Raw genomic sequence first — 44301 nt, 5'->3', positions numbered from 1 at the left:
CCCCCCCCGGCGGGACCTCCCGGCGTTCGGGCGGTCGCCGCGCGCCGCAGGCTCAGCGGTGCTGCAGCGCGTCGAGCGCGACCGCCTGGGCGATGACCAGGCGGCGGTCCAGCCGCGGGTCCTTGATGTCGACGACGTACCGGTCCCGGAGCCCGAACTTCTTGTCCACGGAGAACGTCTCCTGCTCGTTCGCGGCGAAGTCGAAGTGGTACGGCCAGGCGAACGGCAGACTCTCGACGTAGGGGATGAAGTCCCAGACCCGGCGCAGGATGGCGACGGCCTTGTTGCGCTCGGAGCCGGTCGTGACGCCGAGGCCCGGCTGCTCCAGGTGCCAGGTGGAGGCGAGCAGCGAGGCCTTGAAGTCCTTGCGGAAGGTGCCGATCGGCTGCTCGGACGGATCGGTCACGTCGTACGTCGCGCCCAGGTCGAGCCGCTGGCGCGCCTTGAAACCGAAGAGCGGCTGCTCCTTGCGGTCGTCGGCGTAGAAGGTCACCTGCTCCTTGAACGCCATGCGCTTCTGCTGGGCGAAGGCGACGAGCTCGCCCTCGGAGCCGTCCGGGTTCTCGGTGTGCACCTCGTACTGGTTGACCATGAGCCGCACCCGCTGGCGGATGAGCAGCCGCCGTTGGGCCTGGAAGGTGGAGAAGTCCATGCGATGCCCCGCTCTGTCCACATATGAAGGAGCAGCAAAGGTACAGAAACGGTAAAGCTTCCCGCATGGAGCCCTGGCGATCGTGGTTGAACCGTCACATGACCGCGCCGAGCTGCCAGGGCACGAACTCCTCGTCGCCGAAGCCGAGCTCCTCGCTGCGTGTCCGGCGGCCGGACGCGGTGGCCAGCACCAGGTCGAAGATCCGGCGGCCCATCTCGGCGACGTCGCACTCGCCGTCGGCGACCACGCCGCAGTTGATGTCCATGTCGTCGGTCATCCGCTCGTACAACGGCGTGTTGGTGGCGAGCTTGAGGCTGGGCGTCGGCTTGCAGCCGAAGACCGATCCGCGGCCGGTCGTGAAGCACAGCACGTGCGCGCCCCCGGCGACCATCCCGGTCGCGTTGACGGGGTCGTAGCCCGGCGTGTCCATGAACACCAGGCCCTTGGCGGTGACGGGCTCGGCGTACTCGACCACGTCGGCGAGGTTCGACTGGCCGCCCTTCGCGGCGGCGCCCAGCGACTTCTCCAGGATGGTCGTCAGGCCGCCCGCCTTGTTGCCGGGGGAGGGATTGTTGTCCATCGAGCCGCCGTGCTTGGCGGTGTACTCCTCCCACCAGCGGATCCGGCGGACGAGCTTCTCGCCGACCTCAAGGCTGACCGCCCGCCGGACCAGCAGGTGCTCGGCCCCGTAGATCTCGGGGGTCTCCCCGAACACCGCCGTGCCCCCGTGCCGGATCAGCAGGTCCGCGGCCGCGCCGAGGGCCGGGTTGGCGGTGATGCCGGAGTAGCCGTCCGACCCGCCGCACTCCATCGCCAGGACGAGCTCGGAGGCGGGCACGGGCTGCCGCCGTACGGCGTTCGCGGCGGGCAGCATGTCCATGATCCGGGCGACCCCTTCGGCGATCGTCGCCCGGGTGCCGCCGAACTCCTGGATCGTCATCGGTACCACGGGCGTGTCCCTGCCGATCTCCCATTCCTCGACGAGGGACCGGACCTCGTTGACCTCGCAGCCGAGGCCGAGCACCAGGAAGCCGGCGAAGTTCGGGTGACGCGCGTACCCGGTGAGGGTGCGCCGCAGCACGGCGAACTCCTCACTGCCCTCACCGGCCATGCCGCACCCGAGGGTGTGCGTGAGGGCCACCACGCCGTCCACCGCCGGGTAGGCGTCCAGCGGGCCGGGCAGGTCCTCCTGACGCCGGAACCGTTCGGCGATGCGCCGGGCGGTGGTCGCGGAGCAGTTCACGGTGGTGAGGATGCCGATGTAGTTGCGGGTGGCCACCCGGCCGTCGGGCCGGACGATCCCGTCGAAGGTCGCCCGTTCGGCCGCGGGTACCGGGTCGTCCGGGCGGACGTCGACGCCGAACTCGTATTCGCGGTCGAACATGTGGAAGCCGAGATTGTGGGTGTGCACGTGCTCGCCGGCGGCCACCGGGCGCGTCGTGAAGCCGATGACCTGGCCGTACTTGCGCACCGGGGCGTCGACCGGCAGGTCGCGCAGGGCGACCTTGTGCCCGCGCGGCACGTCATTCCGGGCGACGAGCCCCTCGCGAGCCGGTGCTCCGGCCGCGAGATCCTCGGTGGCCAGGGCCACGTCATCGTCCGGGTGCAGAATCAGCAGGGCGGTCATCCGTCACTCCCGTAACATCCGGAATGTTGAACACTGCCCCGATATCTTCCCTTGAGTCGGCGCCTCACCGCGAGTCACCCAGTGCGGAAGCCTCTGCCCGCAGCGCCGCGTGGCGGCGGACACGTTGATCATCGTGGTCCTTCGTCCCCGGAGGTACGAAGGCCCACGATGATCACTCCAGGTGGGGGCTCAGCCGCCGCGCACCCGGACGGCGCGGCGCAGGTCGTCGAGTTCGTCGCCGAGCGCGCGGCGCAGCGCGGTCGTCAGGTCCTCGCGCGCCAGGCACTTCTCGGCGGTCCGTACGGTGGCCGGCGTCGCGGCGTGGGCGGGGAACAGATCCCGGCCGAGCGCCTTGGCCACCGCCGGACCGCGCGGGCCAGCCGCCGGGACCTCCCCGAAGTAGCGATCGATGAATCCGGCAGTGAGCTCCGCCCGGGCCGGCTGCCAGAAGCCCTGGGCGGTCGCGGTCAGCAGATGGTTCGACAGGGCACCGTCGGTGAACAGCCGCTGCCACGCCTCTTCCTTGGCCGTCGGGTCGGGCAGGGCGGCACGGCACCGGGCGGCACCCTCCTGGCCCGTCGCGCTGGGGTCGCGCTCGACCTCGGCCGCGATCTCGCGTTCGCCGGCCGCTCCGTGGGCGGACAGCTGCGACAGCGTCTTCCAGCGAAGATCGGGGTCGAGGTCCGGGCCGCCCGGAACCCGCTGCGCACGCAGCCATTCCTGGAGCTCGGCCAGCGACTCGGCGGTCTCGGCGCAGCGGATCAGCGCCCGTACGGCGGCGAGGCGCAGCTCCGGCGCGGATCCGTCCGAGGTGCGCGAGAGGATCTCCCGGCAGACCCGGGCGAGCGCGGCGACGGCCGCCGGACGCCCCGCCGGCGTCGTGAAGCGGTCGGCCACCTGCCGGCCGAAGGCGAGCATGGCCTCCACGACGCTGACGTCCGGCTCGGCCGGCAGATGCGCGTCGGCCAGGGCCAGGAATCCGGTGGTCGGCAGCTCGCCGTCCCGGACCATGTCGCGCACGGCGTTCCAGAGGAGCGCGCGGGTGAGCCCGTCCTCGATCGTGGACAGCGCTTCGGCGACGGCCTGACGAGACCGCTCGTCCAGCCGGATCTTGGCGTAGCTGAGGTCACCTTCGTTGAGCACCACCAGGTCGGGGCGGCGCATCCCGGTCAGGCGCTCGGGCCGCACACGGGCGGTGCCGTCCGGGTCCGCGACGGCCGGCAGGTCGATCGGGAGGCGCTCGCGGAGCACCAGGCGGCGGCCCGCGCCCGCGTCGTCGGCCAGGTCGTAGGCGGCGGCCCTGATCCGGTGCGGGCGCAGGGCCGGCGGTTCGCCCGGCGTGCCGGTGTGCACGACGGTCGCGGAGGTGAGCGTGCCGTCGTCATCGGGGAGTTCCAGGCGAAGCGTGTCGACCCCGCTCGTGCGCAGCCAGCGCTCGGCCCAGCCGTGCACGTCCTGGCCGCTCGTGGCGGTGAGGGCGTCCAGCAGGTCGGTCATCGTGGCGTTGCCGAACCGATGCCGGGCGAAATAGGCGTTGATCCCGGCGAAGAAGGCCTCGTCACCGAGCCAGGCGACCAGTTGCCGCAGTACGGACGCCCCCTTGGCGTAGGAGATGCCGTCGAAGCTCATCTGCGCGATGGCGGTGTCGTCGATGCCCTCCGCCGCGACGGGGTGGGTCGAGCAGCGCTGGTCCGCGTCGTACCCCCACGGCTTGCGCGCGACGGCGAAGCCGGTCCAGGCGGTGGTGAACCGGGTCGTCTCGGTGACGACCCGGTAGCCCATGTACTCGGCGAACGACTCGTTGAGCCACAGGTCGTCCCACCAGCGCATGGTGACGAGGTCGCCGAACCACATGTGCGCCATCTCGTGCGCGATGACGATGGCGCGGGTCTCACGCTCGGCGTCGGTGACGGCGGAGCGGAAGATGAACTCGTCGCGGAAGGTGACACAGCCGGGGTTCTCCATCGCGCCGAAGTTCAGCTCGGGCACGAAGGCCTGGTCGTACTTGGCGAACGGGTACCGCTCCTCGAACAGCGCGTGGTATCGGTCGAGGGCGCGCCGGGTGATGTCGAAGATCTCCTCGGCGTCCAGGTGCGGGGCGAGTGAGCGCCGGCAGTGGACGCCGAGCGGAATCCCGTCGTGCTCCGCGTGGACCGAGTGGAGGGGGCCGCCGACGACCGCGGCGAGGTACGTGCTGATCGGCACGGTGGGGGCGAAGCGCCAGCGGCCGTCGCTCCCCTTCACCCCGGGGGCGTTGCTCAGCACCGTCCAGTGCGGCGGGGCGGTGACGGAGAACTCGATCGGTGCCTTGAGGTCCGGCTGGTCGAAGCAGGCGAACACCCGCGGGGCCTCGTCCGCGCCGCACTGCGTCGCGACGTAGGCCTCGCCGTCGGCCGGGTCGGTGAACCGGTGCATGCCCTCGCCGGTCCGGGAGTACGGCATGTCGGCCTCGACGCGCAGCTCGTTGTCGGCCGCCAGGCCCGGCAGCGGCAGGCGGCCGTCCCGCAGGGAGACCGGGTCCAGTTCCCGCCCGTTGAGCACCGCACGGCGCAGCCGCGAGGGTCGGATATCGATGAACGTCTCGCTCCCGGTCTCGGCGCCGAATCGGAGGACGGCGTCGGAGGAGAACACCTGGTCACCGCGCGTCAGGTCGAGGTGGACAGCGTAGGAACGTACGTCCAGCAGACGGGCGCGAGCCTGCGCCTCCACTCGGGTAAGAGCCGGCATGCGGCAATACTGCCGTATCGCGGCGTGATGCAGGTCGGCACTGTGCCCGAACGCGCCTCGGATTCCGTTCTCGCCCCTTACGGCGGCGAGGCCATGATCCCCGCCAGCAGAGCGGCGCGTTCGGCGAGGCCCGCCACCTTGATCGCCTCATCGGGGGCGTGCGCGCCCCGGCCCCGGGGACCGAAGCCGTCCAGGGTCGGCAGCCCGCGCGACCCCGGCATGTTCGTGTCCCCGGCCCCGGCCGCGGGTCGCCCGATGATCCGCTGTCCCAGGAGCCCACCGACATGGGCGACGTGGTCGAGCAGCGGATCGGGGGAACGCTCCGGCCAGGTCGGCCGCGCGGACAGCACGGTCGCCTCGAAGGCGGCGCCCGTTCGTACGGGCCGCAGGGCCGCCAGCGCGTCCAGCACCGTGCGCTCGGCCGTCGCGGAGGCGAAACGCAGGCCGATCTCGGCCGAGGCCTCGCCGGCGATGACGTTGGCGCGCCGGCCGCCCTCGATCCGGCCGACGTTGAACAACGTCGTGCCGTCGTCCGGCACCACGCCGCGCACCGCCTCGATCTGGTCGAGGAGCTCGTCGATGGCGGAGACGCCTCTGCCGGGGTCGAGGGCGGCGTGCGCCTCGCGACCGCGGACGCCGAGCCGGACGCGGACGCTGCCCCGGCGCGCGTTCTTCAGCGCGCCGTCCGGGTGCGGCGACTCCAGGCCGAGCACGGCCACGGCGCCGTCGAGGTGGCCTTCGACGACGGCGCGGCCGGTCGGGCTGCCCACCTCCTCGTCGGCGACGACGACCAGGCGCACCTGCCGGGCCGGAGCCGTCCCGGCGTCGCGCAGCGCGCGCAGCGCCATCTCGACGGCGACCAGGCCGCCCTTCATGTCGTACGTCCCAGGCCCGGTGATCGTCGTGCCGTCGTCGGTGTAGGGCATGGTGGCGAGCCGCCCGACCGGCCAGACGGTGTCGTAGTGGCCGACGAGGAGCAGGTGCGGGCCGTCCTCCGGGCCGAACCGCGTCACCAGATGCTCGCCGTCGCGGGCCACGGTGCCGCCGGCCTCCCGGTGGCCGGCCTCGATCAGCGCGGCGCAGCGGGCCAGGGCGGCGGAGTCCCCGGACGGCGACTCGGCGAGCGCGTAGTCCCGCAGCCGCTCGCGGCCGAAGGCCAGCAGCCGGGCGGTCGCGTCGGTCAGGACGGTGGCCAGCTCGGGGGTCATGTCCCCTCCCGATCGGGGCACGCCGATAATGGAAGAATCCGCAGGAAGAAGCGCGGTTCAATCGATCGTACCGTGAGCAGAAATTGCCGCCCCTCTCGCCGCAGTTGACCGTGCGGCCGCTCACCACCTCCGCCGAGATGCGGGCCGGGGTGGAGGTGTACCGCGCCGCGTTCGCACTGGCCGCCACCGATCCGGCGGTCAGTCCCCGGCTGCTCGCCGCGCTGCAGCGCAACGCCGGCTCGGTTCTCGGCGCCTTCGCCGGAGAGGACCTGGTGGGGTTCACCTACGGCTTCCTCGGCTCGGAGGCGGGCACGGTCTACCACTACTCGCAGGTGGCGGCGGTCCGGCCGGACTGGCAGGGGCGCGGCGTGGGCCGGGCGCTCAAGCTCAGCCAGCGCGACTACGTCCTGTCCACCGGTGTGACCCGGATGCGCTGGGCGTTCGACCCGGTCCGTACCCGAAACGCCCACTTCAACCTCGACGTCCTGGGTGCCACCGGCCGCTGGTTCGAACGCGACTTCTACGGCGTCGAGGACATCGGCCGCGACCCGGGCATGCGCACCGACCGGTTGATCGTCGAATGGGACCTGCTCCGGCCGGTCGGATCACCGGCCCCGCCTCCCGCGTACACCGGCTGGGGAACGACGCGTCCAGAGGACGGCGACGTCCTGCTGGGCGCGCCCCGTGACTGGGACGGCCTCGTCGCCCGCGATCGCCGGGCGGCGTCCCGGCTGCGCGACGACCTCGCGGCCGAGATGAGACGGCTGATCGACAGGGGATACGTTGCGATCTCCTGCCTGACGTGCACGGACGACACGGCGGTCTACCGGTTCCGGTACGAACGCCGGGCACGGCAAGGCCGGGAGACGGAGGAGCGACGGCCGCACGGCCGGGACGCGGAGGAGCGCGCCTCGTGACCGCACCGCCGACCGGCCCCTACGAGGAGGAGGAAGACACGTGCCGCGAGTGTCCAAGATCGAGTCGTTCCGGGTGAGCCTGCCGCTGGTGCGCGCCTTCGAGACGAGTTCGCACCGCAAGGCGTACCTGGAGCACATCCTCATCCGGATCGAGGACGGCGACGGGGCGGTCGGGTGGGGGGAGATCGCCTCGCCCAGCGATCCGTACTACTCCCCGGAGACCGTGGACGACTGCCTCCTCATGGTGGAGCGGTACCTCGCGCCCGCCCTCGCCGACGCGGACTGGGAGCATCCGGCCGAGGTCGGCGCGCTGTGGGCGCGGATCCGTGGCCACAACTTCGCCAAGGCGGGTGTGGAGATGGCCTGCTGGGACCTGTGGTGCCGGTCGGCCGGAACGCCGCTGGCGCGGGCGCTCGGCGGGACGCGCACGGCGATCGCCGCGGGCGTCAGCCTCGGCATCGAGCCGACCGTGGCCGATCTGCTCGCCCAGGTCGACCGGTACGCCGCCGAGGGGTACCGCAGGATCAAGCTGAAGATCGCACCGGGGTGGGACGTCGAACCCGTCCGCGCCGTCCGTACGGCCCGCCCGGAACTGCCCCTGCACGTCGACGCCAACGGCGCGTACACCGAGGATCAGAGCGCGGTGTTCGCCGAGCTCGACGATTTCGGCCTGACGATGATCGAACAGCCGTACGCCCCCGGCGCCCTCGCGGCGCACGCCCGCCTGCAGGCGCGGATCGTCACCCCGCTCTGCCTCGACGAGTCGGTCGAGGACCTGGACCAGCTCGACACGGCGATCACGCTCGGCGCCGGCCGCATCCTCAACATCAAGGTCTCGCGGATGGGCGGGCTGGCGCCGGCCCGTGCCGCGCACGACCGTGCCGTCGCGGCCGACTGGCGGGTCTGGTGCGGGGGGATGCACGAGTTCGGCGTCGGGCGCGCGGCCAACGTCGCGATCGCGGCGCTGCCCGGGTTCACCCTGCCCAGTGACGTGTCCGGCTCGGACAAGTACTACGAACGGGACGTCGTCGAGCCGCCGATCCGGGCGGTCGACGGGCTGGTCCCGGTGCCGTCCGGCCCTGGCCTCGGCCACGAGGTCGACGAGGATCTGGTGCGCGGTCTCGCCTCCGCCGTCATGGCACGGTGAAGAATTGTTAAATTCTCTCTCCACGGGGGATCGACCCGTCGGATCACGTACGGGAGGCACTTGTGGACTTCGACGACGATGCCGGGCTCGACGCGTCCCAGGTCGAGGACGCCCGCGGAACGCCCTTCGGGGGAATGGCGATCGGCGGCGGCGCGATCGGCCTGATCGCCCTGGTCGCCGCCGTGCTCTTCGGCGTCAACCCGGGGAACCTCCTCGGCGGGGGAGGCGGCGGGAGCGGCAGCGCACCCCCGGCGGGCAACCTGTCGTCGAAGTGCCGTACGGGCGCGGACGCCGACCAGGCCGACGACTGCCGGATCGTCGGGGTCGTGAACAGCGTCCAGGCGTACTGGAAGAAGGAGTTCACCGACCGGGGCAAGACCTACACCGTGGCGCGCACCCGGCTGTTCAGCGGCTCGACGTCCACGGCGTGCGGCACCGCCAGTTCGGCGGTCGGCCCGTTCTACTGCCCCGGAGACAAGCGGGTCTACCTCGACCTGGGCTTCTTCCAGGAGCTGCACGACAAGTTCGGCGCCAAGGGCGGCCCCTTCGCGCAGGCGTACGTCGTCGCGCACGAGTACGGGCACCACGTGCAGGACCTGCTCGGCACCATGGACCGGGTCGGCGACGACCGGCAGGGCGCGTCCAGCGCCTCGGTGCGGCTGGAGCTGCAGGCGGACTGCTACGCCGGCGTGTGGGCCAGGCATGCAGTGCAGACCGGCTTCTTCGACAAGCCGTTCACCGACGGTGACATCGCCGAGGCCCTCGACGCCGCCGGTGCGGTCGGCGACGACCGCATCCAGCAGCGGGCCCGGGGACGCGTCGACCCGGAGAGCTTCACCCACGGCACGGCCGGGCAGCGCCGGCACTGGTTCTCCACCGGCTACGACACGGGCGAGCCGCCGCGCTGCGCCACTTTCTCGGGCCGCATCTGAGATCTGGCGCGGCAGGCGAAAACCGCGGCCGGATGATAGAGAGAAGACGAAGACTCTTCCGAGAGGAACCACGTCCGTGCCGCAGGCATCGCCCGGAGACGACCACGCGCGTCTGTCACTACCGCAGCTGCGGCTGGACGATCTGCTCGGTGAACTGCAGTCCCGGCTGGACGCCGTCCTGGCCACGCGGGACCGCGTGCACGCGCTGCTCGAGGCGGTCGTGTCGATCGGCAGCGACCTGGAGCTGGAGACCGTGCTCCGCCGCATCGTCGAGGCCGCGACCACGCTGGTGGAGGCCCGGTACGGCGCGCTGGGGGTCATCGGCGACGGCGGGCGGCTGGTGCAGTTCATCACGGTCGGGGCCGACGAGGAGACGATCGCCGAGATCGGGCACTGGCCCCACGGCGAGGGCGTCCTCGGCCTGCTGATCAAGGAGCCGCATTCGCTGCGGCTGCCGGACCTGGCCGCGCACCCGGAGTCGTACGGCTTCCCGGAGGGCCATCCGCCGATGCGCCGCTTCCTGGGTGTGCCGGTCCGGGTGCGGGACGCGGTGTTCGGCAATCTCTACCTCACCGAGAAGGCCGGCGGCGGGGAGTTCGACGAGGACGACGAGAGCGTGGTGGCCGCGCTCGCCACCGCGGCCGGCGTGGCGATCGAGAACGCCCGGCTCTACCAGGAGGCCCGGCGACGGGAGCGCTGGCTGCAGGCGTCGGCGGAGGTGTCGACGACGTTGCTTTCCGGTACGGAGTCCTGCGACGTGATCGAGCTCGTCGCCGAACGCGCCCGGGAGATCTGTGACGCGGACCTGGCCGCGGTCGCGCTCGTGGACGGCGGTGAGTTGGTCGTCGAGACGGTCGCCGGTGAGCACGCCGAGGAACTGCACGGGTTGCGGATCCCCATCGGCGAGTCGCCGGCCGGACGGGTGTTCCGTGACGGCGAGCCACTGGCGCTCACCGACGCGGGGCCGGTGGCGAGTCGCCTCGGCATGCCCGAGGTCGTGGCGATCGGCCCGGCGCTGATCGTGCCCCTGGGGCTGGGAAGCGGGGCGCGCGGCGTCCTGTTCGTGGTGAACGCCCCCGGCAGGCCCGTCTTCGGGGAACCGGTGCGCCGGCTGCTGGAGCCGTTCGCGGCGCAGGCGGCGGTCGGGCTGGAGCTGGCCGGGCGCCGCCGCGACGCGGAGCGCCTCGTCGTCCTGGAGGACCGCGACCGGATCGCCAAGGACCTGCACGACACGGTCATCCAGCGGTTGTTCGCCACGGCCATGACGCTCATGAGCGCGATCAAGATCACCGAGAAGCGGGACGTCGCGGTGCGCGTGCAGCGGGCGGTCGACGATCTGGACGACACGATCCGGCGGATCCGCTCGACGATCTTCGCGTTGCAGGGCACGATGGAGCCGACGCTCCGGGCGCGCGTTCACGGCATCATCGACAGCGCGGCCGAGACCCTGGGCTTCGCCCCGGCCGTCCGCCTGGACGGCCTGCTGGACATCCTCGTCGACGAGCCGACCGGAGACCACGTCATCGCGGTCCTCCAGGAGGCCCTGTCCAACGCCGCGCGGCACTCCGGTGCCCGGCACGTCAGCGTCTCCCTCGTGCTCGGGGACGAACTCGTGCTGCGGGTCGAGGACGACGGCGTCGGAATCCACGAGGACGGCCGCCGCAGCGGGCTGCGGAACATGGCCGAACGCGCCCGCGACCTCGGCGGCACCTTCGAGGTCCGCGCCCGCGCGGGCGGCGGCACCGTCCTGGACTGGCGGGTTCCCCCGACGGTGCTCGGTGAGCCCTCCGCCGGAGGCGCCGGACCGGTGTAAAGATCTGCGGGCGGGGCAGCCCCCGGTTCATGGTCGAGGTCGACGCGGTCGTGGTCGGCGCCGGTCCGAACGGACTGACGGCGGCGGTCACGCTCGCCCGTGCCGGGCTGACGGTGCGGGTGTACGAGGCGGCCGCGGAGGTGGGCGGCGGGACGCGCACCGAGGAGCTGACCCTGCCGGGCTTCCGGCACGACGTGTGCTCCGCCGTGCACCCGCTCGGCGCCGGATCGCCCGCGTTCCGCGCGCTGTCGCTGGAGCGGCACGGTGTGACCTGGGTCGAGCCGGCGATCCCCCTCGCCCATCCCTTCCCCGACGGGTCGGCCGCGATCCTGGCCCGGTCCGTCGCGGAGACCGCGGCGGTACTCGGGCACGACGGCGCGACGTACCGCCGCCTGATCGGACCGTTCCTGGGCCGCTGGAACGATCTCGCGCCCGACGTGCTGCGCGCCCAGTTGGCCGGCCTGCCGAAGGACCCGCTGCTGCTCGCCCGTTTCGGCGTGCGGGCCGCCGCGCCGGCCGCGCTGCTGGCCCGGCTGTTCCGCGGCGAGCACGCGCGCGGCCTGCTCGCCGGGCTGGCGGCGCACGCCATGGCGCCGCTCGGCTCGCCCGCGACCGGGGGAGTGGCGTTGCTGTTCGCCCTCGCGGCCCATGAGGTGGGCTGGCCCTTCCCCGCCGGGGGCTCGCAGGCGCTCGCCGACGCCCTGGCGGAGCACCTGCGCTCGCTCGGCGGCCGGATCGAGACCGGGCGCCCTGTCCGCGACCTGGGCGAACTGCCGTCCGCGCGGGCGTACCTGCTCGACGTCATGCCGGAGCACCTGGCCGCACTGGCGGGTCCCCGGCTGCCGGACCGGTTCGCCGAGCGGCTGCGCCGCTACCGGCACGGCCCCGCCGCCTTCAAGATCGACTATGCGCTGTCCGGTCCGGTGCCGTGGACGGCCGAGCCCTGCACCCGGGCCGGCACCGTCCACCTCGGCCCGTCGTTCACGGAGATCGGCACGGCGCTGCGCGCGGCGTACGACGGCGCGGCACCGGAGACGCCGTTCCTGATCGTGGCCCAGCCGACCCTGTTCGACCCGTCCCGGGCACCGGCCGGATCCCACGTCCTGTGGGTGTACGGGCACGTGCCCCTGGGCTGGACGGGCGACCTCACCGGGGCGATCGAGCGCCAGATCGAGCGGTTCGCTCCGGGCTTCGGTGATCTCGTCCTCGCTCGCGCCGTGGCCGGACCCGCCACGGTCGAGGCGCGCAACCCCGACAACGTCGGAGGCGACATCGCCGGCGGGGCCTGTGACCACCTGCGGTTGCTGTTCCGGCCGACCCTGGCGCGGGTCCCGTACGCCACGCCGGACCCGGGCATCTACCTCTGCTCGTCCGCGACCCCGCCGGGTCCGGGCGTGCACGGCATGTGCGGCCACCACGCGGCCCTCGTCGCCCTGCGCCGCGTCTTCCGGCTCTCCGGGGAGGAGGTGCGGCGGCGGTGCGGTGGCTCACGGACCCCGGATACGGGCCGGGCGAGCTGATCTTCCAGCGCGGGATCGCCGCGATCTACCTCGTCGGCTTCCTCGTCGCGGCGAATCAGTTCCGCGCGCTGCTCGGAGAGAAGGGCCTCACGCCGATACCCGCGTACCTGCGCAGGGCGTCGTTCCGGCAGGCGCCGAGCCTGTTCCACGTCCACTACTCGGACCGGTTCTTCGCGGCCGTCGCCTGGACCGGCGCCGGCCTGTCCGCCGCCGTGCTGGCGGGGCTCGCCGACCTGGTGCCCCTGTGGGCGGCGATGCTCCTGTGGGCGGTGCTGTGGGCGCTGTACCTGTCCATCGTCAACGTCGGGCAGATCTGGTACGGCTTCGGCTGGGAGTCGCTGCTGTGCGAGGCGGGCTTCCTCACGATCTTCCTCGGCAACGCGCGCACCGCTCCGCCCGTCCTGATCCTGTGGCTGCTGCGCTGGCTGCTGTTCCGCCTGGAGTTCGGCGCGGGTCTGATCAAGCTGCGCGGCGACCGGTGCTGGCGCGACCTGACGTGCCTGTACTACCACCACGAGACCCAGCCGATGCCGAACCCGCTCAGCTGGTACTTCCACCGGCTGCCCAAGCCGCTGCACCGCGTCGAGGTGGCGGCCAACCACGTCACCCAGCTGATCGTCCCGTTCGGGCTGTTCGCACCGCAGCCGTACGCCACCGTGGCGGCCGCCATCGTCATCGTCACCCAGTTCTGGCTGATCCTGTCGGGGAACTTCGCCTGGCTGAACTGGCTCACCGCCGTCCTGGCGACCTCCGTCGTGGACTGGGGCGCGATCGCCCGGACGCTGGGACTGCCGGCGTTCCCCCGCCCCACCGCCGAGCCGGTCTGGCATCAGGCACTGGTCGTCGCGGTCACGGCGCTGGTCGTCGTGCTCAGCTACTGGCCGGCCCGGAACCTGGTCTCCCGGCGGCAGCGGATGAACGCCAGCTTCAACCCGCTGCACCTGGTCAGCTCGTACGGCGCCTTCGGGAGCATCACCAAGACCCGGTACGAGGTGGTGATCGAGGGCGCCGACGATCCCGAGCCGGGGCCGGACGGCGAGTGGCGGGAGTACGAGTTCAAAGGCAAGCCGGGAGACCCCCGGCGCAGACCGCGCCAGTACGCGCCCTACCACCTGCGGCTCGACTGGCTGATGTGGTTCGCCGCGCTGTCCTCCCTGTACGCCGAGCCGTGGATCGTCCCCCTGGCCGAGAGGCTCCTCGAGAACGACCGGGCGACGCTCCGGCTGCTGCGGCACAACCCCTTCCCGGACGTCCCGCCCGCCGTCGTCCGCGCCCGCCTCTACCGCTACCGGTTCACCACCCGGCGCGAACGCCGCGAGAGCGGCGCGTGGTGGGACCGCCGGCTCGTCCGGGAGTACCTGCCGCCGATCAGTCTGCGCCCCACCGCCGGCGCCACCCGCTGAGCCGTCCGGGGGCCGGCCCGCCAGAGCGCGCTCCCAGTCGATCGCCTCCGCCCATTAGGCGAAGCCGTGCGGCTTCGTTCGCTCGGCGGGGTTGTCGGTGCCGCACGGCAGGATGTGGGCATGACCGAGGCTCTGGGACTTTCCACCGTGCTGGGTGATGAGGCGGCCTACCGGCAGGCGGTCGCCGAGGCGGTCGCCGCCGCGGCGGCCTACTACGGCGATGGTTCGACCGCGCTGGACGATGAGGCCTACGACCGGCTGGTCCGGCGTGTCGCGGCGTACGAAGAGGCGCACCCGGGCCAGGTGGCGCCGGACTCACCGACCGGGAAGGTCGCCGGCGGTGCGGTCACCGGCGATGTGCCGCACACGGTCCCGATGCTGAGCCTGGACAACGTCTTCTCCCCTGAGGAGCTCACCGCGTGGGCCGCCGGGTTGGAGCGGCGGCTCGGCCGGCCGGTGCGGGCCTGGAGCGTGGAGCCGAAGCTCGACGGCCTGGCGGTCGCCGCCCGTTACCGGGAGGGGCGGCTGGTCCAGCTGATCACCCGCGGTGACGGCGCCGCGGGTGAGGACGTCTCGCACGCGATCGGCACGATCGTCGGCCTGCCGGACCGGCTGGCCGAGCCGGTGAGCGTGGAGGTGCGCGGTGAGGTGATGATGACGGCCGCCCAGTTCGAGGCCGCGAACCTCGTTCGTGTGGAGCATGAGGGAACACCCTTCTCCAACCCGCGCAGCGGCGCGGCCGGCACACTACGGGCCAAGGACCGGCCGTACACCGTCGAGCTGACCTTCTTCGGTTACGGCGCGCTCGGCCCGCAGCGCGACGGCGAGCTCGCCCGGCGCCTGGAGGAGTCCGCGCACAGCGAGGTGATGGAGTTCGTCGCCGGGCTGGGCGTGCAGACCACCACCGCGACCGGCGCCGGCATGACCACCGCCACCACTCTGGAGGACGTGCAGCGGCGCGTGGAGGAGATCGCCGGCCTGCGGACCGGGCTGGGCCTGGGCATCGACGGGATCGTCGTCAAGGCCGACGCTGCCGCCGACCAGGTCGAGGCCGGGTTCAGCTCGCGTGCGCCCCGCTGGGCGATCGCCTACAAACTCCCGGCCGTCGAGAAGATCACCCGGCTGGTCGAGGTCGAGTGGAACGTCGGACGCACCGGTGTCATCGCGCCGCGGGCGGTCCTGGAACCCGTCCAGATCGACGGCACCACCGTCACGTACGCGACGCTGCACAACGCCGCGGACATCGCCCGCCGGGGCCTGCTGCTCGGCGACCACGTGACGGTGTACAAGGCCGGTGACGTGATCCCGCGTGTCGAGGCCCCCGTCGTGCACCTGCGCACCGGCGCGGAGACCCCCATCGCGATCCCGGATGCCTGTCCGCGTTGTGGCGGTGACGTCGACACCTCCCAGCAGCGGTGGCGGTGCCGCCAGGGGCGGCTGTGCCACGCCCTCGCGTCGATCTCCTACGCGGTCTCCCGCGACGCTCTGGACATCGAGTCTCTGGGCCGCACCCGCATCGAGGCGATGCTTCAGGCCGGGCTCATCGCCGACTTCGCCGACCTGTTCACCCTCGACCACGAAGCCGTCCTGGGCCTGGAGCGGATGGGCCACACCAGCACGACGAACCTGCTGGCGGCGATCGAGGCCGCCAAGACCAAGCCGTTGAACAAGGTGTTCTGCGCGCTCGGCGTCCAGGGCACCGGGCGCAGCATGTCCCGCCGGATCGCCCGGCACTTCGCCACGATGGACGCGATCCGCGCCGCCGACATCGATGAACTGCAGCAGGTCGAGGGCATCGGGCCCGAGCGCGCCGCCCTCATCGCCGCCGAACTGCACGTTCTGGCCCCCGTCATCGACAAACTCGCTGCCGCCGGGGTATCCATGACCGAGCCCGGCGCCACCACCGGCGGCACGCCCGGCACGGGCACGGATGGACCGGCGCCCTCGGCCGACGCGGACCTGCCGCTGGCCGGCATGACCGTGGTCGTCACCGGCTCGATGACCGGCCCGCTGGCCGCACTGTCCCGCAACGAGACGAACGAGCTGATCGAACGCGCCGGCGGCAAGACGTCCTCCAGCGTCTCCGCCAGGACGTCCCTCCTGGTCGCCGGTGACAAGGCCGGCTCGAAGAAGGACAAGGCCACCGCGCTCGGCGTCACGATCACCACACCGGAGGACTTCGCCGAGACGGTCAAGGCGTTCTTGTGAGGCATTCCACGTCGGACCCGGGGCCCGCGCCGAGCGCGCCGGTCATTCCGGTGGCACGAGCATGCGGCGCCAAGACACGCGCTGCGGCCCGCGCGGGCGGCGACCACGCCGGCGGAAACGTCGCTGCCTGGGCGGTCGGCGGTGCACTGGTGGCGGCGGCTGGTGCGGGCGGAGTGATCATCGCCCGGAGGGTGCGGTCCCGCCGCGAGAGCCACACCTGACGTGATTCACCCTGGCCGCCGAGCGGGGCAGCGCCCGCGCGCTCGAACTGACCGGGTCAGAAGGTGACGCCTCTTCCGCGTACGGTGGCCACGACCCGAACGGAAACGACGAGAGAGAAGTTCACGAGCAGGCTGTGAGGTTCGTTGCTTCCCTGCTCGGCGACCAGGAGCCGGGCCACTGTTCCGTTCTGCATCCACGACGCCAGTTGGTCCTCATCGGGCGGCTCGCCGTGGAGCAGCAACGTCCAGTCCGCGGTCTGCCCCAGCACACGCAGATGAAGCTCGGTCGTGGGCTTGGAATCAGCCATACTTTCACCCTCCGTCACGCCGCGCCTGTTTTTTCGTGATCGCGGCGACGACCTCGGCCACATGACGTTCGCAGACCGGATCGCGGGAGTGACGCCCACTGAACCAGTAGGTCTCCACGACGAACTCCGCCGGATCGCCGCACAGGCACTCGCCGGGGGCCTCGGGGTCCACGGGCTGGACGTCCGGACGATGAGTCGTCCGCCGAGGGTGGAGCGCTGCCGGAGCGAGCGCGTCCGCGTAAGCGGTCGGTCCCGAGCGGCCGGGTCCGACGAGAGATCCGCGGCGGGCGGCCCGGCCTCCCGTTTCGTCGGCGACTCGAGGAGGGTACGTTTCGAACGACGGGTAATCTGGCACTTGGCTTGCGTTCGCGTCGTTGTCCGGTTGTTCTGGGGGCATGTTCGCCGGACCTGTCCTGGCCACGAGAGGGGCCGATGTAGTGAGCGGCCGGGGGAACACCGACTCGGCCATCGGAGTTCGAGGAATCCTCGGTCATCTCGACCATATCCCAGGCGGCATCACCCCAGGTAGACGTCAAGGGAACCCTCATTCGGGGCGAGCCGTTGAGACGATGGTGGCAGCCCACGTCAGAGCGATGCGACCCTGGCGCCCGCGGCTGCCCGATTGTTCGTTCTCCTGGAGGCGATCCCGCCTTCGGCGGCGGATGGTCGCAGCGGTGCGCACGCCCTGTCGTCCCGCACCTGCCCGCCGAAGGAGAAGCGATGACGTCCAATGTCTTGGGATCGGCCGATGGCGAGGAGACCACCGCTCGCGGCAGCGCGTACGCGATCCTCGCCCGACAGGTTCGACAGGCCGGGATGCTGAAGCGGCGGCCCGCCTACTACACGCTGAAGATCGCGGTGAACGCGGCACTGCTGGTGCTCGGTGGCGCCGCCTTCGTCCTGCTGGGGCGTTCGTGGTATCAGCTGTTCGTCGCCGCGTTCTTCGGGATCGTCTTCACCCAGGTCGCGTTCATCGGGCATGACGCGGGTCACCGGCAGATCGCCGGCTCCCGCCGGATGAACGACGTGCTCGGCCTGGTGCACGGCAATCTGCTCATCGGGCTCAGCTACGGCTGGTGGGTCGCCAAGCACAACCGCCACCACGCCAACCCCAACCACGAAGGCCGGGATCCCGACATCTCGAGTGGCGCCATCGCGTTCACCACTGAGCACGCCCTCGCCCGGCGTGGAAGGCCGGCCAGGACGCTGGCCCGGTTCCAGGCGTACCTGTTCTTCCCGATGCTCCTGATCGAGGCGATGCACCTGCACGTGGCGAGCGTACGGTCGCTGCTGGGCCGCGGTACGCGCAGACCGAGGTCGAAGCCGGTCGAGGCGCTGCTGCTCGGCATCCATCTCGCCGGGTACCTCGCGGCCCTCCTGGCCGTCCTGTCGCCTGTGCAGGCGGCGGTCTTCGTCGTCGTTCACCAATGCGTGTTCGGCCTGTATCTGGGCTGCGCGTTCGCGCCCAACCACAAGGGCATGCTGGTGCTCTCCGAGGGCGACGAACTCGACTTCCTGCGGAGGCAGGTGCTGACCTCGCGTAACATCCGCGGCGGCCGGTTCACCGACTTCATCCTCGGCGGGCTGAACTACCAGATCGAACACCACCTGTTCCCCAGCATGCCCCGGCCCGGCCTGCGACGAGTCCAGGGCCTCGTACGGGCCCACTGCGGGCGCCAGGGTCTGACGTACCACGAGAGCAGCCTCGTGGGCTCATACGCCCAGGTTCTCCGCCACCTGAACGCCGTCGGCGCGCCGCTTCGCCCCCACGCCGAAGCCGGATAGCCGTACGACGGAGCACCGACGACGGGCCGATGTCCTCATCTCATCGCCGCCCGGGTGAGCGTCATCGCGTCGAGTGACCGCCCCGTGCGCGAGGTCGCCGTGAGGTATCAGGACGGAGGTATCGCGCAGGAGCGCGGCGCGCACGGTCGCGCGACACATCGGCATGGCGGGGGAGTTCAGCGGGCTCGCTCCACTCTCCGCTCGTCCCACACCGGCTCGGGAGTCTCCCGGACGACCCCGTCCGAGCCGAACACGAGGAACCTGTCGAAGGAGCGGGCGAACCAGCGGTCGTGCGTGACCGCCAGCACAGTGCCCTCGTACGTTTCGAGGCCCTCCTGCAGGGCCTCCGCCGACTCCAGGTCAAGGTTGTCGGTTGGTTCGTCCAACAGGAGAGCGGTCGTACCCGACAGCTCCAGCAGCAGGATCTGGAAGCGGGCCTGCTGCCCGCCCGACAGTTTCTCGAAGGGCTGGTCGCCCTGACGTTCCAGTTCGTACCGGCGCAACGCCGACATCGCGCCGCCTCGGTCCTTCGCGTGCTCGTCCCACAGGATGTCGACCAGAGTGCGGCCCATCAGTTCGGGGTGGGCGTGCGTTTGGGCGAAGTGCCCGGGCACCACGCGGGCGCCCAGCTTCCACGCGCCCGTGTGGGCGATGTCCTCTCCCGCCAGCAGCCGCAGGAAGTGGGACTTGCCCGAGCCGTTGGAGCCCAGGACCGCGACTCGCTCGCCGTAGAAGATCTCTAGCGAGAAGGGTTTCATCAGGTCGGTCAGCTCGAGATTCTCGCAGGTGACCGCGCGTACGCCGGTACGCCCGCCGCGCAGGCGCATCCGGATGTCCTGCTTGCGGGGCGGCTCGGGAGGCGGTCCGATCTCCTCGAACTTGCGCAGCCGGGTCTTGGCCGCCTGATAGCGCGAGGCCATGTCGTCGCTGCGTGAGGCGTACTGCTGCATGTCCTGCACCAGCCGCCTCAACTGCGCGTGCTTCTCTTCCCAGCGGCGCCAAAGCTCCTCGAATCGCGCGAACCGCTCCTGCCGCGCGTCGTGGAACGTCGCGAAGCCGCCGCCGTGCACCCACACGGAGGATCCGGCCGGGCTGGGATCCACCGCCACGATCTTCTCCGCCGCTCGTGCGAGGAGTTCCCGGTCGTGCGAGATGAACAGGACCGTCTTTCGGGTCTCCCGCAGCTGTGTCTCCAGCCAGCGCTTTCCCGGTACGTCGAGGTAGTTGTCCGGTTCGTCCAGCAGGAGCACCTGGTCCGGGCCGCGAAGCAGCGCCTCGAGCACCAGCCGTTTCTGCTCGCCACCCGACAATGTCCGTACGTCCCGATACTGGGCCCTGTCGTACGGGGTGCCGAGCGCGGCCATCGTGCACATGTCCCAGAGGGTTTCAGCCTCGTACCCGCCGGCCTCCGCCCAGTCGCTGAGCGCCTGGGCGTACTTCATCTGCGCGGCCTCGTCATCCACCGTCATGATCAGATGCTCGGCCTCGTCGACATCGGCCGCCGCCTCCTGGATGCGGGCCTGGGCCACCGACACCAGCAGGTCACGGACTGTACGGTCATCGCGGACCGAGCCGACGAACTGCGGCATCACCCCGACGCCACCGCTGGATGTGACAGTCCCGCCGTGCGCCTGAAGTTCTCCCGAGAGCAGCCGTAGCAGTGTCGTCTTACCCGCACCGTTCGCCCCCACCAGGGCGACCACGGCCCCGTCGCTCACCCGGAACGACACATCGCCGAGCAATACCCGCCCATCAGGCAGGTAGTACTCAACGTGCGATGCTTCCAGATGTCCCATGACTCGAGATCCTTCCCTAGGGGTTGTGGCCGTGCAAGTGCATTCGGGTCTATACGATCAACAGCGTGTGCCACGGGACGATGTATCGCTCGAATATGGGTGTGTCCAGTTACGCGATAGAGCCGTTGACCGTACAGTCCCTTTGCTGGCGGGGTCCAGGCCCATCAACGCCATGTAGAGGCACTTCATCGCGGCTTGTTCGTTGGAGAAGTGGCCGCGGCCGTTCAGGGCTGCCTGGTTATGTGCGGGTGAATTCGGGCAGGCGTTCGCGGGCGATGGCGCGCAGCGTTTCGGCGTGTTCGGGGGGCGCGCCGTAGTACGGCCAACGTAGCCGTGTGCCGATCGGGGACCAGCCGCCGATTGTGGCCAGTAGTTTGTCGAGCGCGGCATTTGCCTTCATCGACGTCGGCCCAACGAACTGCCCGCCCCTCCTGCGCGCGAGGCGGCGGGCGGTGGAATTCTTGACCGCGAGATCGCCGCGGGTGCTACGGTCCGCCGGTGTTCTCGCTGTACGAACCTCCTCTTTTCACTCGGCTGCGTGATCGCGAACATGTCCTTGAGCCGTGCCATAGGCGTCGCGCGGCGAGAGAGGGCGGAACCCGCTGCCGAGCCACCGATACGGCGGGCCGGAAACCGGTTCGGTGCAGATCCACCCGGCAGGGTCCACACTGTTGTGCACGGGTCGGGAAGCGCCGGCGCTACCCGACCCGTCTCACTTCACGACGCCACGCCTGTCACCAGCGGAAACTCGTACACCACCCCCATGCACCGTCCACGGCCGGAGCTTCTCGGGGTTGCGTACGGCCCAGATGTGCGTGATCCGGTCGCCTGCGATGTCGAACGCGTACACGGTCACGATGACGCCGTCCTGCTGGGCGACCAGGCCGGGCTGACCGTTGACGGTACGCTCCAGGATCGTCAGGTTGGCCAGCCTGCCGGCGAGATCGACGAGGCCGCGCGCGATCTGCTCGGCGCCTTCGACCGGGCGGCGCACGGTGGTGGCGAGGCCGCCGCCGTCGCCGGTTGCCATGACATCCGGGTCGAGGAGGCCGATGAGGGCGTCGATGTCCTTGGCTTCCCAGGCCTGCTTGAAGTTCTTGACGATGGCGGCCTGCCGGGCGGTCGGGGGCGCGGGTGTCTGCGAGGTGCGGATGCGCCGGCGGGCCGATGAGGCCAGCTGGCGGCAGGCCGCCGGCGTGCGGCCGACGATGTCGGCGACTTCGGCGAAGGGGTAGCGGAAGACGTCGTGGAGGATGAAGGCGACGCGTTCGGCCGGGGTCATTGATTCGAGTACGACGAGGAAGGCCATGTTGATCGACTCGTCGAGGGTGACGCGGTCGGCCGGGTCGATGGTGGTGCCGCCCGCCCGACCGCCTGACCACTCCGCGGGTTCGGGTAGGGGCTCGGGGATCCAGTCGCCGACGTAGTTCTCCCGTCGGGCTCGTGCCGAGCTGAGCAAGTTGAGGCAGATGCGGCTGGCGACCTTGGTCAGCCAGGCGCCGGGGGATTCGATGGCTTGCTGCTGCTGTGAGGACAGGGTGTACCAGCGGGCGTAGGTTTCCTGCACGGCATCCTCGGCTTCGGCGAGGGAGCCGAGGAGCCGGTAGGCGAGGTTGATCAGCTGACGCCGCTCGCTCATGATCGCGTTCAGGCTCGGGTCGGGTCGGCCGTCTCCCGGCTCGGATGGGGTGGTCATGGTGTCGCCGGCTCCCTCGGTCGCGTCTGTCCTCACCAGTCCGACAGGACAGCGCCCCTGAACGTGATGTCGGCGCCCCGCCTCACATCCCGAGCGCCTGTGTTGTCGGACTGGTGAGACACCATCCAGCACACAGGAAGGAAGACCTCGCCATGTCCACGCCAACGACGACCGACACGACGACGGAGCAGGACGGTATCCAGTCGCGTCTGCCCGACCTCACCCAGCTCTTCCCCGAGCTGTCAAAACTCTCCGGAGCCGTGCGTAACGCCGTCTGGAACGGGCCGGTTTCGCAGACCACCATCAGCCTGATGCTGCTCCGCGCCGCGCAGATCGTCGGCAGCACTTACCACGCCATCTCGTTGACCGACAACCTCCGCAAAGCCGGGGAAACCGAGAAGCGCATCACCGCCGTGGCGACATGGCAGGATGCCCCCTACTTCACCGACGCCGAACGGGTCGCACTGGAGCTCGTGGAGGCCGTCCTCACCCCGAACCCATTCGGGGAACGCGTCTCCGACGAGCTGTTCGCCAAGGCATCCGCACTCTACGACGACGAGGCGCTCTGGACGCTCACCATGGCGATCGGCCACTTCTGCTTGTTCGCCCCGGTCGCTCTCATCGGCAAGCCGATCCCCGGTAGGCCCATCGGAAAGAACTACAGCAAGTAACGCCAACAGGCTCAATGGGTCGGGAGGCGGGCCTCGCGGAGATCGGGGGATCGGGGGATCGGGGGCTCCGCGAGGCCGGCTGGTCTGGATTCAGGCGGCGCCGTCGTGGGCGGTGGCGATGGACTTCTGTCGCCAGGGTCCGGCGTCCTCGCGGATCCGGTGGATCTTGGCCTCGAGGCGTTCGAGGGTGTCTCGCCCCAGGTAGAGGTGGCCGGGCAGCTTCTCCTGCGCGGTGACCTCATAGATCAGGGCCGCGCCCCGGACAGGGTCGCCGAGCTGCGCGTGGTTCGCGGTGTCGATCCAGTCCAGCGTGTTGTGCGCCGGCGTGCCGTCGTAGTCCGCGATCCGGGCCGCAGCGACCGACAGCGAGCTGGCGTCGAGGAAGTCGGTTCGGAAAACTCCGGGCTCGACCACCATCGCCTGGATACCGAACGGCTCCAGCTCGGCCGCCAGGGCTTCGCTGATACCCGCCACGGCGAACTTGGAGGCACTGTAGAGACCGACACCGGGCTCGCCCTCGAAACCGGATCGGGATCCGATGTTCACGATCTTGCCCGAGCCCTGGCGGCGCATCACCGGCAGCACCGCACGGGTCATGTTGATCAAGCCGAAGACGTTCAGGTCGAACAGTGATCGCGCCTCGGCGTCGGTGATCTCCTCCACCGCGCCCAGCAGGCCCCGGCCCGCGTTGTTGACCAGCACGTCGATCCGCCCGAACCGGGTCACGACCTCACCCACCGCAGCGGGAATGTCCCCGGTCCTGGTCACGTCCAGGGCCAGCGGCAGCACATGCGAGGAGTTCTTCAGATCGTCCGGGAGCCGGTCGGGGTCACGCACCGCGACGGCGACGTCATCGCCGTCGCCCACGGCGGCCCGGGCTATCTCCGCCCCGATCCCACGCGATGCTCCGGTTACCAACCACACAGCCATGATGAGTGTCCTTCCTGACAGGTTCCACTTGCCGCGCCCGCCGCATCACCTGCGGGTCCGGCGTCCGTGGTCACAAGTCTGGGCAACAGAAGGACGACCAGGAAGGCCGGGAATTTCCTGGGAAAGCCACACCCAGGATCCACGGCCGGCGTGCGCGCAGGGACGACCCGGCGTCCCGTGTCGCCGCCCGCAGGGGCTGACGAAGCCGCTCGCTCCGACGGTTGCGTACCAGCCTGGGGCACGCCCGCGGGCGGCGCCTTCGGACCAGTTGGTCGTGATGATGGACAGCGCGGCGGGGGCGAGGAAGCCGGCAGCGATGCCCTTGGCGAGGCGAGCGGCGATGAGTAGCCCGTCAGTCGGTGCGAGGGCACCGAGCACGCTGACGATCGCGGTCATGCAGCCACCGTGATGAGGTGCCGGAGAAATAATCAGGTCGCGGCTGTCCAGGGTGCGCGATTCCTGGGTGGAGCGCGCCCCCCTTCGCCTCCGCGACAAGGCACTGCGGAGCCCTAGCCTCGACACCATGGACACAGACAAGGGCCCCTCCGCCGAGAACGCGCTGGGAGGTTTCCTCCGCGCGCGGCGTGCCCAACTGCGCCCCGAAGACACGGGATTTCCCACATCCGGCCGCCGCAGGGTGCCCGGTCTGCGGCGCGAAGAGGTCGCCACGCTCGCCGGAGTGAGCGCCGACTACTACATGCGCCTGGAACAGGGCCGCGAACGGCATCCGTCTCAGCAGATACTCGAAGCCGTCGCGCGAGCTCTGCGGCTGGACGACGAAGCGATGGCTCACCTGTACCGCGTGGCCACCCCGACCACGCGCCGTACGCGCCGCGCGCCCCGCGTCGAACGCGTCGCCCCCCACCTGCGGCGTCTCATCGACACCTGGAGCGGCACGCCGGCCTTCGTCCTGGGCCACGCCCTGGACATCCTGGACCGCAACCGGCTCGCAGGCGCTCTGTACGCAGGCTTCACCCACGCCGACAACCTGCTGCGCATGACGTTCCTGGACCCAGCCGCGCCTCACTTCTACCGCGACTGGGACCGAGCCGCCGAATCAAGCGTGGCCACACTGCGGCGGGCGGCCGGCATCGACCCCGACGATCCGCGGCTGAGGGAGCTCGTCGGCGAACTGTCCATGAAGAGTGCCGACTTCCGCGTCCTGTGGGCGCGCCACGACGTGCGCGGCAAGACCCGCGATGCCAAGCTCTTCCACCATGCTCAGGTCGGCGACCTAGAGCTGCACTACGAGGCCTTCACCGTCAACAGCGCCCCCAGCCAGCAGCTCATCATCTACCTAGCCGAACCGGGCAGTACTTCCGCCGAGGCCCTTGCCCTGCTCGGCTCGCTGAGCGCCAGCCCCGTGCCCGCGCAGGACCTCGCGATGGGCACCGACTGAGTGCGCGCTACGGCCCCGCGTGCCTGAATCTCGTACGCGGCCGGCCCCTCGAGCGTGGCACCGCCGGACGCCCGGACGTTCGGTCCACCGGCGGTCTGCTTCCTCCTCCACTAGATTGGGGTCATGAGCGACAGCACTTAGGTACGGGTCATGAGCGACAGCACTCCTTTGGGAGAGTTCCTCAGAGCACGGCGCGAGGCCCTCAAACCGCAGGATGTCGGCCTGCCCGAGCACGGCCGCAGGCGGGTGCCGGGGCTGCGCCGCGAAGAGGTCGCCATGCTCGCGGGCGTGAGCTCCGATTACTACATGCGCCTGGAGCAGGGCCGGGAGACCAGCCCGTCGTCCCAGGTGATCGACGCGGTCGCCGCCGCCCTCCACCTCGACGACGAAGCACTCGACCACCTGCGCAGACTCACCCGGGCGCCTCAGGAACGCCGCAGCATTCCCGCCGGTCACGATCGGATCAGCCCCCAGCTCCTCCAGTTGCTCGACAGCTGGCCCGACACCCCCGCCTTCGTCCTGGGACCGGCCCTGGACGTCCTGGCACACAACGCCCTCGCCGCGGCCCTGCACAGCGGATTCCAGCGGTTCGACAACCTGGCCCGCATGGTCTTCCTCGACCCGGCCGGGCGCAGCTTCTACCAGGACTGGGAGAAGGCCGCGAACTCCTGCGTCGCCGAGATTCGCGCAGCCTACGGATACGACCCCGATTCCCCGCGGATCACCGAGGTCGTCGACACGCTCGGCGCGAAGAGTGCGGAATTCTCCGAATTGTGGACACGGCACGAGGTGAAGGGCAAGACCCAGCAGGCGAAGAACCTCAAACACCCCGAGGTCGGCGCTCTGAAAATCCAGTTCTCGGCCTTCACAGTCAACGATGCCCCGCACCAGCAACTGGTCGTCTACCAGGCCGAGCCCACCAGTGCCACCGCGGCTGCCTTCGCTGAACTCCGTTCCCGGGCCGACCGCGAGGAATCCGTACAGACGGAGCAGGAAGAATCCGGCAGGGCTCTCGGCGACACCTGACTTCCTGTTGGCGCGCGTATGACCTGGCCCTCCCGCACGGACATGGTCAGGCTCCCTTCCGGGCGCGCCGGTCGCCCTCACGGTAGAGCACCAAGTGCTCGTGGAAGAGAACGCCGTCGCGGACGTCGCCGGTGGCGGTGAAGCCCGTGTCGTCGACGTAGTCGATGTGGTTGCCGGTCACGGTGTAGCAGCCGGTGTAGGCGCTCTGGCGGTTGCCGCGAGCCTCGTCGTAGCGGCCGTTCGGCAGCAGTTCCTGGCGGATGAAGCCGTCCGCGGTCACCCATATCCCGACGTACGGGTGCGGATCGCGGGGCGTGTCGTTGCTGGTCATTGCTCTACGGTCGACCCAGCGGCAGGAAGCAACCAGGCCGCAGTCTCCCCAGGTGAGGGCTTCCTGGGTGCCGTGCACCCAGTGTCGCGGACGGCCGGGCCCTTCGCGCCGTGCGGCAGCAGCGCGCAGTGCAGAAGGACGCGAGTGGTCGCTCGTGACGAAGCGGTAGAGGAAGTCGCAGCGTCTCTGATCAGCTTAGGGATTCGCGGCGGTACTGACCGTGGGTGTGGCGCACCTGGGGATACGGCGGCCTGGTTCCGTTTCCGGCGCGCGACGAGGCTGGTGATGCTGCAGCCGCCTGGAGCTGCCGGCCACGGGCCTCGGCTGGCAGGAGCGCACTTCGCGCATCGCACAGGCCGATGAACCGACTCATCTAGGAGCTGGCAATGAGCATCACCGACACGGGCACCGTGGGATGGAACTCCAAGGCCCTCGACGAGATCTTCTCGAACGACGCGGGGCGTCCCGTCCTGTTCACCAACGCCCGCATCATGACGACGGACCCGCTGATCGGGACCATGACCGGCGCCGACCTCCTGTTCGTCGGCGCCCTGATCGTGGCGGTCGGCCCCGCCCTCATCACCGCGGCGGAGGACGACAACGCCATCGTCGTCGACTGCACGGGCATGACCATCGTCCCTGCCGTCGTGGACACCGTCGCGCTGGCCGGCGGCCGCGGCCGCCGCTCGGAGTACGTGTCGACGCTGACCCCGGGCAACGCCACCGACCTGCTGGTAGTGCCCGACGAACTGGCCGACGACGTGCCGAGCGCACTGGCCACGCTCGCGTCCCGGCCGGAGCAGGTCCGCGCACTGGTCGCGGCCGGGGCGCCCGTCCTGTGGGCCGGCACCGACGCACCCGGCCGGGCCACCGCCCCCGAGGCGGGTATCCCGGCCTCACCGGACCTGACCGGCAGCCCGCGGGTCGGCGTCTGGATCGACCAGGAGGACTTCCTGCACCAGGAGCTCACCGCCGACGGCCGCTACGACGAGACCCGGGGCGGCCGCCCGCACGCCTACCGCGGCAGGTACTGGATCGACGGCGACCGCATCGACTACCTGGATGACCTCGGCTTCTGGGCTGTCGGAGAGTTCAAGGGCGACGAACTGCACCACGTGGGCTACGTCATGAAGCTGGGCTGACCCACGGGTCGGCGCGATGCCCTGCCTCCAACGCAGCGGCCCGGTTCCCCAGTGCCGTACACAGCCGGTCGGCTTCGGAATCGCATGCCAGGACAAATCCTGACCCTGGGTGCGTGACACCTGGGGAAACGGCGACCTGGTTGCCGTAGCGGGGGCGACCGAGGCTAGTGGTCGAGCAGCCGCGGTCGCCCCCGGCGGCCCACCATGCCGGCCCTCTCCGGCGTACAGAAAGAAGACCCCTCATGAACGTCAACGGCACCACCAGCGCTGCCGTACTCGAACAGCTCCGGCGCCAGCCCGCCGACCAGCGGCGCATCCTGTTCGCCGGCGCGACCATCGTCACCATGGACCCCGACCTCGGCGTTGTGGACCGCGGCGACCTTCTCATCGAGGGTGACACGATCACCGCGGTCGGGCCCGGCCTGAGCGCGGCCGACGCCGTGGTCGTCGACGCCACCGGTACGATCCTCACCCCCGGCTTCGTCGACACCCATCGGCATGCCTGGGAGGCACAGCTGCGCCGGATCATGCCGGACGTCGACGACCTCGGCGGCTACGTCATGGCCACACTGGCCGGCTACGCCACGGTCTACCGGCCCGAGGACATGTACATCGGCACCAAACTGGCCGCCCTGACCGCGATCGACAGTGGCATCACGACCATGCTCGACTTCTCCCACAACTCCCGCACCCGCGAGCATTCCGACGCCGCCATCCAGGCCCTCCTCGACACCGGCATCCGCGGCGTGCACGCCTCCATGGGCCCCCACTTCGGCGAGTGGGACCGGCAGTGGCCCGGCGATCTGACCCGTATCAAGGACCAGTACTTCAGCGCCGACGACCAGTTGCTGACACTGCGCCTCGCCACGCTCGCCACCGACGAGATCGCCGGCCCCGTTCTCGCATACGGGCCTGAACTTGCGCGCATCGCAAGGGACTTGGGAGTTGGCGTGAGCGTGGACGCCGTCTTCGGCACGGCCTCCTCCGAGGCCGTCCTGAGCTGGGCCAAGGACGGCATCCTCAGCCCCGACGTCACGCTCATCCACTCCACCGGGCTGACCTCCGAGGCATGGAAGGCGATGGGGGAGACCGGCACCACCGTGGCGCTCGCCCCCACCTCCGACGCACAGATCGGCCTGGAGACCGCGATCCCCGCCATCGACGAGGCTCTTTCCGTCGGCATCCGTCCCGGACTGAGCATCGACGTCGAAGTCGCCCTGGCCAGCGACATGTTCACGCAGATGCGGGCCCTGCACGCCATCCAGCGAATGCGCGCGGTCAACGCCGCCTACGACACCGACCAGCAGCCCTCCCGCATCACCACCCACGACGTCCTGGACTTCGCCACCCTCCAAGGCGCCCGCACCAACGGCCTGGCCGGTGTCACCGGCTCACTCACCCCGGGCAAGAAGGCCGACCTGCTGGTCGTCCAGGCCGAGGACCTCAACAACATGCCGCTCAACGACCCGATCGGCACCGTGGTGCTGGGCTCCGACGCCCGCAACATCAGCGCCGTCCTCGTCAATGGCGAGCCCCGCAAGTGGGCCGGCCAGGTCCTCGACGTCGACCTGCCCGACCTGCGCAGCCAGGTGCACGCCTCGCGCGAGTACCTGCTGAACACCCCTGCCGCCTGAGCATCCCCTTCATCGTCCCCTGGCCGTTCCTCCTGCGGCCGGGGGCACCCACCGCGGGCCTTGGGCTCAGGGCGCCCGACGAGCACCGGGACTGCAGTTCCAGGGCCGCGATCCTATTTTCGTGCGGCACACGGAGCACCCCGCACCCCGAACGCCGCGGCGAACTGCTCATCAGCGAACACCTCGCCCAGCTCATCACGCACCCGGATCGGCAGAACAACTTGCACTGGAATGGGCACGGTACGGAATCTGCGTGAATGCGTTGTGCCCCGGTTGCTTTCCGACCGAGGCCGAGCAATTCAAGGATCCGGATGTACTGGCTGCGATGACCCGGCGAGTCAGCGTATGGCCGGTGACAAAATAGTCAAGCACAGTTCCGGTTACGCGTTCAATGCGTCGCCAGACCCGGGTCTGCCGACGTCCCCTGCCGTCCGCAAGCCGATGCCGGCCGCCCACAATCTCGACAGGTGGTCGACCATGTCCTCCTCGTCGAGCGGCTCCCGGAGTGTGTACAGGATATGCGCGACCTGCTCGACCATCGCGCCCAACGCGATCGCGGTGAGTCTGGCATCAAGAGTCCGGTCCGCGAGCCCGGCTTCCTGCAGCCGCCGGATTCCCTCCGCTCCGCGGTTGACGTAGAGCTCACGGATCTCCAGGATGAGCCGGCGCAAAGTCTCGTCCGAGTCGGCGCCCCGGTCCACCAGGCGGAGTACCTTGGAGGACTTGCTCCACGCGCGGAGGTAACGTCGGTTCGACTCCACTATCCGGGTGTACGGATCATCTGCGGTCTCCGGCGAAACCAGACTCGAGGTGAACATCTCACCGGCTACGGCGTGGACGACGCTACGGAGCAAGTCGTCCTTCGATTTGAAGTAGTTGTAGAAGGTGCCGTAGGACACGCCGGCTGCCTGGGCGACGGTCTCGGGGCTGAACGCCGCCCATCCGCGGTGCTCGAGGATCTCGCGGCCCGCCGAGATCAGGGCGTCACGAGTCCGCCGGCCACGGCTCGTGACGGGTGGCGTCGGTGCAGGTTTGACTCTCGATCTACCCATACACGTCATCCTCTCTCACCTGCAGCCGGGGTCGTCGCCGGTGTGTGACCGCAGGCCGCCTCGTAGTCACCTGCTGTTCGGAAGCGGCAGGCCCAGCAGGTCAAGGCGGGCTTGCCGAGTGGCCGGCACCCAGGGGCGTGGTCTTCAACGAAGATAGGATCAAGATTGTCCATGTTGGACAGTCCAGATCTGGCTTCCTGGAGCGGGATCCTTCCCGGGATCGCCCGCGAACGCCTGGGCAATGTCGAGCCAGCGGTTCGCGTCGTCGCCGACCGCGGCGAGGCCGAGATCGGTCCGGTGCCTGCGGCGGGTGACGAGCAGCGCGAAGTCCAGTGCCCGGCCCCGGACCGACTGCACCGCACCCTCGGGTCCCCAGTTCCACTCCTCACCGTGCGGACCGGTCAGCTCGACCCGGAATGCCTCCGACGGAACGGGCAGCCCGCGGACGCGGTGGGCGTAGTCTCGGGTCCGTACTCCCAGGTGACAGATGTGGCGCAGGCGGGCAGTGGCCGGACGCTCCACGCTCAGTGCGTCCGCGATGTCCTGCCCATGCGCATAGGTTTCCATCAACCGCGCCGTCGCCATGGACGTCGGCTTCATCGGAGGGCCGAACCACGGCAGCTTGCGGTCGGGATCAGCCCTCGCGAGGGCCTCCACGAGGGCATGCCTGCCTTCCCGCCAGCGGGCAAGCAGTTTCGGACCGGCGTCGACCGTTCCCTCGGCGGCGCCGGCCTCCACTGCCCCCTTGGGATCACCTGCGGCAGCGGCCGCGAAGACGGCGAACTCCTGAGGATCCCGGACGGCGAGCAGGGAGATGCGGTCCGTCCAGGCGAGATGACCGATCTGGTGGGCGACTGTCCAGCCCTCCGCCGGTGTGGGGCGCCGCCATTCCGCTGGATCGGCGAGGCTCGCGACGAGCCAGTCGACGGACTCGCCCTCCGACTCGAGATCGGCCCACAGGCCATCCTGTGCCGTCGCTCCGGTCATGGCGACACCTCCTCGTCAGCCAGGTCAAGCAAGCCGACGGGCACCTCAGCCACCTTCGCCCGCAAGTACTCGCCGAGCGCTTTCGCCTGGGCGTCGAGCGCGTGATTCGCCGCGACCCCTGCTCCGAGCAGTCCGACGACCGTGACGCCGCAGGCTCGCAGGTTTGGCAACGCCCAGGGGCGCAATGGCAGCCGAGCCGTCTCGGGCAGCAGTTCTCGCAACCGGTCCTGGCCCCACCAGGACAACAGCCATCGGTAGGCCGGGTCGTTGCGCGCCCAAACGCCGAGCGTCGCGTTGCCCGCCTTGTCCCCTGACCGGGCCCCCAGCACCGTCCCCAGCGGGACACGCCGGGTGGAGCCCGTGGTGGGCTCCGCAGTGGGGGCCGTGGGGCCGGCGATCTCGGGGACGGCCCGGCCGCCGGTGAGCGGGACGGACCAGGTGCGCCCGTCGAGCGTGACCGTCTGGACGAACCGCTCGGCAGGCATCAGGGTCGGCCAGAATACGGTTATGGCCGAGCCCGGTCCGGGCGGGCTGGTCGCGTGTAGCCCCGGGTAGGAAGCCAGACCGATCTCGACGGCAGCCCGGGAGAACGTGGCAACCCGCCTGCGGTCAGCGCCGCTGACGGTGACGGTGAGCAGCGCGACAGCCTCGGCCACGGTCATGGGATTCTGCCGGTCGGCCCTGAGCAGCCGGACGGTCACCTGGTCGAACGCCTTCTCACCACCGGGCACGGCTGCCCAGAGCGCCGCGAGGGCCCCCTCGGCCTTGGCTTCGATGTCGAGCCCGGTCAGGACGAACGTCATCTCGTTGCGCCAGCCGCCCGGGACGAGCGCCCCGACCTTGACCGTGGCGGGCGCCCCTTCGCCACGTGCCCCGGAGATGCGCACGCGGTCGACACCGACCTGTTCCAACCGCACCGTGTCGAGCCGAGTTACGACGTCCGGGTTCAGGTACCGCGGACCGTCGATCTCGTACAGCAGTTGCGCGGTGACGGTCTCGACTGTCACCGCCCCGCCGGTTCCCGGGTGTTTGGTGACAACCGCGGACCCGTCCTCGTAGATTTCGGCCAGCGGAAAGCCGACCCTGCTCAGGTCGCCGAGCTCGGTGAAGAACGCGAAGTTCCCGCCGGTGGCTTGCGCCCCGCATTCGATGACGTGCCCCGCGACGACGGCACCGGCCAAGGCGTCCCAGTCGTCGCGGGCCCAGCCGAAGTGCCAGGCCGCAGGGCCGAGGATGACTGCGGCGTCGGTGACGCGACCGGTGACCACCACGTCGGCGCCCGCCCCGAGCGCCTCGGTGATTCCCCAGCCACCGAGGTAGGCGCTGACGACCTCGGCATGTGCACCCGCCGAGTCGAACGGGGCACCCGAGTCGAGGTGCTGAGCGTCCCAGCCCTCGTCCCGGGCTGTGCGGAACGCCTCCGTCGCGTCGTCGCCGCTGACCACGGCCACCTTCACCGGCCGGCGGAGGCCAGCGGCGATCGCCTCGATCTGGCGGGCGCAGGCCACCGGGTTCAACCCACCGGCGTTCGAGATGATCTTGATGCCGCGGTCGAGGCAGTCGGCCAGGACATCTTCGAGTTGGGTCACGAAGGTGCGGGCGAAACCCGCGTCGGGGTCCTTCGCCCGCTGCATGCTGAGCAGGCCCATCGTCAGCTCGGCGAGCCAGTCGCCGGTCAATATGTCGATCGGGCCGCCGTCGACCATCTCACGCGCGGCGGCGAGGCGGTCCCCGTAGAAGCCACTGCAGTTGGCTACGCGCAGCGGGCGCCTGCTCATTCGTCCTCCTTCAGCGTCACCAGGACCGCGCGGGCGTCGACGTACTGGCCGACCTCGACATGGACGGCCTCGACGATCCCGTCGGTGGCGGCCAGTACAGGAAGCTCCATCTTCATCGCCTCGACGACCACGAGCCGCTGCCCGGCTGTGACCCGGTCGCCGGGTGCGACGCGGACCTCGACCACGGTTCCCGCGATGTCGGCGACCGGTCCGGGACCCGAGCCGCTGCCCCTCTCCTCGGGCAACCGGGGTCGTGGGCGCCATCCGCGCTGGCCGTCCGGGTCGTTGACCCAGACCGAGCCGTCGTCGTGCACGACCACCCGGCACGGCCACTCGCGGTCGTCGTCGCGGACCCGCACGCCGTCGGAATCCAGCTCGCGCAGTTGCAGCTGAAAGGGCGTGCCGTCCACAGTCATGGCGAGCGCTGCCTCACCCTCGGCCGCGTCCAGCCGGTATGTCACGCGGATGTCGGTCCCATCCGGAGACTCCCAGACGACGTTCGGGTCCGGATGCGCGGGCAGTATCCGGAAGGTCGGCGGGGCGTGCCGGGCGAGACGGTCCTCCCGGCGCCGCCGCGCGACTGTCACGGCTACCGCAGCTGCCAGGTGGATGTGTGCGGGCGTAGGCGGGCGCGCGGTGCAGAGTCCCGGATGCAGGTCGATGAAGTCGGTGCGCGTCTCGCCGTCGAGGAACGGCTGCGAGCGGAGCGCCGCGACGAGGAAGTCCCGGTTGGTGACGGTCCCGTGCAGCTCGGTGGCGGCGAGGGCCCGGGCCAACCGCAGCGCCGCCTCCTCCCGTGTCGGGGCGTGCGCCACCACCTTGGCCAGCATTGGGTCGTAAAAGGGCGAGACCTCGGCGCGCTCGCCGATCCCGTCCTCCCAGCGCAGCCCCGGCGTCTCCGCGTGCCGGTACCGGTGTAGCAGGCCGGGTGCGGGCGCGAATTCCCGCGCTGGGTCCTCGGCGTAGAGCCGGACCTCCAGGGCGTGTCCGTGGAGAGTCACATCCTCCTGACCGAAGCCGAGCGGCCGACCGGCCGCGACCTGCAGCTGCAGCCGGACCAGATCCAACCCCGTGATCTCCTCGGTGACCGGGTGCTCCACCTGCAGGCGGGTGTTCATCTCGAGGAAGTAGAACCGCTTCTCCGGACCCGAGTCGTCCAGCAGGTATTCGACGGTGCCCGCGCCGACGTAGCCGAGCTCCCGGACCAGGGCGACGGCGGTCTTGCCCATCCGTTCCCGCAGCGCCGCGTCCACCACCGACGACGGTGCCTCCTCGATCACCTTCTGATGGCGGCGCTGCACCGAGCACTCCCGCTCGTGCAGGTACACGGAATTGCCGTGCGTGTCCGCGAAGACCTGCACTTCGATATGGCGCGGCGAGGACAGGTAGCGTTCGAGGAACACGTCGGCGTTGCCGAAGGAGTTACCCGCCTCCCGGCGGGCTCCCTCCACCGCCTCGACCAGCTGTGCGGGGCCGTTGACCTGGCGCATCCCCTTGCCTCCACCCCCCGCGACCGCCTTGACGAGCAGGGGGTAGCCAACGGTGTCCGCAGCGGCCCGCCACGCGTCCGGATCGTCGTCGGTGATCCGGGCGTCGGGCAGCGTCGGAACCCCCGCGGCGCGGGCCACGCTCTTGGCTCTGTCCTTGAGCCCCATCGTCTCCACCGACTCCGGCGACGGCCCCACGAACACGAGCCCGGCCGCCGCGCAGGCTCTGGCGAAGCCGGCGTTCTCGGAGAGGAAGCCGTATCCGGGATGGACGGCGTCGGCGTTCGTCTCTGCCGCCGCCCGCAGAATCTTCTCCTGATCGAGGTAGGACTCCGACGCCGTGGACCCGCCGAGGGCGACGGCGATGTCGGCCTCGTGGACGTGGGGCGCGTCGGCGTCGGCCTCGGAGAACACTGCCACCGTGCGAATGCCCATCGCCGAGGCGGTACGCATGACGCGGCGGGCGATCTCCCCCCGGTTGGCCACCAGCAGCGTCGTGATGGTGGCTGAAGGGCTGCTCATGAGGTCCTCACATTCGGAACGGCGCGAAACGGGTCGCGCCCGTCACAGGCGCCGAGTGCGTCGCGGACAGGGCGAGGCCGAGGACGGTGCGGGTGTGGCGCGGGTCGATGACCCCGTCGTCCCAAAGCCGGCCGGTCGCGTACAGGGCGCCCGACTGTTCTTCGATCATCTGCTCGGTCTGCCGTCGTACCCGGCGATCGGTCTCCTCGTCGTAGGGCCGGCCCGCCTGTTCGGCCGACCTGCGCTGCACGATCGACATCACGCCCGCGAGCTGCGGGCCGCCCATGACCGCGATCCGGTGGCTCGGCCAAGTGAAGACGAACCGCGGGTCGTAGGCGCGGCCGGACATCCCGTAGTTCCCGGCTCCGTACGAGGCGCCCACCATCAGCGTGAGGTGCGGAACTGTCGAGTTGGACACGGCGTTGATCAACTTGGCGCCGTCCTTGATGATGCCTCCGTGCTCGGCCGCCGTGCCGACCATGAACCCCGTGATGTTCTGGACGAACAGCAGCGGGATGTCGCGGGCGTTGGCCAGCTGGACGAAGTGGGCGCCCTTCTGCGACTCTGCGGAGAAGAGGACGCCGTTGTTCGCGAGAATCCCGACCCGGTAGCCGGCGATCATCCCCCAGCCGCACACGAGCTGCGTGCCGTACAGCGGCTTGAACTCGTCGAAACGCGACCCGTCGAGGATCCGCCCCAGCACCTCGCGAACTTCCGTCGGCCGCTTGGACTCGGCCGGGACCACCCCGAGCAGCTCCGCCGGGTCGAGAAGGGGTGGCTCGGCCTCATCAGCGGGCGGCGGGCCAGATCGTCGCCAGCCCAGGTCGGCCACGATTTGCCGGCCCAACCGGATGGCGCTGTGCTCGTCGGCGGCCAGGTAGTCCGCCAACCCGGAGACGCGCGCGTGCATCTGGGCACCACCGAGCGTCTCATCGTCGACGTCCTCGCCCGTCGCCATCTTCACCAGCGGGGGACCGCCGAGATACACCGCGGCCGCCTTGTCGACAAGCACGGTGTACTCGCTCATGCCGGGCATGTAGGCGCCGCCGGCCGTCGAGCTGCCGAAGACGAGCGCGATCGTGGGAACGCCTTGCGCCGACAGTCGCGTGAGATCACGGAAGACCCGGCCCCCGGGAACGAAGATGTCGGCCTGCCTGGGCAGGTCGGCTCCACCCGACTCGACCAGGGACACCACCGGCAGGCGGTTCCGCTCGGCGATCTCCAGAGCGCGGACTTGTTTGGCGACTGTGCTCGGGCTCGTCGAGCCTCCCTTGACCGTGGCCTCGTTCGCGATCACCAGGCACTCGACGCCGCTCACCTGGCCGACGCCGGTGATGAGACGGGCCCCCGGCTGCTCGCCTGACTCGTGTGCACCGGCGAAGGCGGACAGCTCCAGGAACGGCGTGTCCTCGTCAAGCAGAAGGTCGACGCGCTCACGCGCGAGGAGCTTGCCGCGCGACCGGTGCCGGGCGACGGCCTTCTCTCCGCCCGCGCCCACCACCTTGCGTCCGAGTTCCTCGAGTTCGCCGAGCGCTCGGACCATGGCCGCCCGGTCCGTGGCGTATTCGTCGGAGCCGATGTCTAGAGCCGAGGTCAGGACACCCATCACACACCTTTCCCCGGCCGGGACAACCCGGCCGTTGCGTCGTCTCCGCGCTGATTCACAGGCCGATCCGCTTGGCGATGACGTCGTTCATGATCTCGTTGGTTCCGCCGCCGATGCCCATCACGCGGATGTCCCGGTAGTGCCGCTCTACCTCGTACTCGCGCATGAACCCCATCCCGCCGTGCAGCTGGACCGCCTCGTGGACGACGTGCTCGCAGGCGTAGACGGCGGTGTTCTTGGCCATCGAAACTTCGGCGCTGACCTCCTCGCCCGCCGCCCAGCGGGCCGCGACCGACCAGACATAGGTGTGCGCGACGTCCGTCTGCCGGGCCATCTCGGCGATCTTGTGCCGGACCACCTGACGAGAAGCGAGCGGGGCTCCGAAGGTCGACCGCTCACGCACCCAGTCCACGGTCAGGTCGAGGCAGCGGCGTGCGACAGCGACGCACTGCACCGCCATCGACAGCCGCTCTGACTGGAACTGCTCCATGATCTGACGGAACCCCGCGTTCTCCGGGCCGACCAGGTTGGCCACCGGGACTCGGGCGTCGGCGAACGCCAGTTCCGCGGTGTCCGACGACCGCCAGCCCATCTTGTCGAGCTTGCGCGACACCGTGAACCCGGGCGTGCCGCGCTCGACGACTATGAGCGAGATCCCGCGGTGACCGGGCTCTCCTGTACGGACGGCGACGGTCACGAAGTCCGCACGCACGCCGGAGGTGATGAAGATCTTTGTTCCGTTGACGAGGTAATGGTCGCCATCCCGGACCGCTCGCGTACGTAGGGCCGCAACGTCGGAACCACCGTCGGGTTCCGTCACAGCCAGCGCCCCGATCAGCTCACCGGCGAGCGTCGGGCGGACGAACTTCTCCCGCTGCTCGGCCGTGCCGTGCGCGACGATCGATGGCAGTGCGATGCAGTGCGAGAACAGCGCCGAGATCACACCCGTCGACACACCGTTCCACACGAGCCCCTCGAGGGCGGCCATCAGGTCCAGGTGGCCGCCACCACCGCCGAGCTCCTCCGGGAAGCCGAGTCCAAGCAGGCCCGCGGCTCCGGCGGCCCTGTGCAGTTCCCGGGGCAGTTCCCCTGCCACCTCCCACTCGTCGATGTGGCCAAGCACTTCCCGGCGGGCGAACTCCGCCACGAGGTCATCGAGCGCCTTGCGCTCTGCCGTACCGACGATCTGCCGCCCACCGCCACGATCCACCCTGACCATTCGGAATTCCTCTCTGGCGTCTGAGCCCAGCATGTGGCTAACATGACAAATTAGTCAAGTATTGATCGGTCGCAGCAGTCCGAACGCGAGGGAGCCGGCATGGACGCAGGCATCGGATCGTGGGTCGCGGGACGGGCGTTCCGCACGCCGACGGCGACGGCACTGGTGGACGGGGACACGGGCCGCCGCCGGACGTACAGCGACCTCCATGCGCGGACGAGCGCTCTCGCCGACGCACTGCACCGCAAAGGGGTCCGGCGCGGGGACCGGGTCGGGATCCTGGCCCTGAACAGCCCGGAGTTCATCGAGGTGTTCCTCGCCGCCGCCAAACTCGGCGCGATCACCGTGCCGGTGAACTACCGGCTTTCCGAGGGCGAGGTGCGCTATGTCCTCGCCGACGCCGGCGTGTCGGCGCTACTCCATTCGGACACCTTCTCGGCGGTGGCTTACGGTGCCACGAAGGACCTACCGGTGCACACCCTCATAGAGATCCCCTCGGCGGCCAAGCGGGCCACGGGGGCTCCCTCTCCGTTCGAGACCCTGGTGGCGTCGGGCTCCCCTGAACCATTGGAGCGCGATGTCGCGGAGCACGACATCGCGGTGATCATGTACACATCGGGCACGACGGGACGGCCCAAGGGAGCAATGCTCACCCATGGCAACCTGTTGTGGCAAGCGATCCACTCCGTGGAGCTGGGCAGCGGGCTGAGCCGCCACGACCGCACGGTGACGGCCGCTCCGCTGTTCCACATCGGCGGCCTCGGGATCCTCACCCTGCCCCTGCTCTACCTCGGCGGCACCTCCGTGATCCTCGAGTCGTTCGTACCCGGCCAGGTGGTGCGGACGATGGCGAGCGAGCGGGCCACGGTGATGTTCTTGGTCGCCGCGATGTGGACGGCGCTCGCCCACTCGGAAGAGATCGACCGGGCGGACCTGGGCGCCCTGCGGTTCGCGGCGTCCGGGGGATCGCCGACGCCGCTGACAACCCTCGAGTTCTTCCAGCAGCGCGGCTGGAACTTCACCGAGGGCTTCGGCATGACCGAGACCTCGCCCACCTGTTCCGTCCTGACCGTCGAGCACCTCGCGCGCAAGGCGGGCTCAGTCGGCCAACCGGTGACCCATCTGCAGTGGCGGCTCGTCGACGACAACGATCGCGTGGTACCGGTCGGCGAGGTCGGCGAACTCGTCGTGCGCGGGCCGAACGTGTTCGCCGGGTATTGGGGCAAGCCGGTCGAGACTGCCGAGGCGCTGCGCGGAGGCTGGTTCCACACCGGAGATCTCGGCCGCGCCGACGAGGACGGTTTCGTGTCGCTTGTGGACCGCAAGAAGGACATGGTCATCACCGGTGGCGAGAACGTGTACCCGATCGAGGTCGAGCAGGTGCTGTACCGCCATCCCGACGTGGACGACGTCGCGGTGATCGGCGTGCCCGACGAGCGGTGGGGCGAGACTGTCACCGCAGTGGTCGTGCGGCGGACGGACTCGACGCTGACCGCGGAGGAGCTGGTCGGCTGGGTCCGGGAGCGGTTGGCGCACTTCAAGTGCCCCCGACGCGTCGAGTTCGTCGATGGGCTCCCCCGCACCGCCACGGGGAAACTACTTAAGCGGGAGCTGCGGTCGATCTACACGGGCACCCACGAGGCCGTCACCCGCTGACGGCCGGTCGGTCCCCTCTCGCTTGGCGACAGAGGACCGGCCAACGAAGTAGATCCCGATGCCGAGGCGGCCGTCTTGGCGCCGCCAGGTCAGCGGCCGGACATCCACGGAGCAGGACGGCGTGCGCGAAACGCCGAGATGCCCGCCTGCCCTTCTTCGCTCGCGAAGTGGTGTTCGGACAGCTCCTGCAGGCGAGGGAAGGCACGTCGCGGTTCGACCCCGGGTACGGTGCGCCGCAGCTGCTTCGCGGCCGCCAGGGCAAGGGGCCCGCCCCTGGTCAACGCGTCGACGTAGCCTGTTACGGCGTCGTCCAGCTCGAACTCCGGCACCGCGCGGTTCACCAGCCCGGACCGCTCCGCCACCGCGGCGTCGAACACCTCGCCCGTAAGAAAATACTCGTGGGCGACAGTGGCGTTCATGCGCAGCAGCACTGGCACAGCGATGACGGCGGGCACTACCCCGATGCGGACCTCGCTGAACGCAAAGGTCGCGGTGTCCGGCACCACGACCAGGTCGCACGCCGCCATCAAGCCAACCCCGCCAGCCCGGGTGGTCCCATTGACCCGCGCCACGACCGGACAGCGGTGTTCGAAGATCCGGTTGAGGATGTCCGGCATCGAGACCGACCCCTGACCGAGTCCGTCCTGCTGCTCCCGCAGGTCGGCACCTGCGCAGAACGTTGGCCCGGCGCCAGTCAGCACGATGACGCGAACACCTGGATCGGCTTCGGCCGCGTCCAGTTCGGCGGCGAGCTGGACGAGCAGCCGCCGGGAAAGGGCGTTGCGGTTGTGTACTGAGTCCAGGACAACCGTCGCGACGCCGCCCTCCCGCGTCATCCGTACCAGCGGGACCGGATCACCGTCGGCCGTGCCGCTCGTTTCGTTCGCCATAACTTGACAATATCATCAGCTTGCGGGTGAATGTGGCCTGACCCACGCCCGGCCCGTCCACCGGAGGACAGTCATGAGTCACGAGATCAGCACCGTGGTCGACCAGATGTCCTTCACCGAGTGCCCGCGTTGGCGCGACGGACGGATCTGGTTCGCCGACTTCTACACTTGCCGAGTTCTCTCCGCAGCTCAGGACGGTTCGGACCGTCGCACCGAGGCGGAGGTCCCGGGTCAGCCGTCGGGACTGGGCTGGCTTCCGGACGGCCGGCTGCTCATCGTGTCCCAGCATGACCGCACGATCCTGCGCCGCGAAACCGACGGCACCCTCGCGATACACGCCGACATCAGCAGCTACGCCCTGGGGCACTTGAATGACATGATTGTCGACTCCAACGGGCGGGCGTACGTCGGGAACTTCGGCTTCGATCTGATGGCGGGCGAGCCCGTCGCGAGTACGAGCCTGGTCCGGGTCGATCCGGACGGCACCACCGCTGTGGCGGCGACGGATCTCTGGTTCCCCAACGGCGCCGTGGTGACCCCGGACGGCGTCCTGCTCGTCGACGAGACCTTCGGCAACCGGATCACCGCGTTCGACATCACCGCCGACGGAACCCTCACCAACCGCCGGACGTGGGCGGCGTTCGGACAGCCACCGCAACATTCCGCCCTCGACAAGGCGATGAGCGAGCTCGTCGTGGCCCCTGACGGGTGCACGCTCGACGCCGAAGGCTGCCTCTGGGTCGCCGACGCCATCGGCGGCCGCGCGGTCCGCGTCCGCGAGGGTGGCGAGATCGTGGACGAGATCGTCCCCGGCACGGGCGTGTTCGCCTGCGCGCTTGGCGGCTCGGACGGGCACACGCTCTTCCTGTGCGTGGCCCCCGACTTTCTCGAGGCCAATCGGAAACCGGTGCTGGAGGCCCAGATCCTGGCCACACGGGTCGACGTCCCTGCCACAGCGCACGCCTGAGGACTTGATTCCCGCCGCAGCTGCTGTTGTCGCGGCACGACGTGACCGACCGGCCACACCGCCCACCGCCCGGACGGCATCGCCGTGATCGCGACGGTGACCATAGTGGACAGCGTCTCCCCGGCGAGTTGCTGGCGGCCGCACCTCGGGCAGGGACGTTGGTGTGTGCCAGCGGCAGCGCCGTCACTACCCGATCCCGTGGGCCGAGCCGCAGCCGTCTCCCCAGGTTGGAGCTACCGGCGCGAACCGCTCGCCACGTCTGGATGACTCCTTTGGGAGTCCCCGTCGTCCCGGAGGTGTAGGCCAGGCAGGCGACGCCGGCGGGCGCCGCCTGCCCGGACTCGCGCTCGGGTGCCGACCGGGCTCGGGGGACCGCGCCGTCCGGGCAGAGCAGCACCCGGTCCGCGCATGCCTCCTCCAGCGCCTCGGCCCGATCGGCGGACACGAACAGCGCGCGCATGCCGCAGTCGCGGACCACATGGGCAACCTCCGTGACGGCCGACGCCGCGTTCAGCGGCACGCAGCACGCCTGGAGCCGGGCCAGCGCCAGGTACGCCACCACCCACTCGCAGCCGTTGGGCAGGCACAGCCCTACGAGATCACCCGGCCCGATCCCGCAGTCCGCAAGCCTGGCCGCCCGTGCGTCCGCCAGCGCCATCAACTCGACGTGGCTCACCGTGCGATCGCTGCACACCAGCATGAGAGCGCGCGCGGCACCGCCCGCGTCAGAGCAGGTCGTCGGCGCCGGTGTAGAACGCTCGCAGGAACTCGGCGAACCTGTCCGAGCTCACCCGGCCGGCCTCTCCGCTGTCCAGGTCGCTGAAGAGCTTCGTCGAGTACGCCAGCGGGAAACCCGCGGCACTGTGAAGGCCGAGGAAGTGATCGCGCTCGATGAGGCCGTCGTCGTCCAGGTCGCAGACGGTGGACACCGCCGCCACGTACGCCTCCCCATACTCGGCGAACCACGCGTCGTCGTGCGAGAACGAGGAGTACTCCTCGAAGCCGACCTTCCCGTCCTTGTTCCGGTCGGCAGCGGCGGCCAGGCCATCCCAGAAGCGCCGGCACCCTTCCGCCAGGGCCTTGGCCTTTGGCGAATCGGAGGGCACGCCTAGGACGACGCACACGCGCGAAGCGTAGAGGGCGAAGTCGGCGAACGTCAGCGCACCGCTGCCGTCCACGTCGAGGAGATCGAAGCGCATCCGCAGGCGTTCCGGAGAAGACACGGCCATGGGGGGTTCTCCATTCGGGTTCGTGATCCTGGGGTCACACGGTTGAGGATCCGCCGGCTCCCGCCTCGACCGGCGGTGGGCAGGTGACGGAGGGGACTCGCTGATGGGGAGGTCGATAACCTGGAACTACCCTAAGCGCTTGATCGATAACCAATTGTAGTCGACCGGCGGTTCAGGTCGCTCCCGCAGGTCCGCCAGCAGGCGGGCACCCGCAGACTCCGCCTCGGGGCCGTGGCGCCCGACCTATTCGCGCAGCAGTGACTAGGCCGGGGGTTGGAAGGTTCGCCGGGGCGGTCCACTCGCCGGCTCTACCCCGAGGCGTATGGTGCCGACTACGTCGGCGCCCGCGACGCCTACCTGACCGGTGGGCCCGTGCAGGTGCTGGTCCTGCGAACGCTGTGGGAAGACCCGGTCCCGGCCAAGCAGATCAAAGCGGCCATCCGCCAAGTCCTGGGCGCCGATGAGCTCCGCAACCACCTGCACATGCCGGACAACCCCGGCGAGGCGCTTGCCGACATCACGCACCTGGCCGGGTCCGACACCCTCGCCGAGTTGTATGGAAGGTACGAGCGTGACCGATCATCCGAGCGCCTGGCGTTCTACCGGGCTGCACTGGGAATCAGCCGTTCCGACGCTCACCGCATCAGCGCATAAGGCCAACGGCCCGGTCCCGGCCGACCGCGAGTACGCACGGCCGGTCCGCATCGGCCAGCGCATCGGGTGGGTGCTGACCGGCCCGCGCCGCTGCACTGGTGTTTGGAACGGCAGCCGCCGCATCGCCTGCCCCACGGCCACCGAAGTTCCCGAAAAAGGCACCGACGCGCAATGCCCGGCCTGCGCGGCCGGCGATCGCGGCCGAGCGCTCGCCCGCGACGCCACCCTCGGCGACGACGATCGCACGTACGCCCTCTACCTCGCCTGGTTCGGCGCCGAGTTGCTGAAGGTCGGGCTGACGGCCGCCGACCGCGGGCGGGACCGGCTCCTCGAACAAGGCGCCATCACTGCCATCCTGCTCGGTACCGGGCCCTATACCGCCGTCCGGCGAGCCGAGCGCACCATCGCCGCCAGCGGTCTGGCCACCGAACGGATCAGCGCACGCGCCAAAGCCGATGCCTGGTGGGCGCTTCCAACCGGCGAAGTACGAGCCCGGCAGGTGCTCGACCCGCTCGGTCGGCCGTCGCGCGGACCTCTCGGGCACTTTGTTCGAAAAGGTCGGCGATGGACGAGACCGTCATCGACGTCGGCCCCGACGAACTGCCCGCCGCCTCCTATGCGCGAGGCGGCGCGCGGTGGAATTCTTGAGCACGAGATCACTGTGCGTGCTACGGTCCGCCGGTGCGGGGGACGAAGCCGGGCTGGGAACACCGGAACAGGACATGGCCAACCTCGCGGCCGTCCACCGTCCTCCAGAAACTGTTGACCACTCGCATCGCCGTCTCATCGCCGACGACGCGAACGCCACTTCATGGGAGGCGTTTCGCGAGGGCCACTGAGGACCACCAAGGTCAGGGCCCTGCTCGCCTGGATCGGCCGGAAGCCCTGATGCCACGCGACCGCCCCAGGTCGGTTCACTTAGTGATCTCGGCGATCTGCACCCTTCGGTTCGCCGGAGTTCTAGGATTCTGGAGAACCAATGAAACTGTCCATCATCATCCATCAAGCATATTTCGGAGCAGTGGAGTTCAAGGTCATCCGACCCGCCCGTCCACTGGTCCACGCTGTGCTGGTCGACCACGATCGGCACCTTGACGCCTACCTCGACGAGGACGCCGCACGGCGAATCGGCGGCCTATGGGCGCTCGCCGCCTCTTCACC

General features: G+C 70.2%; 38 protein-coding genes and 1 pseudogene (1 of these 39 only partly in view). 18 read left to right on the top strand and 21 right to left on the bottom strand.

All coding sequences use genetic code 11. The features are described 5' to 3' along the window. Nucleotides 1–52: 52 nt before the first annotated feature. The 4 genes from NE236_RS36530 to NE236_RS36515 all read right to left on the bottom strand — a co-directional run bounded on the left by NE236_RS36530 (nt 53) and on the right by NE236_RS36515 (nt 6214). Entirely contained in the window at nt 53–652 is a 600-nt protein-coding gene (locus tag NE236_RS36530; RefSeq protein ID WP_252846825.1) for an LURP-one-related family protein, read from the bottom strand. A 94-nt stretch (nt 653–746) separates the two neighbouring features. Then, complete coding sequence (locus tag NE236_RS36525) at nt 747–2279, bottom strand: UxaA family hydrolase (protein ID WP_252846823.1); 1533 nt, start codon at nt 2277–2279, stop codon at nt 747–749. A 189-nt stretch (nt 2280–2468) separates the two neighbouring features. After that, nucleotides 2469–5006, bottom strand: a complete 2538-nt coding sequence (gene pepN, locus NE236_RS36520; RefSeq protein ID WP_252846821.1) for an aminopeptidase N — start codon at nt 5004–5006, stop codon at nt 2469–2471. Between the two features lie 77 nt (nt 5007–5083). Continuing rightward, complete coding sequence (locus tag NE236_RS36515) at nt 5084–6214, bottom strand: M20/M25/M40 family metallo-hydrolase (protein WP_252846819.1); 1131 nt, start codon at nt 6212–6214, stop codon at nt 5084–5086. Between the two features lie 83 nt (nt 6215–6297). Here NE236_RS36515 and NE236_RS36510 point away from each other — a divergent pair, with 83 nt between their 5' ends. From NE236_RS36510 to ligA, 7 genes are all read left to right on the top strand, one after another. Then, entirely contained in the window at nt 6298–7131 is an 834-nt protein-coding gene (locus NE236_RS36510) for a GNAT family N-acetyltransferase (protein ID WP_252846816.1), read from the top strand. A 40-nt stretch (nt 7132–7171) separates the two neighbouring features. Continuing rightward, nucleotides 7172–8278 (top strand): o-succinylbenzoate synthase, encoded by a 1107-nt coding sequence (gene menC / locus NE236_RS36505; RefSeq protein ID WP_252846815.1) that lies wholly within the window; start codon nt 7172–7174, stop codon nt 8276–8278. 62 nt (nt 8279–8340) lie between these two features. After that, a complete protein-coding gene (gene ypfJ / locus NE236_RS36500; protein ID WP_252846814.1) occupies nt 8341–9210 on the top strand; it encodes a KPN_02809 family neutral zinc metallopeptidase in 870 nt (289 codons plus the stop codon). Nucleotides 9211–9286: 76 nt separating this feature from the next. Continuing rightward, nucleotides 9287–11023, top strand: coding sequence for a sensor histidine kinase (locus NE236_RS36495; protein ID WP_252846813.1), 1737 nt, complete (start codon nt 9287–9289; stop codon nt 11021–11023). 29 nt (nt 11024–11052) lie between these two features. Further along, on the top strand, nt 11053–12543 hold the full coding sequence (locus NE236_RS36490; RefSeq protein ID WP_252846812.1) for a phytoene desaturase family protein: 1491 nt from the start codon (nt 11053–11055) through the stop codon (nt 12541–12543). Further along, a complete protein-coding gene (locus tag NE236_RS36485) occupies nt 12501–13946 on the top strand; it encodes a lipase maturation factor family protein (protein ID WP_252846811.1) in 1446 nt (481 codons plus the stop codon). The genes NE236_RS36490 and NE236_RS36485 overlap by 43 nt, the downstream gene beginning before the upstream one ends. 120 nt (nt 13947–14066) lie before the next feature. Next, nucleotides 14067–16154: an NAD-dependent DNA ligase LigA gene (gene ligA, locus NE236_RS36480; protein WP_252846810.1), complete on the top strand. Its 2088-nt coding sequence runs from the start codon at nt 14067–14069 to the stop codon at nt 16152–16154. Nucleotides 16155–16431: 277 nt separating this feature from the next. On the opposite strand, the gene NE236_RS36475 is transcribed toward ligA, so the two are convergent. Both NE236_RS36475 and NE236_RS36470 read right to left on the bottom strand, forming a co-directional pair. Then, a complete protein-coding gene (locus NE236_RS36475) occupies nt 16432–16683 on the bottom strand; it encodes a hypothetical protein (RefSeq protein WP_252846809.1) in 252 nt (83 codons plus the stop codon). A 4-nt stretch (nt 16684–16687) separates the two neighbouring features. After that, nucleotides 16688–16855: a hypothetical protein gene (locus NE236_RS36470; protein ID WP_252846808.1), complete on the bottom strand. Its 168-nt coding sequence runs from the start codon at nt 16853–16855 to the stop codon at nt 16688–16690. 548 nt (nt 16856–17403) lie between these two features. Here NE236_RS36470 and NE236_RS36465 point away from each other — a divergent pair. Further along, nucleotides 17404–18468 carry a fatty acid desaturase family protein gene (locus NE236_RS36465; protein ID WP_252846807.1) on the top strand — a complete coding sequence of 355 codons (1065 nt, stop codon included), beginning with the start codon at nt 17404–17406 and terminating at the stop codon, nt 18466–18468. Between the two features lie 176 nt (nt 18469–18644). Here NE236_RS36465 and NE236_RS36460 read toward each other — a convergent pair whose 3' ends face one another. The 3 genes from NE236_RS36460 to sigJ all read right to left on the bottom strand — a co-directional run bounded on the left by NE236_RS36460 (nt 18645) and on the right by sigJ (nt 21960). Continuing rightward, complete coding sequence (locus NE236_RS36460) at nt 18645–20264, bottom strand: ABC-F family ATP-binding cassette domain-containing protein (RefSeq protein ID WP_252846806.1); 1620 nt, start codon at nt 20262–20264, stop codon at nt 18645–18647. A gap of 238 nt (nt 20265–20502) precedes the next feature. After that, nucleotides 20503–20664: a hypothetical protein gene (locus tag NE236_RS36455; protein WP_252846805.1), complete on the bottom strand. Its 162-nt coding sequence runs from the start codon at nt 20662–20664 to the stop codon at nt 20503–20505. 312 nt (nt 20665–20976) lie between these two features. Further along, nucleotides 20977–21960, bottom strand: coding sequence for an RNA polymerase sigma factor SigJ (gene sigJ, locus NE236_RS36450; RefSeq protein WP_252846804.1), 984 nt, complete (start codon nt 21958–21960; stop codon nt 20977–20979). 152 nt (nt 21961–22112) lie between these two features. Here sigJ and NE236_RS36445 point away from each other — a divergent pair, with 152 nt between their 5' ends. Next, a complete protein-coding gene (locus tag NE236_RS36445) occupies nt 22113–22631 on the top strand; it encodes a carboxymuconolactone decarboxylase family protein (RefSeq protein WP_252846803.1) in 519 nt (172 codons plus the stop codon). 90 nt (nt 22632–22721) lie between these two features. Here the strand turns inward: NE236_RS36445 and NE236_RS36440 are convergent, their stop codons facing one another. Both NE236_RS36440 and NE236_RS36435 read right to left on the bottom strand, forming a co-directional pair. Next, the gene (locus NE236_RS36440) at nt 22722–23561 is read right to left on the bottom strand and encodes an SDR family oxidoreductase (RefSeq protein ID WP_252846802.1); all 840 of its coding nucleotides are present in this window, start codon (nt 23559–23561) and stop codon (nt 22722–22724) included. A 45-nt stretch (nt 23562–23606) separates the two neighbouring features. Next, on the bottom strand, nt 23607–23957 hold the full coding sequence (locus tag NE236_RS36435) for a hypothetical protein (protein WP_252846801.1): 351 nt from the start codon (nt 23955–23957) through the stop codon (nt 23607–23609). 127 nt (nt 23958–24084) lie between these two features. Here NE236_RS36435 and NE236_RS36430 point away from each other — a divergent pair, with 127 nt between their 5' ends. Continuing rightward, a complete protein-coding gene (locus NE236_RS36430) occupies nt 24085–24960 on the top strand; it encodes a helix-turn-helix transcriptional regulator (protein ID WP_252846800.1) in 876 nt (291 codons plus the stop codon). A gap of 150 nt (nt 24961–25110) precedes the next feature. Further along, nucleotides 25111–25986: a helix-turn-helix transcriptional regulator gene (locus NE236_RS36425; RefSeq protein WP_252846799.1), complete on the top strand. Its 876-nt coding sequence runs from the start codon at nt 25111–25113 to the stop codon at nt 25984–25986. A 46-nt stretch (nt 25987–26032) separates the two neighbouring features. Here NE236_RS36425 and NE236_RS36420 read toward each other — a convergent pair whose 3' ends face one another. Then, nucleotides 26033–26317, bottom strand: a complete 285-nt coding sequence (locus tag NE236_RS36420) for an Atu4866 domain-containing protein (RefSeq protein WP_252846798.1) — start codon at nt 26315–26317, stop codon at nt 26033–26035. 386 nt (nt 26318–26703) lie between these two features. On the opposite strand from NE236_RS36420, the gene NE236_RS36415 reads away from it, so the two are divergent. Beyond that, nucleotides 26704–27459, top strand: a complete 756-nt coding sequence (locus NE236_RS36415) for an Atu4866 domain-containing protein (RefSeq protein WP_252846797.1) — start codon at nt 26704–26706, stop codon at nt 27457–27459. Between the two features lie 242 nt (nt 27460–27701). Continuing rightward, nucleotides 27702–29093, top strand: a complete 1392-nt coding sequence (locus NE236_RS36410; RefSeq protein ID WP_252846796.1) for an amidohydrolase family protein — start codon at nt 27702–27704, stop codon at nt 29091–29093. 380 nt (nt 29094–29473) lie between these two features. Here the strand turns inward: NE236_RS36410 and NE236_RS36405 are convergent, their stop codons facing one another. The 6 genes from NE236_RS36405 to NE236_RS36380 form a co-directional block, all read right to left on the bottom strand. Beyond that, the gene (locus NE236_RS36405) at nt 29474–30145 is read right to left on the bottom strand and encodes a TetR/AcrR family transcriptional regulator (protein WP_289851320.1); all 672 of its coding nucleotides are present in this window, start codon (nt 30143–30145) and stop codon (nt 29474–29476) included. Between the two features lie 159 nt (nt 30146–30304). Then, the gene (locus NE236_RS36400) at nt 30305–31132 is read right to left on the bottom strand and encodes a TIGR03084 family metal-binding protein (protein ID WP_252846794.1); all 828 of its coding nucleotides are present in this window, start codon (nt 31130–31132) and stop codon (nt 30305–30307) included. Further along, complete coding sequence (locus NE236_RS36395; protein ID WP_252846793.1) at nt 31129–32910, bottom strand: acyclic terpene utilization AtuA family protein; 1782 nt, start codon at nt 32908–32910, stop codon at nt 31129–31131. Before NE236_RS36395 ends, NE236_RS36400 begins: the two co-directional genes overlap by 4 nt. Next, nucleotides 32907–34919, bottom strand: coding sequence for an acetyl/propionyl/methylcrotonyl-CoA carboxylase subunit alpha (locus NE236_RS36390; protein ID WP_252846792.1), 2013 nt, complete (start codon nt 34917–34919; stop codon nt 32907–32909). Before NE236_RS36390 ends, NE236_RS36395 begins: the two co-directional genes overlap by 4 nt. Nucleotides 34920–34926: 7 nt before the next feature. Beyond that, complete coding sequence (locus NE236_RS36385; protein WP_252846791.1) at nt 34927–36525, bottom strand: acyl-CoA carboxylase subunit beta; 1599 nt, start codon at nt 36523–36525, stop codon at nt 34927–34929. A gap of 55 nt (nt 36526–36580) precedes the next feature. Continuing rightward, entirely contained in the window at nt 36581–37744 is a 1164-nt protein-coding gene (locus NE236_RS36380; RefSeq protein WP_252846790.1) for an acyl-CoA dehydrogenase family protein, read from the bottom strand. Between the two features lie 99 nt (nt 37745–37843). On the opposite strand from NE236_RS36380, the gene NE236_RS36375 reads away from it, so the two are divergent. Beyond that, complete coding sequence (locus NE236_RS36375) at nt 37844–39400, top strand: acyl-CoA synthetase (RefSeq protein WP_252846789.1); 1557 nt, start codon at nt 37844–37846, stop codon at nt 39398–39400. A gap of 89 nt (nt 39401–39489) precedes the next feature. Here the strand turns inward: NE236_RS36375 and NE236_RS36370 are convergent, their stop codons facing one another. Further along, nucleotides 39490–40290: an enoyl-CoA hydratase-related protein gene (locus tag NE236_RS36370; protein ID WP_252846788.1), complete on the bottom strand. Its 801-nt coding sequence runs from the start codon at nt 40288–40290 to the stop codon at nt 39490–39492. 73 nt (nt 40291–40363) lie between these two features. On the opposite strand from NE236_RS36370, the gene NE236_RS36365 reads away from it, so the two are divergent. After that, nucleotides 40364–41257, top strand: coding sequence for an SMP-30/gluconolactonase/LRE family protein (locus NE236_RS36365; RefSeq protein WP_252846787.1), 894 nt, complete (start codon nt 40364–40366; stop codon nt 41255–41257). Between the two features lie 172 nt (nt 41258–41429). Here NE236_RS36365 and NE236_RS45365 read toward each other — a convergent pair. Both NE236_RS45365 and NE236_RS36360 read right to left on the bottom strand, forming a co-directional pair. After that, nucleotides 41430–41957 (bottom strand): annotated as a pseudogene (locus tag NE236_RS45365) (AMP-binding protein); the annotation flags it as partial. A 25-nt stretch (nt 41958–41982) separates the two neighbouring features. Further along, entirely contained in the window at nt 41983–42486 is a 504-nt protein-coding gene (locus NE236_RS36360) for an EF-hand domain-containing protein (protein ID WP_252846786.1), read from the bottom strand. Nucleotides 42487–42759: 273 nt separating this feature from the next. Between NE236_RS36360 and NE236_RS36355 the strand changes: the two genes are divergently transcribed. The 3 genes from NE236_RS36355 to NE236_RS36345 all read left to right on the top strand — a co-directional run. After that, nucleotides 42760–43140: a hypothetical protein gene (locus tag NE236_RS36355; RefSeq protein ID WP_252846785.1), complete on the top strand. Its 381-nt coding sequence runs from the start codon at nt 42760–42762 to the stop codon at nt 43138–43140. Further along, a complete protein-coding gene (locus tag NE236_RS45360) occupies nt 43043–43906 on the top strand; it encodes a DUF2797 domain-containing protein (protein WP_372494494.1) in 864 nt (287 codons plus the stop codon). The genes NE236_RS36355 and NE236_RS45360 overlap by 98 nt, the downstream gene beginning before the upstream one ends. 213 nt (nt 43907–44119) lie before the next feature. Further along, nucleotides 44120–44301, top strand: partial view of a hypothetical protein gene (locus NE236_RS36345; protein WP_252846783.1) — the beginning only. 472 nt of this gene lie beyond the right edge of the window; only the first 182 of its 654 coding nucleotides appear in the window; the start codon lies at nt 44120–44122; its stop codon lies beyond the right edge, outside the window.

This window comes from Actinoallomurus purpureus (assembly GCF_024055795.1).
GTDB classification, from domain to species: domain Bacteria; phylum Actinomycetota; class Actinomycetes; order Streptosporangiales; family Streptosporangiaceae; genus Actinoallomurus; species Actinoallomurus purpureus.
Note: the sequence above shows the minus strand (reverse complement) of the source record. Positions and strands in the feature narration are given on the sequence as shown.

What these genes read in the sequence shown, in the direction of transcription:
- NE236_RS36360 (WP_252846786.1), bottom strand. Translation starts at nt 42,486, where the DNA reads ATGGCCGTGTCTTCTCCGGAACGCCTGCGGATGCGCTTCGATCTCCTC.
- NE236_RS45360 (WP_372494494.1), top strand. Translation starts at nt 43,043, where the DNA reads ATGGAAGGTACGAGCGTGACCGATCATCCGAGCGCCTGGCGTTCTACC.
- NE236_RS36475 (WP_252846809.1), bottom strand. Translation starts at nt 16,683, where the DNA reads ATGGCTGATTCCAAGCCCACGACCGAGCTTCATCTGCGTGTGCTGGGG.
- NE236_RS36445 (WP_252846803.1), top strand. Translation starts at nt 22,113, where the DNA reads ATGTCCACGCCAACGACGACCGACACGACGACGGAGCAGGACGGTATC.
- NE236_RS36410 (WP_252846796.1), top strand. Translation starts at nt 27,702, where the DNA reads ATGAACGTCAACGGCACCACCAGCGCTGCCGTACTCGAACAGCTCCGG.
- NE236_RS36525 (WP_252846823.1), bottom strand. Translation starts at nt 2,279, where the DNA reads ATGACCGCCCTGCTGATTCTGCACCCGGACGATGACGTGGCCCTGGCC.
- NE236_RS36375 (WP_252846789.1), top strand. Translation starts at nt 37,844, where the DNA reads ATGGACGCAGGCATCGGATCGTGGGTCGCGGGACGGGCGTTCCGCACG.
- NE236_RS36465 (WP_252846807.1), top strand. Translation starts at nt 17,404, where the DNA reads ATGACGTCCAATGTCTTGGGATCGGCCGATGGCGAGGAGACCACCGCT.
- NE236_RS36380 (WP_252846790.1), bottom strand. Translation starts at nt 37,744, where the DNA reads ATGGTCAGGGTGGATCGTGGCGGTGGGCGGCAGATCGTCGGTACGGCA.
- NE236_RS36435 (WP_252846801.1), bottom strand. Translation starts at nt 23,957, where the DNA reads ATGACCGCGATCGTCAGCGTGCTCGGTGCCCTCGCACCGACTGACGGG.
- NE236_RS36365 (WP_252846787.1), top strand. Translation starts at nt 40,364, where the DNA reads ATGAGTCACGAGATCAGCACCGTGGTCGACCAGATGTCCTTCACCGAG.
- NE236_RS36400 (WP_252846794.1), bottom strand. Translation starts at nt 31,132, where the DNA reads ATGACCGGAGCGACGGCACAGGATGGCCTGTGGGCCGATCTCGAGTCG.
- NE236_RS36490 (WP_252846812.1), top strand. Translation starts at nt 11,053, where the DNA reads ATGGTCGAGGTCGACGCGGTCGTGGTCGGCGCCGGTCCGAACGGACTG.
- NE236_RS36455 (WP_252846805.1), bottom strand. Translation starts at nt 20,664, where the DNA reads ATGAAGGCAAATGCCGCGCTCGACAAACTACTGGCCACAATCGGCGGC.
- NE236_RS36440 (WP_252846802.1), bottom strand. Translation starts at nt 23,561, where the DNA reads ATGGCTGTGTGGTTGGTAACCGGAGCATCGCGTGGGATCGGGGCGGAG.
- NE236_RS36420 (WP_252846798.1), bottom strand. Translation starts at nt 26,317, where the DNA reads ATGACCAGCAACGACACGCCCCGCGATCCGCACCCGTACGTCGGGATA.
- ligA (WP_252846810.1), top strand. Translation starts at nt 14,067, where the DNA reads ATGACCGAGGCTCTGGGACTTTCCACCGTGCTGGGTGATGAGGCGGCC.
- NE236_RS36460 (WP_252846806.1), bottom strand. Translation starts at nt 20,264, where the DNA reads ATGGGACATCTGGAAGCATCGCACGTTGAGTACTACCTGCCTGATGGG.
- NE236_RS36425 (WP_252846799.1), top strand. Translation starts at nt 25,111, where the DNA reads ATGAGCGACAGCACTCCTTTGGGAGAGTTCCTCAGAGCACGGCGCGAG.
- NE236_RS36370 (WP_252846788.1), bottom strand. Translation starts at nt 40,290, where the DNA reads ATGGCGAACGAAACGAGCGGCACGGCCGACGGTGATCCGGTCCCGCTG.
- NE236_RS36515 (WP_252846819.1), bottom strand. Translation starts at nt 6,214, where the DNA reads ATGACCCCCGAGCTGGCCACCGTCCTGACCGACGCGACCGCCCGGCTG.
- NE236_RS36390 (WP_252846792.1), bottom strand. Translation starts at nt 34,919, where the DNA reads ATGAGCAGCCCTTCAGCCACCATCACGACGCTGCTGGTGGCCAACCGG.
- NE236_RS36430 (WP_252846800.1), top strand. Translation starts at nt 24,085, where the DNA reads ATGGACACAGACAAGGGCCCCTCCGCCGAGAACGCGCTGGGAGGTTTC.
- NE236_RS36530 (WP_252846825.1), bottom strand. Translation starts at nt 652, where the DNA reads ATGGACTTCTCCACCTTCCAGGCCCAACGGCGGCTGCTCATCCGCCAG.
- NE236_RS36395 (WP_252846793.1), bottom strand. Translation starts at nt 32,910, where the DNA reads ATGAGCAGGCGCCCGCTGCGCGTAGCCAACTGCAGTGGCTTCTACGGG.
- NE236_RS36385 (WP_252846791.1), bottom strand. Translation starts at nt 36,525, where the DNA reads ATGGGTGTCCTGACCTCGGCTCTAGACATCGGCTCCGACGAATACGCC.
- NE236_RS36405 (WP_289851320.1), bottom strand. Translation starts at nt 30,145, where the DNA reads ATGGGTAGATCGAGAGTCAAACCTGCACCGACGCCACCCGTCACGAGC.
- sigJ (WP_252846804.1), bottom strand. Translation starts at nt 21,960, where the DNA reads ATGACCACCCCATCCGAGCCGGGAGACGGCCGACCCGACCCGAGCCTG.
- NE236_RS36415 (WP_252846797.1), top strand. Translation starts at nt 26,704, where the DNA reads ATGAGCATCACCGACACGGGCACCGTGGGATGGAACTCCAAGGCCCTC.
- pepN (WP_252846821.1), bottom strand. Translation starts at nt 5,006, where the DNA reads ATGCCGGCTCTTACCCGAGTGGAGGCGCAGGCTCGCGCCCGTCTGCTG.